Below are 55,083 nucleotides of genomic sequence, written 5' to 3'. Positions count from 1 at the left end.
CAAGCCAGATCAGCCTATTCGACACGCGTCTCGCCGCTGTACACCAGTATTCCCCGACACTGTCTGCACAGGTAGCGCCGCCCTTGGCGCACCAGCTTGTGCCGCTGTGCGGTAAACGGGAAATCGCTTTGTGGGCAAGGGCAGCGGTAGATATAGCGGGTAGCCACGCGTCGCTGCACTTCATAGTTGTGGCAACGGTTGGGCGGCAATTCGTACACGCCGCGCATGATCAGTTGCCACTCCTCACCATGGGCCTGGATGCGGTCACCGAACAGCTGGTGGGCCACCAGGTGCGCCACTTCATGGGCCACGGTCTGGCGCAGGAAATCTTCCTGGTTCTCCCGATAGAGTTGCAGATTGAAGCGCAGCAGGTTTTCGTGCAGGTGGGCGACCCCGGCTTTTTGCCCGCGCAGCTTGAAGCTGACTTCCGGGCGCGGGAAGGTGCGTTTGAAGAAGGTTTCGGCTTGCTGGTAACAGGTTTCGACGCGTTGTCTGAGCAGCTCGGGCATGGCGGGATGGTTCTCCTGGCCGAGCATTATGCCGCAACCCCGGGCTGCCTGCCGAGCCACCGGTCAGCGCACAGCCAGAGGCCGCCTTGCGGCGGCCCCCTGGTGATGCCCCAGTGTTGGTCCAGTTCTAGTTGGTGTACACGGGCCCCACGCCCAGGCCCCAGATAATCACCGTGGCAGCCATGATTGCCACCAGCACCACAAGGCCCACCGCCAGCACCGAACTGGAGAACAGGAAGCCCTCATCGGACGGTATGTTCATGAACGTGGGCAAACCCACATACAACAGATATACCGTGTAGCAGATGGCTGCGGTCCCTATCAGCATACCCAGCCACAGGTGCGGATACAGCGCCGCCAGGCCGCCGATGAACAACGGCGTGGCAGTGTAGGTGGCAAAGGCGATGCACTGTGCCATGGACGGGTTGGCATCGTAGGTGCGGGCCATCCAGTGGATGAATGCACCCATTACCGCCACCCCGGCGAGCATTGCCAGGTACGACATGATGCTCATCCAGATGGCGCTCTCCATGGTCAGCATCACCGCCGGTCGATCACCGATCACCCAGCCGACCTGGGTGGTACCGATGAACGCCGAAATGGCGGGGATCGCAGCCAGGATCAGGGTATGCGTCAGGTACATGTGGCTGATGGTTTCTTCTTCGCCACGAATCTCCCGCCATTCCTGGTCGGGATGGGTAAACAGCCCCACAACGTGATGAATCATGCCGATCACTCCTCTCAATGTTGCCAGACGCCCCCCAGATGGAGCGTAGCGGCCCCAGGCCCGAACACCGAAGCAAGCGGTAATGTGGCCCTATTTCGCAGTATAGGAAGCCGTTACCCACATAAACCGTGCTTTTTAGAGCAAATCGCGCTGTAGGGCCGGCTGCTGATTACCTTGAAGTCTTTATCGGGAATGCCTACAGCCCGGTCGCGTTTGTGCGTAAAATAGCCGGCTTTTGTCACACCTCGCGGATCCAAGCGCTATGGGCACCCTCTCGGTCAACCAGAACAAACTGCAAAAACGCCTGCGTCGTCTCGCCGGCGAAGCCATCACCGACTACAACATGATCGAGGATGGCGACAAGGTCATGGTCTGCCTGTCCGGCGGCAAGGACAGCTACACCATGCTCGACGTTCTGTTGCACCTGCAGAAGGTGGCACCGATCAAGTTCGAGATCGTCGCGGTGAACATGGACCAGAAGCAGCCGGGCTTCCCCGAGCATGTGCTGCCGGCCTACCTCAAGGAGCTGGGTGTCGAGTACCACATCGTCGAGAAGGACACCTACTCGGTGGTCAAGGAGCTGGTACCCGAAGGCAAGACCACCTGCTCGCTGTGCTCGCGCCTGCGCCGTGGCACCCTGTACACCTTCGCCGACGAAATCGGCGCGACCAAGATGGCGCTGGGGCACCACCGCGACGACATCGTCGAAACCTTCTTCCTCAACATGTTCTTCAACGGCGCGCTCAAGGGCATGCCGCCGAAGCTGCGTGCCGACGATGGCCGCAACGTGGTGATCCGCCCGCTGGCCTACTGCAGCGAGAAGGATATCCAGGCCTATTCGGACATGAAGGAATTCCCGATCATCCCGTGCAACCTGTGCGGCTCGCAGGAAAACCTGCAACGCCAGGTGGTCAAGGACATGCTGGTGGAGTGGGAGCGCAAGCACCCGGGCCGTACCGAGAGCATCTTCCGTGCCCTGCAGAACGTGGCCCCGTCACAACTGGCCGACCGCAACCTGTTCGACTTCACCAGCCTGAAAATCGACGAAAACGCCACGCCGCGTTTCCTTGACGTGCTGAATATCTGAGCCCATGCGCGATTACCAATGGCTGCATGAGTACTGCCTGAACCGCTTCGGCTCGGCCCAGGCCCTGGAGGCCTTCCTGCCGCAGCCGCGCACGCCGGCGCAACTGCGCGACATCAGCGACGACCGCTACCTGTCGACCCTGGCCCTGCGCGTGTTCCGCGCCGGGCTCAAGCACAGCCTGGTGGATGCCAAGTGGCCGGCATTCGAGCAGGTGTTCTTCGGCTTCGACCCGGAGAAGGTGGTACTGATGGGTGCCGAACACCTGGAGCGGCTGATGCATGACGAGCGCATCATTCGCCACCTGGGCAAGCTCAAGAGCGTGCCGCGCAATGCACAGATGGTGCTGGATATCGCGAAGGCGCACGGCAGCTTTGGCGCGTTCATCGCCGCCTGGCCGGTGACCGATATCGTCGGGTTGTGGAAGTACCTGGCCAAGCACGGCAACCAGCTGGGCGGGTTGTCGGCACCGCGCTTCCTGCGCATGGTCGGCAAGGATACCTTCATCCCTACCGATGACATGGCGGCGGCATTGATTGCGCAGAAGGTGATCGACAAGCCGCCGACCAGCCAGCGTGACCTGGCCCTGGTGCAGCAGGCGTTCAACCAGTGGCATGCCGAGAGTGGGCGGCCGCTGTGCCAGTTGTCGGTGATGCTGGCGCATACCGTCAACCATTGAGGTTTCCGGGGCCGCAAAGCGGCCCCATGATCAATTGCCTTCGCCGGCCAGGCGCCGCTCGTGCTGGAACTTCCAGCGCACATACAGCAACGCGGCGATGAACAGCCCCAGGCTCACCAGCACCTCGAGCCAGCCAAATACCGCCCGCGCCGGGTCGAACGCCGCCAGCACGCCCTTGATGAAGTAGATATTCACCACGAAGCAGGTCCAGGCATGCGCCCTGGCGCTGCCTGCCAGCATGCCTGGCAGCAACAACAGTAGCGGCACCAGTTCGATCGCCAGAATGACCTCGACCCGGGCCCCATGCAGGTTGGCGAACCCCAGGTTGTTCACCAGCAGCAGGACGATCAGGCCGAAGAAAAACGCCAGGCTCAGTGCCCGCGTCAGGCGCAGGCGCGGGGCCAGCCATTCCAGCGCTGGCAATACCTTGGGCTTTCTAGCCACGTGCAGCCTCCAGGGCCTTGGCGGTGGTCGCCAGGCGTTGGCCAAGGGCGCGGCACAGGGCGATCTCGTGGGCGTCCAGTTCGCGCTTGCCATCGGCCCCGGCATGGTGGCTGGCGCCATACGGCGTGCCACCGCCGCGGGTCTCGAGCAATGCCGATTCGCTGTACGGCAGACCCATGACCAGCATGCCGTGGTGCATCAGCGGCAGCATCATCGACAGCAGGGTGGTTTCCTGGCCGCCATGCAGGCTGGCGGTGGAGGTGAACACGCCAGCCGGCTTGCCGACCAGCTCACCGCCCAGCCACAGGCTGCTGGTGCCATCCAGGAAGTACTTGAGCGGCGCCGCCATGTTGCCGAAGCGGGTTGGGCTACCGAGTACCAGCCCGGCGCAGTGGCGCAGGTCGTCCAGGGTGGCGTACAGCGCGCCACTGGGCGGAATGTCCGGGGCTACCGCTTCGCATTCGGTGGAAATCGCCGGCACCGTGCGCAGGCGCGCCTCCAGGCCGGCCAGCTCGATGCCGCGGGCGATGTGCCTGGCCATCTCGCTGGTCGAGCCGTGGCGGCTGTAATACAGCACCAGGACATAGGACGCGGTCACGGCAGGATCTCCAGCACTTTCTCCGGCGGACGGCCAACCACGGCCTTGTCACCGGCGACCAGGATCGGCCGCTCGATCAGCTTGGGGTGGCGGGCCATGGCCTCGATCAGTTGCGCATCGCTCAGCGCCGGGTCGGCCAGGTTCAGGTCCTTGTATTCGTCTTCGCCGGTACGCAGCAACTGGCGCGGGCCGATGCCCAGCTTGCCGAGCAGGGCCGCGAGGGTGGCGGCGTCAGGCGGGGTCTCGAGGTAGCGCACGATGGTCGGCGCCAGGCCGCGGGCTTCGAGCAGTTCCAGCGCGCCGCGGGATTTCGAGCAGCGCGGGTTATGATAGAGCGTCAGGTCGGTCATGTCGGGTCGCATCCAGCAGGGTGTGGCGGCTATTCTAACCGCAGCGACTGACACATTTGCTTGAAAACTCGAGAAGGATTGACCCATGGCAAGGCGTCTGGCAGCAGTACTGGCCATCACCGCGAGCCTGTTGCTCGGTGGTTGCGGTGCCGATTATGGCGTGGACCAACACGGTAATACGGTTAAGGCCGAACAGATCGACGGGCACTGGCTGGTGCTCAACTACTGGGCCGAATGGTGCGGGCCGTGCCGTACCGAAATCCCTCAACTGAACGCTGCGGCCAAGCAATGGGCGGGCGACGGCATCAAGGTGGTGGGGGTGAACTTCGATGGCTTGCAGGGGCAGGACCTGAAGCAGGCCGCCGACACCCTGGGCATCAATTTCACCGTGCTGGCCCAGGACCCGGCCGAGCGCTATGACCTGCCGCGCAGCGAGGCGCTGCCGGTCACCTACATCATCGATGACAAGGGCAAGGTGCGCGAGCAGTTGATGGGCGAGCAGACTCTTGAAGGGCTGCAGGCCAGGATCAAGGCCCTGAAAGGCGCCTGATGCAATTGGGCCGCAAAGCGGCCCGACCGTCCTCAGCCTTCTTCAGGCCAGAAGCGTAGCGGCTTGCCCTCGGCTGGCCAGAAGCGCATCTGCTCGATCGGCGACACGTCCCAGCGTTGCACGGTTTCCAGCGCCTGCAAGAAGCGTTTTTCCTGCTCCATCAATGCCGGCGCGCACAGCTTGCGGGTCTTGCCGACCTTGCCGAAGCTCAGGTGCTCGCCTTCCAGCGTGTATGGCGCAAACCAATGGTTGCAACCTGCGTTGCCATAGGCACGGCCATCGTTGGCCAGGGTCAGGGTCAGGTGGCTGTAATCGATCAGCGGTCGTTCGCCAATCCACTCCAGTACATAGCTGCGCTCCTGCTGCAGCTTGGCAGGTTCAGCGGCGCAGCCCAGCAGGCCGGTGGCAATCAGCGCGCCGGTCAGCAGATTCTTCACTCGGCGCTCTCCTGACAACGCGGGCACAGGTGTTTTTCGCCACGGCTGGCCCAGCCCAGCTCGGCGATGCGCGCGCTGGCGGCGGGCTGGCGGGCTTTCTTGCCCAGCTTGGCGTCCACGGCAAATTCGAAATCCAGCACGGCGGTGCAGCTGTCGCATGCCACCTGCCAGGCAAGGATTTCCAGCTCGTTGAATACTGGGCCACTGGCGACGGCAACCCACTGGCCGCGTGGGTTGATCAGGTGGCGCACGCTCTCCACGGTCAGGCGCATGGACAGATCCTTGCTGCCCTTGAGGGTTACCAGCAGGGTATCGCCTTTGTGCATCGAGCCGCCGTTGCCGGTGACCTGGTAACGGCCCGGCACCAGCGCGCGGCACTCGATCAAGGTGTGTTGCGGGTTGAAAAGGGTGTAGCGAAAATCGTGCTCGACCATGGGTCCTCCAGAAATGCCGCGTATCCTAGCACTAACCCATCACCAGATTCTGTGGTTTGCCTGCCGCCCAGCGGTTGATGTTGTCCAGCGTGGTCGCAGCGATGGCATCCAGTGCCTCACGGGTGAGGAAGGCCTGGTGGGCAGTGACGATCACATTGGGGAAGGTCAGCAGGCGGGCCAGTACGTCGTCCTGCAGCGGCTGGTCGGAACGGTCCTCGAAGAACAGCTGGGCCTCTTCCTCATAAACGTCCAGGCCCAGGTAGCCGAGCTGGCCGCTTTTCAGCGCGTCGATCAGCGCCGGGGTATCGACCAGCGCGCCGCGGCCGGTGTTGATCAGCATGGCCCCGGGTTGCAGCTGGGCCAGGCTTTGCGCATTGATGAGGTGGCGAGTGTGCTCGTTCAGCGGGCAGTGCAGGCTGATGATACGGGCTTCGCGCAGCAGTTCGGGCAACGGCAGGTAGCGCGCGCCCAGGGCCAGCAGCTCCGGGCTGGAGTGGGGATCGTAGGCCAGCAGCTGGCAGCCGAAACCGGCCATGATGCGGGCGAACGCGGCGCCGATCTGGCCGGTACCGACCACGCCGACGGTCTTGCCGTGCAGGTCGAAGCCGGTCAGCCCATGCAAGGTGAAATCACCTTCGCGGGTACGGTTGTAGGCCCGATGCAGGCGGCGGTTGAGGGCCAGGATCAGCGCGACGGCGTGTTCCGCCACGGCATGCGGCGAATAGGCAGGCACCCGCACCACGCTCAGGCCCAGGCGCTGGGCGCTGGCCAGGTCGACATGGTTGTAGCCGGCCGAGCGCAAGGCGATCAGGCGCGTGCCGCCGGCGGCCAGGCGCTGCAGCACCGGGGCGTCGAGTTCGTCGTTGATGAAGGCGCAGACCACCTCGTAGCCATCGGCCAGGGCGGCAGTGTCGAGGGTCAGGCGGGCGGGCTGGAAATGCAGGTCGAGGGTGGTGCCGTGGGCGGCCCGGGTGAAGCTTTCCTGGTCGTAATGCTGGCTGCTGAACAACAGGGCGCGCATGGTGGGCTTCCTTTGCAGTGATCTGGGGATTGTAGCCAGCGGGCTGAAAGGGATGTTGACCTGGGTGGGCCCTATCGCCGCAAGCCGGCTCTCACCACGACCACTGTGGCCTGAAGCCCAGCGTAGTGTCTATGGCAGCTGGCTTGCCGACGACAGGGCCGGCAAGGTCAGGCGCTCAATCTGGCTTGGGCGGCCAGACGGTTGATTGCCGCATCCAGCTCATCCAGTGCCTGCTGCGCCTGCGGGTGCTCCTGCTTGAGCAGGGTTTCGCTGCGCTGGCAGGCGGCCCGCAGCTGCGGTACCCCGCAATAGCGCGAGGCGCCGTTCAGGCGGTGCACCTGTTCGATCAGCGTGGTGCGGTCGTCGGCCTCGCGGGCGGCACGTATGGCTTCGCGGTCGGTGTCCAGCGAGGCCAGCAGCATGCTCAGCATGTCTGCCGCCAGGTCCGCCTTGCCGGCCGCCAGGCGCAGGCCTTCCTCGGGGTCGAGCACCTGCAGTTCGTCGCCGTCGGCCAGTTGTTCGGCCAGGCGCTCCTGCCGTGGTGCGCCCAGGCTCAGCCCGGTCCATTTCATCACCACTTGGGCGAGCTGCCGTTCGCTGATCGGTTTGGTCAGGTAGTCGTCCATCCCGCCGTGCAGCAACGCGCGTTTCTCGTTGGCCATGGCGTGGGCGGTGAGGGCGATGATCGGTAGCGGGTTGCCGCTTTGGGTGTTTTCCCACAGGCGGATCTGCTCAGTGCAGGCGCGACCGTCCATGCCGGGCATCTGCACGTCCATCAGCACCAGGTCGAAGGGTTCGCTCTGCACCGCCTGCACCGCGGCGTAGCCGTTGTCGACGGCCAGCACCTCGGCCCCCAGGTCTTCGAGCAGGGTCTGCACCAGAAGCAGGTTGGCCGGATTGTCGTCGACACAGAGGATCTTCGGCTGGCGCTGACCGTTGACGCTGTTTGCCTCGCCATGCGGGCGGCGCGGTTGTACCAGCTCCAGCAACAGGCGCCGGAGCTTGCGTGTGCAGGTCGGCTTGGACAGCAGCTGGCCATGCCCATTGGGCAGGTAGGGATGGTACAGCGCCTGCTCGGTAGTCGGGCACAGCACCACGCACTGGCAATGGTAACGTTCCAGCTGCTGGTGGTAATGGCCCAGTTGTGCGGGCGACAGGTTGCCCAGGTTGGCCCCGAGCACGGCGAACTCGAACGGCTGGCCGGCCTGGCTGGCGGCCTGCACGCCCTGCAGCAACTGGTCGTAGGAGCTGAACAGGCTGACGCTGAGGCCGCAGTCTTCCAGTTGATGTTCCAGCGCCTGGCGGGCCAGTTCGTGGCCATCGACAATGGCCGCGCGGCGGCCCAGCAGCGGTTGCAATGGCTGCTCCTGGAGATCGTCGTGGGCCTTGGGCAGGTTGAGGCTGATCCAGAACTGCGATCCCTCGCCTGGGGTACTGTCAACGCCGATTTCGCCGCCCATCTGCTCGATCAGGCGCTTGGAAATCACCAGGCCCAGGCCGGTGCCGCCGGGCTGGCGCGCCAGCGAGTTGTCGGCCTGGCTGAACGCCTGGAACAGCGTGCGCACATCCTGGGGCGACAGGCCGATACCGGTGTCCTGCACACTGATGCGCAACTGCGCGCTGTCTTCATGCTCGTCATCGAGCATGGCGCGCACGACGATGGTGCCTTCGCGGGTGAACTTGATGGCGTTGCTGACCAGGTTGGTGAGGATCTGCTTGAGCCGCAGCGGGTCGCCGATCAGCGACGATGGCGTGTCGCGGTAGATCAGGCTGAGCAGCTCCAGCTGCTTGGCATGGGCGGCCGGGGCGAGGATGGTCAGGGTGTCCTGGATCAGGTCGCGCAGGTTGAACGGAATGCTGTCGAGCACCAGCTTGCCGGCCTCGATCTTGGAGAAGTCGAGGATCTCGTTGATGATCCCCAGCAGGTTGTCGGCGGACTTCTCGATGGTGCTCAGGTAGTCCAGCTGGCGCGGTGTCAGCTCGCTTTTCTGCAGCAGGTGGGTAAAACCGAGGATGCCGTTGAGCGGGGTGCGGATTTCATGGCTCATGTTGGCCAGGAATTCCGACTTGATGCGGCTGGCCTCCAGGGCTTCCTTGCGCGCCATGTCCAGCTCGATGTTCTGGATCTCGATGGTTTCGAGGTTCTGCCGCACGTCCTCGGTCGCCTGGTCGATGCTGTGCTGCAGTTCTTCGTGGGCGTTGTGCAGGGTCTCGGCCATGCGGTTGATACCGCGTGCCAGTTCGTCCAGCTCATGGCTGCCCAGGGCCGGCAGGCGCTCTTCCAGATGGCCGTCCTTGAGCTGGTTGACTACGTGCTTGATACGCTCGATGGGGTCGTTGATGGTGCGGCTCATGCGCAGGGCCAGCAAGCCGCTGAGCACCAGGCAGGCGAGGATCAGCAACAGGCTGGTGAACAGGTTGCGGTAGCCACGCAGCAGCGTGCCGTCGTGGGACAGTTCGATCTCGACCCAGCCCAGCAGGCGTTCGGCTTCGGCCGGCACGGCATCGGTGGCCAGGTCGCGGTGGTGGCCAAACACTGGCATCAGGTAGCGCGTGGCGTCATTGCCGCTGCGCTGCAGCAACTGCATGCCGGTGCCGCCGCTCGGCGGCTGGTTGAGCATGCTCGGGCCGGCGTGGGCCAGGCGGGTGCGGTCCGGGGCCAGGAAGGTGACGGCGCGCACATCGGCCTGCTCCAGGGTTTGCGCGGCAATGCGCTCCAGTTGCGCCGGGGCCAGCCTGGCCATGGCTGGCGCGGCTAGCGGTGCCAGCTGTTCGGCAATCATCTTGCCGCGTTGCAGCAACTGGGTGCGCAGGTCATTTTGCTGCAGCCAGGTGAAGTAACTGCCCAGCACCAGGGCCATCAGGCCGGCTGGCAACAAGGCCAGCAGCAGGACCCGGCTGCGAATTCCCAAGCGATCGAGCACACTCGCCTCCTGTCATGTGCCTGGACGCCGTCAAGCGAGGACGGCCAAGGCGGGAAGTTACTCCGCCCGCCGTGCTATTGCACCTGTTTAGTACGTGTTTTGCACCGGTTGTGGCGCATTGGTCGCGGGGCGGTTGCCCGGCAGGCGCAGGATGCCCAATAATTGCACAATTGAGAATGCATGACAGTTGCCAATGAATCCTGAAGCCGTTCACAACTCCAATATCCTCGCCATCGAGGATGACCCGGTCCTGGGTGCCTATCTGCACGAAGAGTTGCAGCGCGGCGGTTACCAGGTAACCTGGTGCCGCAATGGCCTGGAGGGCCTGGAAACGGCAGGGTGTCGCGCCTTCGATGTGGTGCTGATGGACATCCTGCTGCCCGGGCTCAACGGCCTGGATGCCCTGGCGCAGTTGCGCAAACGCAGCGCCACGCCGGTGATCCTGATGTCGGCACTGGGTGCCGAGGCCGACCGCATCAACGGTTTCCAGCGCGGTGCCGACGATTACCTGCCCAAGCCGTTCAGCATGGCCGAATTGCGGGTGCGCATCGAGGCGATCCTGCGCCGGGTGGCCCTCGAGCGTCGCCACCGAGCCCCGCAGGCGCAGCCCGCCACGGGCGGGCTGCATTATGACGACGGGCTGTGCGACGTACGCCTGGATGGCCGCCTGGCCGGCCTCACCCCCAGCGAATACCGCTTGCTGGATATCCTCAACCGCAACCCCGAAGAGGTACTGAGCAAGCCGTTCCTGTACCAGCAGGTGTTGCAGCGGGGGTATTCCCGGCATGACCGCAGCCTGGACATGCACGTCAGCCAGATCCGTCGCAAGCTCAAGGCTGTCGGCTATCACGCACAGCAGGTGCGTACCGTGTGGGGCAAGGGCTACGTGCTCAGCGCCAGCGAGGCGCAATGAGCCATGCTCGACCGCCACTCGTTGTTCTGGAAGCTGGCGATTCTGCTGGTGGGCTTCTGCCTGCTGATGATCGGTCTCAGCTACACCTGGGGCCGGCACATGGAAACCCAGGACGCCTTTCTTTCGGCGCCGGCGCGCCAGGTGTTGCAGGGCTATGCCAGCGAAGCCGAGCAGGCCTGGCGCAGCGGCGGGCGGGCAGGGCTGGACCGCTGGGTGGCGGCGATGCGCCAGCGCGAACGCGGTTGGGTGGGTGTGTTCGACCTCAACCTGCGACCGCTTGACAGCGCCAGCCTCGACCCGCAGGTCATGCAGCACTTGACCCGCCTGCGCGGGGTCGACTGGCCGATGAGTCAGCGTACTGTGGGCCAGCCATGGCTGCGCATACCATTTCCGGGGGCGCCGGAGCAAGGCATGCTGGTGATCGAACTGCCGCAGCGTTTCAACCCTGGCCAGTACCGGTTGTTATGGCGCATCGTTACCAACGGCATCATCCCCGGCCTGTTTACCCTGCTGTTGTGCGTAGGGCTTTACCGCATGCTGATCGTGCCATTGAACCAGCTGCGCGAGCAGGCCAATGCCTGGCGCGCCGACCAGCTGTCGGCGCGCCTGGACTCGCGCACCACTGCCCGGCACGACGAGCTGGGCGAACTGGCCCGCGCCTTCGACCAGATGGCCGAGCGCTTGCAGGGTACGGTGGCCATGCAACAGCAATTGCTGCGCGACCTGTCCCACGAAATGCGTACGCCGCTCAGCCGGCTGCGTGTGGCCTGCGAGAGTGAAACCGACCTGCCGCGCCTGCGGGAACGCCTGTCACGGGAACTGGGCTGCATGCAGCAATTGGTCGAAGATACCCTGCAACTGGCCTGGCAGGACGCCGAGCGGGCGCCGATGAACCTGGAGCCGATCGAGGTTCAAGCCTTGTGGGAGTTGCTGGCCGAAAACGCCAGCTACGAGAGCGGCTGGTCGCTGGCGCGGCTGCGTTGTGACGTGCCGGCCGACTGCTGGGTGCAGGGCAACCTCAACCACCTGGCCCAGGCGCTGGAGAACCTGTTGCGCAACGCCATTCGTCATTCGCCGGGCGAGGGTGTGGTGCGCTTGGGAGGGCAGCGTGAAGGCAACTATTGGAAGCTGTGGCTGGAGGATCAAGGCGGCGGAGTGGCCGAACAGGACCTGGAACGGATCTTTGCGCCGTTTTCCCGGCTGGACGGGTCGCGGCCCGGGGACGGTGGCTTCGGCCTGGGGCTGAGCATCGCCCGCAGTGCCATCCAGCGCCAGGGCGGGACGTTATGGGCGCAGAATGGCAAGTGCGGGCTGCGCTTGTTGATGAGGTTGCCGGCACAGGTCACGCCTTTATAGCTTGTAGCTATAACCACCACAGATTGCGTGATATGGCCGGAAAGGGTTTGCCGGTATGATAGTCGCCCCTGCCGTCCGGATTGTGAAATACGCCATGACCTTGCAGTACCCAACCATCGCCGATTGCGTCGGCAATACGCCTCTGGTTCGCCTGCAGCGCATCGCTGGCCAAACCAGCAATACCCTCCTGCTCAAGCTCGAAGGTAACAATCCTGCCGGCTCGGTGAAGGACCGCCCGGCACTGTCGATGATCACCCGCGCCGAACTGCGCGGCCAGATCAAGCCAGGCGACACCTTGATCGAAGCCACCTCCGGCAACACCGGCATAGCCCTGGCGATGGCGGCGGCGATCAAGGGCTACAAGATGATCCTGATCATGCCCGACAACTCCACCGCCGAACGCAAGGCCGCCATGACCGCCTACGGCGCCGAGCTGATCCTGGTGACCAAGGAAGAAGGCATGGAAGGCGCCCGTGACCTGGCCGAGAAGCTGCAGGCCGAAGGCCGTGGCCTGGTGCTGGACCAGTTCGCCAACGGCGACAACCCGATCGCCCATTACACCAGCACCGGCCCGGAGATCTGGCAGCAGACCCAGGGCACCATCACCCATTTCATCAGCTCCATGGGTACCACCGGTACCATCATGGGCTGCTCGCAGTACCTCAAGGAACAGAACCCGGCGGTGCAGATCATCGGTCTGCAACCGATGGAAGGTTCGGCCATCCCGGGCATCCGCCGCTGGCCCGAGGAGTACCTGCCGAAAATCTTCGACGCCACCCGCGTTGACCGTGTGCTCGACATGTCGCAGCAGGAAGCCGAAGACACCACCCGTCGCCTTGCCCGTGAAGAGGGCATTTTCTGTGGCGTGTCTTCCGGTGGTGCGGTCGCGGCCATGCTGCGCCTGTCCCGCGAGGTGGAAAATGCCACGATGGTTGCGATCATCTGCGACCGTGGCGACCGTTACCTGTCCACCGGCCTGTTCGACCTGAGCTAAATGTCCAAGAAAAAAAGCAACAGCGGCCTGCGTTTCCAGCCGGCCGGCGGCAACCGCACCCCCCAGGTACCTGTGGGCAAGAAGCAGCGGCTGGACATCGAGCGCCTGGCCGGTGACGGCCGGGGTATCGCCTTCTTCGAGGGGCGCACCTGGTTCGTCAGTGGCGCCCTGGCCGGAGAAACCGTGGAGGCGCGGGTGCTCAATGCCCGCGGCAAAGTGGTCGAAGCCCGCCTGGAGCGGCTGCTGCAGGCCAGCCCCGAGCGCCGTGAGGCGCCTTGCCGGCATTACGACCGTTGTGGCGGCTGTAACCTGCAGCACCTGCCGCACGAGGCGCAACTGGCGCTCAAGCAGCGCACCCTTGCCGAGCAACTGCAGCGGGTGGCCGGCGTGCAGCCTGAAGAATGGGCGGCACCGCTGAGCGGGCCGGAATTCGGCTATCGCCGCCGCGCCCGCGTGGCGGTGCGCTGGGATGCCAAGGCACGCCAACTGCAGGTGGGCTTCCGCGCCGAAGCCAGCCAGGACATCATTGCCATCGACGACTGCGTGGTGCTGGTACAGCCCTTGCAGTCGATTCTGCGCCACTTGCCGACCGTGCTGCATTCCTTGAGCAAACCGCAGGCGCTGGGCCATGTCGAATTGTTCAGCGGCACCGCCGAGGCGCTGCTGGTGCGCCATGTCGCACCGCTGCCGGCAGAAGACCTGGCCAGGCTGCAAGCGTTCTGCGAGCAGGCCAAGGCGCAACTGTGGCTGCAAGGCGAAGGTGAGCCGGCGCCGGTGCAGGCGACAGCGCAACTGGGCTTCGCCCTGGCGCCATGGCAGTTGGAACTGGCCTGGCGCCCGGGTGACTTCGTGCAGGTGAATGCCCAGGTCAACACGGCGATGATCGAGCAGGCCTTGGCCTGGCTTGCACCGCAGGCCGACGAGCGTGTGCTGGACCTGTTCTGCGGCCTGGGCAACTTCGCCTTGCCGCTGGCGCGCCAGGCGCGCGAGGTGGTGGCAGTGGAAGGCGTGCAGGCCATGGTCGATCGGGCCGCAGCCAATGCCCGAAACAACAATGTGCATAACGCACGGTTTTTTCAGGCCGATTTATCGCAGCCTTTGGCAGGCACCGGATGGGCCGCCGAGGGCTTTTCTGCGGTACTCTTGGATCCACCGCGCGACGGTGCTTTCGAGGTGGTGCAAGGCATCGCCCGCCTCAAGGCCAAACGGCTGGTCTACGTGTCGTGCAATCCGGCCACGCTGGCGCGAGACGCCCAGGTGCTGGTCGGCCAGGGGTACCGGTTAAAAAGGGCCGGGATTCTCGACATGTTTCCTCAAACGGCGCATGTCGAGGCCATGGCGTTATTCGAAGCGGGCTAGCTGACTGGCCCCTTGGTGCGGCTTTCAGGGAATGGCAGCCGCACGGTGATTGCCAGCGCGCCCGCGTGGTGTGCTGTATGGAAAGGTAAAACAAAGATGGTACAGGTGAGAGTGCACCAGCCGGTCAACACCGACGGCAGTATCAATCTCGAAGCATGGTTGGATCATGTGGTGAGCGTCGATTCGGCACTGGATCGCGCAGCGCTGAAAGAGGCCTGCGAGTTCGCCCATGAAGTCGAGAAAAAAGGCAACCCGGCCAAGCATTCCTGGGCGGACGGGACGTCCAGCTTCCAGGCGGGCCTGGAAATTGCCGAAATCCTTGCCGACCTCAAGCTCGACCAGGATTCCCTGGTGGCGGCGGTCATCTACCGCTCGGTGCGCGAGGGCAAGGTGACCCTGGCCGAGGTCAGCCAGCGTTTCGGCCCGGTGGTGTCCAAGCTGATCGACGGCGTGCTGCGCATGGCGGCCATCAGTGCCAGCCTCAGCCCGCGGCAGTCGCTGGTGCTGGGGTCGCAGGCGCAGGTCGAGAACCTGCGCAAGATGCTCGTGGCCATGGTCGATGATGTGCGCGTGGCGCTGATCAAGCTGGCCGAGCGCACCTGTGCGATCCGTGCGGTCAAGGCTGCCGATGACGAGAAACGCCTGCGGGTCGCCCGCGAGGTGTTCGACATCTATGCGCCGCTGGCGCACCGCCTGGGCATCGGCCACATCAAGTGGGAGCTGGAAGACCTGTCCTTCCGCTACCTTGAGCCTGACCAGTACAAACAGATTGCCAAGCTGCTGCACGAGCGGCGGCTGGACCGCGAGCGCTTCATCGCCGACGTGATGAACCAGCTGCAGAACGAACTGTTGGCCACCGGCGTGAAGGCCGATATCAGCGGCCGGGCGAAACATATCTATTCGATCTGGCGCAAGATGCAGCGCAAGGGCCTGGAGTTCAGCCAGATCTATGACGTGCGTGCGGTACGCGTGCTGGTGCCGGAAATCCGCGACTGCTACACCGCGCTGGGCATCGTGCACACGCTGTGGCGGCACATTCCCAAGGAGTTCGACGACTACATCGCCAACCCCAAGGAAAACGGCTACCGCTCGCTGCACACCGCCGTGATCGGCCCCGAGGGCAAGGTGCTGGAGGTGCAGATCCGCACTCATGGCATGCACGAGGAGGCCGAGCTCGGGGTTTGCGCCCACTGGCGCTACAAGGGTACCGACGTCAAGTCCAGCTCCAACCATTACGAAGAGAAGATCTCCTGGCTGCGTCAGGTGCTGGAATGGCACGAAGAACTGGGCGACATCGGTGGCCTGGCCGAGCAGTTGCGGGTCGATATCGAGCCGGACCGGGTCTACGTGTTCACCCCTGACGGCCACGCCATCGACCTGCCCAAGGGTGCCACCCCGCTGGACTTCGCCTACCGCGTGCACACCGAAATCGGTCACAACTGCCGCGGCGCCAAGATCAACGGGCGCATCGTGCCGCTCAACTACAGCCTGCAGACCGGCGAGCAGGTCGAGATCATCACCAGCAAGCACGGCAACCCCAGCCGTGACTGGTTGAACTCCAACCTGGGTTACGTCACCACCTCGCGCGCACGGGCCAAGATCGTGCACTGGTTCAAGCTGCAGGCGCGCGACCAGAACGTCGCCGCCGGCAAGACATTGCTCGAGCGCGAACTCAGCCGCCTGGGCCTGCCGCAAGTGGACTTCGAGCGCCTGGCCGAGAAGACCAACGTCAAGACCGCCGAAGACATGTTCGCCTCGCTCGGCGCCGGCGACCTGCGCCTGGCCCACCTGGTCAACGCGGCCCAGCAGTTGCTGGAGCCTGAGCGCATCGAACAGATCGAACTGGTGCCGCGCAAGCCTACCGGGCCGCGGACCGGCAAGCGGGGCGACATCCAGATCCAGGGTGTCGGCAACCTGTTGACACAGATGGCCGGCTGCTGCCAGCCGCTGCCGGGCGACGCCATCGTCGGCTACATTACCCAAGGCCGCGGCGTGAGCATCCACCGCCAGGACTGTGCCTCGGTGCTGCAGCTGGCGGGCAAGGAGCCCGAGCGCATGATCCAGGTCAGCTGGGGACCGATCCCGGTGCAGACCTACCCGGTCGATATCATGATACGTGCCTACGACCGCCCGGGCCTGCTGCGCGACGTGTCGCAGGTGCTGCTGAACGAGAAAATCAACGTGTTGGCGGTGAACACCCGCTCGAACAAGGAAGACAACACCGCATTGATGTCGCTGACCATCGAGATTCCCGGCCTGGACGCGCTGGGGCGCCTGCTGGGGCGGATCTCGCAGTTGCCGAACATCATCGAGACGCGGCGTAACCGTACCCCTTGATAACCTGGATGGGGGCCGCTGTGCGGCCCATCGCCGGCAAGCCAGCTCCCACAGGTATTCCACGGCCTTCAAGCTTGTGCACTATCTGTCGGAGCCGGGTTGCCGGTGATCGGGGGCAAAGCCCCGCCGAGGAATAATTGACCATGACCTACACCCTTGACGATCTGCTGCACCTCATGGCCCGCCTGCGCGACCCGCAGTACGGCTGCCCGTGGGACCTGCAGCAGAACTACGCGAGCATCGTCCCGCACACCATCGAAGAAGCCTACGAGGTTGCCGACACCATCGAGCGTGGCGATTTCGAGCATCTGCAAGGTGAACTGGGCGACCTGCTGTTCCAGGTGGTCTACTACAGCCAGCTGGCCCGCGAAGAGGGGCGCTTCGAATTCGATGGCGTGGTCGACAGCATCACCCGCAAACTCATTCGCCGCCATCCGCATGTGTTTCCCACCGGTGAGCTGTATGCGCCGGTGGACACCCCAAGCTTGAGCGAGGCCCAGGTCAAGTCGCGCTGGGAAGAAATCAAGGCCGAGGAGCGTGCGGAAAAGTGCCAGCCTGAACAGTTGTCGCTGCTCGACGATGTGCCAGCGGCATTGCCGGCGTTGTCGCGTGCCGCCAAACTGCAAAAGCGCGCGGCCACCGTCGGTTTCGACTGGCCTGAGGCATTGCCCGTGCTGGACAAGGTCCGCGAGGAACTGGACGAAGTGCTGCAGGCCATGGCCGACGGCGATGGCGATGCGCTCGAGGATGAAATCGGTGACCTGCTGTTCGCCACCGTCAACCTGGCCCGCCACCTCAAGCACGACCCGGAACATGCCCTGCGCCGCGCCAACCGCAAGTTCGAACGGCGTTTTCGCTTCATCGAACAGGTGTTGCGCGACAGTGGGCGCCCCATCGAAGATTGTAACCTTGACGAGCTGGATGCCCTATGGGGTGAAGCCAAACGTCAGGAAAAGAACCTGCCCAGCTGCGGCTGAGCTGTTGCATAAGTGAGTGAACATTCATGAGCCTTTCCCTTCGCGACCAATTGCTCAAAGCCGGTCTGGTCAACCAGAAACAGGTTTCCCAGGCCAACAAGGCCGAGAAGAAACAGAAACGCCTGGAGCATAAAGGCCAGGTCGAGGTGGACGACAGCCAGCAGCGCATGGCCAAGGAAGCCATGGCCGAAAAGGCCAAGCGTGACCAGGAACTGAACCGCCAGCAGCAGGAGAAGGCCGAGCAGAAGGCCCGGGCGGCGCAGATCAAGCAACTGATCGAAGCCACCCGCCTGCCCAAATTGAACACCGAGGACTACTACAACTTCGTCGACGACAAGAAGGTCAAGCGCATTGCCGTCAATGCCCTGATGCGCACCAAGCTGAGCAATGGCGCGTTGGCCGTGGTGTCGTTTGCCGGTGGTTATGAGGTGATCCCCCGCGAAGCGGCGGTGAAGATCCAGGAACGCGACCCCAGCCGTATCCTGCTGCTCAACACCCATGTCGAGGAAGCGGACGAGGACGACCCGTATGCGGCCTACAAGATCCCGGACGATCTGATGTGGTAAACAGCAAAAACCCCGCCTTGGCGGGGTTTTTCATGGGAAGCGGATTTACTGCGTGGTGCGCTGGTTTTCCAGGTTTTCCAGCTCGACCCGGTACTGGTGCGCTTCGTGTTCGTTGTGGAACATGCCCACCAGTTGACCTTGTTGGTGTACATCCCAGATCCGCACGCCAGCGGCCAGGCCTTCGTGGGACATTTTCGATTCGTCGCGTTCGGTTACTTGGACTGTCATCGGTAAACTCCACTGCTTGAGTTGGCTGCGACACGGTGTCGCACGCCCCTTTTATAGAGTTTGTTAGCAGGCTAAGTAAATAAAACCGGCATGAAACAAGTTTCATGGAAGCCGGAGCGCAGTCAAATGTGGGAGCGCACCTTCTCCAGTGCAGAAAAAAGCCCCGCACAAGGCGGGGCTTCGGGTGCTGCTGGCAGCGCTGGCTCAGTTGCCCTTCACCGGCTTGCCATCGACCGTGCCATCCTGCAGCACGATCACGTATTCCTTGCCATCGGTTTCGACCTGGCGCAGCTGCACCAGCAGGTAATCCCAGTTCTTGGCAAACCACAGCTCGGTGATGCGCTTGCTCTGGCTAGGGTCACGTACACGCTCGACCTTCACCGCATCGACCTGGCCGGTCTTGGTGGTGACCTTTTCGGTGCCCAGGACGCGGAAGTCGTAGGTGTCGATCTCGTCACCGTCGACCACCTGGTAGGTCATGCTTTTCTTGCCAGCGGCCACGTCATGTTGCAGGGCCAGCTGGTAGGACGACTTGTCCAGCACGCCACGGTTCAGCGGCAGGTTGATGGCATCGCCACGATCGCTGCCGGTAACCTTCTTGGCGTTCCAGTCGAAGTTCAAGTCCACCTTCTTGGCCTTGCCCAGGCCGCCGCGCTCGAAGTGATACTGCTGCGGCAGCAGGGTATCGTTGTCCATGCGCAGGGTGCTTTGCTCGGTCAGGCTGGCGATCATCATGGAGGCCTTGAAGTTAAGGTCCCAGGTACCGTTGGCATTCTTGACCAGGCTGCGCTCGGCGGTGCCGCTCATGGGCAGCTGCTTCCAGTCGGCGGTGTAACTGGCCGAGAAAGGCTTCAGATCAGCTGCCTGGAGCGGCAGGGCGAGCACGGCGAGAGCCAAGAGCAGGGCGCGACGCATAAATTCTCCTAGGATCGAATCAGGTGACCGCTGGCCGCCAAGGGTTGGCCATCCAGTAATGCGCCGTATTCGCCAAGACGCAAGCGCCCTTCAGCATACCAGCGCACCGCCAGCGGGTAGATCAGATGTTCCTGACGGTGTACCCGCTGGGCCAGGCTTTCGACGGTGTCGTCAGACACCACCGGCACTACAGCCTGTACGACCAATGGGCCGCCATCGAGTTCCTCAGTCACGAAGTGTACGCTGCAGCCGTGCTCGGCGTCGCCTGCCTCCAGTGCCCGCCGATGGGTATGCAGGCCCTTGTACTTGGGCAGCAGCGACGGGTGGATATTGAGCAGGCGACCCTGGTAGTGACGCACGAAGTCACCACTGAGGATGCGCATGAAACCGGCCAGCACCACCAGGTCCGGAGCAAAGCCGTCGATGCGCGCCATCAGCGCGGCATCGAAGGCTTCACGGCTGTCGAACTGGGTGTGCTCGAGCACGACGCTGTCGATGCCGGCCGCCGCAGCGCGTTGCAGCCCGTAGGCGTCGGCGCGGTTGGAAACCACCGCGCGGATGCACACCGGGCTGTCCTGGCCTTGGCAACTGTCGATCAGGGCTTGCAGGTTGCTGCCGGAGCCCGACAGCAGTACCACTACATTGCAGGTCTTGCTTGGCATCAGTGTGCCTTGAGGTTCTGCAGCTCGACCTGGGCAGCGCCCTCGGCGGCTTCGGCGATGTGACCGATCACCCATGGCTGCTCGCCAGCGGCGCGCAGTTCGTTCAGTGCAGCTTCTACCTGGTCCTGGGCTACGCAGATGACCATGCCGACGCCGCAGTTCAGCACGCGGTGCATTTCATGCTCGTCGACGTTGCCTTTTTCCTGCAGGAAGTCGAACACCGCCGGGCGCTGCCAGCTGGCCACGTCGATGACCGCCTGGGCGTTGGCCGGCAGTACGCGCGGGATGTTGTCCAGCAGGCCGCCACCGGTGATGTGGGCCATGGCCTTGACCGCGCCGGTGTTCTTGATCAGCTGCAGCAGCGGCTTGACGTAGATGCGGGTCGGTGCCATCAGCAGCTCGGTCAGCGGCTTGCCGTCCAGCTGGGTGTTCTCGATGTCGGTGGCGGACACTTCGAGGATCTTGCGGATCAGCGAATAGCCGTTGGAGTGCGGGCCCGAGGAGGGCAGGGCGATCAGCGCGTCGCCGGTAGCGACCTTGGAACCGTCGATGATCTCGGCCTTTTCTACCACGCCGACGCAGAAGCCGGCCAGGTCGTAGTCTTCGCCTTCGTACATGCCCGGCATCTCGGCGGTTTCACCGCCGACCAGCGAGCAGCCGGCCAGTTCGCAACCGGCGCCAATGCCGGTGACCACGGTGGCAGCCACATCGACGTTGAGCTTGCCGGTGGCATAGTAGTCGAGGAAGAACAGCGGCTCGGCACCGCACACCACCAGGTCGTTGACGCACATGGCGACCAGGTCCTGGCCGATGCTGTCGTGCTTGTTCAGGTTCAGCGCCAGGCGCAGCTTGGTGCCGACGCCGTCGGTGCCGGAGACCAGCACCGGTTGCTTGTAGCCGGCCGGGATCTCGCAGAGGGCGCCGAAGCCGCCCAGGCCACCCATGACTTCAGGGCGTGCGGTGCGTTTTGCCACGCCCTTGATGCGTTCGACCAGTGCTTCGCCGGCGTCGATGTCTACACCGGCGTCCTTGTAGCTCAGGGAGGGTTGCTTGCTCATTGATCCAGGCCTTTAGGAGGGAGGGATTCTAAAAAACGACCATGACGGCCAAGGCCGGCTGGTAGGCGGCGGCTGCCTGAAACGTCAGTGGTCTGTGAAGGCGCGCGATTTTATCAGGGTTGCCGGGCAGCGGCCATCCTCAGGCCGACGGGCAGGGCGGTAATTGTTGAAAAAAGCCTGAGGGTGGTTGATGTGGTTGCATATGTATAAGCTGCAAGCAACGGGCTTCACGCTGCGCGACACGCCAGCCTGGTGCTCGGCCTGCTTTTTCTTGCAGCGTCAGGCTTGCGGCCTGATGCTCGACTGGACAGGAATCCTCCATGCGTTTGTTCAATATTCTGGCAGCCGGTTGTCTGGCCCTGATCTCGGCCACCGTCCAGGCTGAAAATGTCGCTGGCCTTTACCAGGTACGCGAACCGGTGACCGGGCCGGGCGCCGAAGCCCGTGCAGCGGCTACCGCCAAGGCCCTCGACACCCTGGTGCTGCGCCTGACCGGCGACCCCAAGGCGGCGCAGAACCCGGCATTGGCCGAGCTGCGCAAGGACCCGCAGCAAATCATCAACCAGGTGGGCAGCGAAGCCGGGCCACCCGAATCGGTGCTGGTCGAATTCGACCCCGGCAGTACCGAGCGGGCCTTGCGCAAGGCCGGCCTGGCCTTGTGGGGCAGCAACCGGCCATCGATCCTGGGCTGGTGGCTGAACGACAGTGCCGAAGGCAGCAGCCTGGTCGGCGACGGCCAGGCCAGCGCCCAGCCGCTGCGCCGCGCCGCCCAGCACCGCGGGTTACCGCTGCGTCTGCCGCTGGCCGACCTGCAGGAGCAACTGGTGGCCAACGCCGAGCATATCGAAGGCGGCGACCCGGCACCGTTGCGCGAAGCATCCGAGCGCTACGGCGCCGATGCCCTGTTGGCGGTGCATGCCCGTGAAGCCGACGGCAAGTGGCAAGGCAAATGGCAGTTGTGGCTGGGCGACCAACGCGAGCAAGGCAGTGCCGACGGGGCCGATCCGGCAGCCTTGGCTGATGCCGTGATGCAGGCGGTCAGCGTCCGCCTGGCGCCGCGTTACGTCACGCGCCCCGGTGCCAGCAGCCAGTTGCAGGTGCAAGTGCAGGGGATGAACCTGCAGCGCTACGCCGAGCTGGCACGTGTGCTCGAACCTTACGGCCCACGCCTGCAGATGGCCGAGGGCAGCACTCTGACCTATGCGGTAACCGCCAACCGTGAACAGCTGCGGGCTCAGCTTGGCCTGGCCAGGCTGCAGGAGCTACCCGCCGAACAGGCGCCGGCGTCGCCAACCCCGCCAGCTGTGGCCGCGGGGGCGGGCGTGCCACCCGCCGCGGCGGCCCAGCCTGTAGCCGTGCCGTTCGACGGCCTGCGTTTTCGCTGGTAAGGAGAAGCACATACCATGACCGACGTACGTCGTTGGATCTGGCTGGGCGTTGCCTTGCTGGTTGCCGTGCTGCTTTATAGTTTGCACAACATCCTCACCCCATTCCTGATCGGTATCCTGCTGGCTTACCTGGCCGACCCGCTGGTCGATCGCCTTGAACGCCTGGGGCTGTCGCGCACCTGGGGCGTGATCGTGGTGTTCGGCCTGTTCACCCTGCTGTTGCTGGCCTTGCTGCTGGTGCTGGTGCCGCTGCTGGCCAAGCAGCTGTTGCGCCTCTACGAACTGGCGCCACAGATGCTCGACTGGCTCGAACACGTGGCCCTGCCCTGGGTGCAGAACCGCCTGGGCCTGGCCGACGGTTTCTGGAAGTTCGACCGGATCAAGGCTGCCATCGGCAGCCACATGGGCCAGACCACCGATATGGTCGGCATGCTGCTGTCGCATGCCACTGCTTCAGGCCTGGCGCTGATGGCCTGGCTGGCCAACATGGTGCTGATCCCGGTAGTTGGCTTCTATCTGCTACGCGACTGGGACCTGATGATGGCCAAGCTGCGTGGCCTGCTGCCGCGCCAGCGCGAGCCGCAAGTGATGGGCCTGGCGGGTGAATGCCATGAAGTGCTGGGGGCGTTCGTGCGCGGGCAACTGATGGTGATGGTGGCCCTGGGGGTCATCTATTCGGCCGGGCTGATGCTGGTGGGGCTGGAGCTGGGCCTGCTGATCGGCATGCTCGCCGGGCTGGCAGCCATCGTGCCGTACATGGGGTTTGTCATCGGCATCGGCGCGGCCCTGGTGGCGGGGCTGTTCCAGTTCGGTGGCGACTTGTATCCGATGCTGGGCATCGTTGCGGTGTTCATGGTTGGCCAGGCGCTGGAAGGCATGGTGCTGACGCCGTTGCTGGTGGGGGACCGCATCGGCCTGCACCCGGTGGCGGTGATCTTCGCCATCCTGGCCGGTGGTGAACTGTTCGGCTTCACCGGCGTGCTGCTGGCGCTGCCGGTGGCTGCGGTGATCATGGTGCTGCTGCGGCATGTGCACGACCTGTACAAGGAGTCGGAGATGTACGCCGGGGGTGTCGACCCGCAGCTGTGAGCCCTGGCCCTTGTCGCAGCGGCCTGGTGTCGCGATGGGCTGCGCAGCAGCCCCAGAATCTCCGGTGAAGCACAAATTGCCTGGGCTGCTGCGCAGCCCATCGCGGCACAAGGCCGCTCCTGTACGGCGTGCCGGACCTGCGTTTCAAGCGCAACCCCTTGATTTTGCTTGCGCTATCCGTTGCCGCGATTGTGCACCCCGCGTTGCGGGTATAGACTTTGCAGATTGTTCACCAAAGGCCCCCTGCGGTCCTGCGACCGCCCGCGAGCATGAAACCACCGATCCAGTTGCCCCTGGGTGTGCGCCTGCGCGATGACGCCACCTTCATCAACTACTATCCGGGCGCCAATGCTGCGGCATTGGGTTACGTCGAGCGGCTATGCGAAGCCGACGCCGGCTGGACCGAGAGCCTTATCTACCTGTGGGGCAAGCAGGGGGTTGGCCGTAGCCACCTGCTGCAGGCCGCCACCCACCGCTTCCAGCAACGCGGCGAGCCCGCCGTGTACCTGCCCCTGGCGCAATTGCTCGACCGTGGCGTCGAGCTGCTCGACTACCTGGCCCAGTACGAACTGGTGTGCATCGACGACTTGCATGTCATCGCCGGCAAGGCTGACTGGGAAGAGGCCATGTTTCACCTGTTCAACCGTCTGCGTGACAGCGGTCGGCGCCTGCTGCTGGCGGCCTCGGCATCGCCGCGCGAGCTGCCGATCAAGCTGCCGGACCTGAAGTCGCGGCTGACCCTGGCCCTGGTGTTCCAGATGCGCGGCCTGTCCGACGAAGACAAGCTGCGCGCCCTGCAATTGCGAGCTTCGCGCCGTGGTCTGCACCTTACCGACGAAGTCGGCCACTTCATCCTTACCCGCGGCGCACGCAGCATGAGCGCCCTGTTCGACCTGCTCGAACGCCTCGACCAGGCCTCGTTGCAGGCGCAACGCAAGCTCACCATCCCGTTCCTCAAGGAAACCCTGGGCTGGTAAGTGCCGAAAACGCCGGGGCAGCGCGGCAAAACAAAAAAGTCACATCTTTTTCGATAAAATTTGCAAATGGCCATGATAGAGGGCATAGTTTCAGCCTTCTAAAGGATTACAGACACGGTCGTGCCCATGCTGAAGCGCTTCGCACCCCTCGTGCCACTCGCACTCGTGACCCTGCTTTTTGGCTGTGCGGCCCATGGCCCGGCTTCTCATTCAGAGCAGCAGCTCCAGGATCACAACCCGATCGCCGCAGAATCGGCGTTCAAGGCCAAAGCTTCCTCCTCGTCGGTATTCGGCGAGCCGGAAGAACTGGCCACCGAAGATGACCTGGAGGCGTTCTCCAGCAGCAAGCCTTACCAGCTGCCAGTCTTGGCTGACAGCATTCTCGAGCGTGGCATGTCGCTGATCGGCACCCGTTACCGTTTCGGCGGCACCTCGGAGAAGTCCGGCTTCGACTGCAGTGGTTTCATCGGCTACCTGTTCCGCGAAGAGGCGGGCGTGACCCTGCCGCGTTCGACGCGTGAAATGATCAACGTCGATGCCCCGAAGGTGGCGCGCAACAGGCTCAAGCCGGGTGACCTGCTGTTCTTCAGCACCAACGGCCGCGGCCGCGTCAGCCACGCCGGCATCTACCTGGGTGACAACCAGTTCATCCACTCCAGCAGCCGCCGCAGCGGTGGCGTGCGCATCGACAGCCTCGGTGACAGCTACTGGAGCAAGACCTTCATCGAAGCCAAGCGCGCCTTGGCCATGGCGCCGACCAATATCGCGCGCAACTGATAGCAAAATGATGTACCCTGCCGCGGCGGCGATGCTTTGAAAAAAGCTCGCCGCCGTGCGCATTTATAGAAAACGTCTAATCTAAATTCTCAACTCTTTTCGGCTGCGGCCCCGCGACCTCAGACAGGATGTTCTGGCCATGGTAAAAATGGCGCGCTTCGCATTTATCTCCCTGGCAGCCCTGCTGGCTGCCTGCTCCAGCCGCGCGCCTGCGCCGGCCCCTGTGGTACAGCCACAGGTTACCTACAGTCAGCCCAGCCCATCGCCAATCGCCGACGACGTGTTGATGCGTGCCATCGGCCTGGTGGGTACGCCTTATCGCTGGGGCGGCAATACACCGGATTCCGGCTTCGACTGCAGTGGCTTGATCAAGTATGTCTACCGGGATGCGGCTGGCATCAGCTTGCCGCGTTCGACGCGAGAGATGATCGTCATGCGTGCGCCGACAGTGGATGCTGGGTCGCTGCAGTCCGGTGACCTGGTGTTCTTTGCCACTGGTGGTGGTTCGCAGGTCAGCCATGCCGGCATCTATGTCGGTGAAGGGCGCTTCGTGCATGCACCTTCCACAGGCGGCACGGTGCGCCTGGACTACCTGTCCAACAGCTACTGGGCCAAGGCCTACCTGCAGGCCAAGCGGGTGATCCCTTCGGGCCACCTGGCGCAGAATCCGTGAATGGCAACCTGGTGCGTTCCCTGCAGGGGGCACCAGGCGCCAGCGGTAGTCCACACCCGGCAGGGCTCATCGGGCCTTGCTCACCCGCCAGATCACATTGCCGACGTCATCGGCTACCAGCACTCCGCCGCGCCCGTCGTTGATCACCCCTACCGGGCGCCCCATGGCCTCGCCATGGGCATTGAGAAACCCGGTGAGCAGGTCCACGGGTTGGCCCGATGGTTTTCCCGATGCGTCGAACGGCACGAAAATCACCTTGTAGCCGCTGTGCGGCTTGCGGTTCCACGACCCGTGCTGGCCAACGAATGCGCCCTGCTCGAACGGCGCAGGCAGCGCACCGGGTTCGGCGAATGCCAACCCTAGCGACGCCGTGTGTGGGCCCACGGCATAGTCCGGTACCAGCGCCCTGGCCACTTTCTCGGGATCAGGCAGTTGCACGCGCGCGTCCACATGCTGACCGTAGTAGCTGTAGGGCCAGCCATAGAAGCCGCCGTCCTTCACCGAGGTGATGTAGTCCGGAACCAGGTCGCTGCCGATCTCGTCGCGCTCGTTGACTGCCGTCCACAGCACGCCGCTGTGTGGCTCCCAGGCCAACCCGTTGGGGTTGCGCAGGCCGGTGGCAAACAGGCGGTGCTGGCCGCTGGCAGGGTCTACCTGCCAGATCGCCGCGCGGCCTTGTTCCTTGTCCAGACCGTTCTCGCCGACGTTGCTGTTGGAGCCCACCGTGACGAAAAGCGACTTGCCATCGGGGCTGGCGATCACGTTCTTGGTCCAGTGGTGGTTGAGCGGGCCGGCGGGCAGTTCAACTACTCGCTGGCCATCGCCGCGCAACTGCATCGCCCCGGGCTCATAGTGATAGCGCAGCAGCTTGTCCGTGTCGGCGATGTACAGGTCCTTGCCGACCAGGGCCATGCCGAAAGGAGAGTTGAGGCCTTCGATGAAGGCGATGCGTATTTCGGCTACGCCATCATGGTCGGCATCACGCAGCAGGGTGATGCGATTGGCGCTGGGTACCCCCGCACCTGCGCGTTTCATCACCTTGTTCATCACCCAGCCACGCAGGCCTTTGCCGTCTTCGGGTTTGGCCGGCGCGTTGGTTTCGGCCACCAGTACATCGCCGTTGGGCAGTAGATAAAGCCAGCGGGGGTGTTCCAAACCGCTGGCGAACGCTTTCACCTGAGTGCCTGGTGCTGCTTGAGGCTTGACATCGTTGGGCCATCCCACTGCTGGGGCGATGTTTACGGTTGGCAGGATCGTCTTGGTTGGAGCAGGCAGTTGAGGGGTAGGGCCACTGCCATCGTGTACATCCAACAGAGCGGTTTCGCCGCAGGCGGTCAGGCTGGCGACGAACAGCCAAGGCATCAGGTGTTTCATGGACGGCAATCCTCCGGAGAAGGCCTATGGAACTGAGAAATCGGCGAAGTGCCTCGGGTTCCGGCAGCCATTCAACTAATGCTGCTGCTTGTGCTTTTAAGCGCGCGATAGTTCAAGCGCCGCCGAATGCGACTTCAGGAGGCCGAGCGAAGGGCTCCTGAAGTCGCGAAGATCAAGATCAGGAGCAAGAGGTTACCGGACGCAGCTCCACTCCCTGCGTTGGGCCGAATGCTGCTTTCCGGCTGAGATCAGTACAGATCAAACCTGCTTGATCAGCAGCGCTACACCCGGAAAATACTGCCCCAGATCGTTATGCAGCTTGCGCAAGGCATACGGGAAGTACCAGGCAATCGCGCAAGCGGTGTGTTTCTGCACGTCGTCGACCAAGTCCTGCAGTTCCTCCGGGCTGGCATGCTGGCCAGCCTTCCATGGGCTGACGAAGAGCGCCCCAGCCCTCAACTGACTGGGGCCGGCTACCTGGTGGGCAACAGCGGCGGTCTGCTGCAGGGGCCCCGCCATGTCCAGCCGGGCAATTTTTGGCCAGCGCTGGCTGACACTGAGGTACAACGCTTCGTCGGCACTGCGGATCAACAGGTCGCAGCGCCCTTCGAATTCCCCTTCATCACGTTGCTTCTTCCCCGCAAACTGCTGCAGCGCCGCCAGCTCGGCCTGCCAAGCCGCCGCGGCCAACAACCCGGCATTGGCCGCGGCGCCATGCCAGTGCGGCGCTTCGGCATCACCGGCAAACTGGTTGAAACGGTCAATGCAGTCAACCCAGCGCTCCAGCACAGGGCTTAGAAACTCAAGGCGCGGGTTTCTGATGATCTGGCCTCGCATGCGGCACTCTCCTGTTGTTGTTTTGATCGCATTTGGCTACAAATGATGGCTATCTGATATCACTGTGTGCAGTACAGCACAACTCGATGAATTGGCCATTACCCGGGCGGTACCTGTTCGCCTGCAAAGCAGCCCGCTTCGATTGACGCTCCTGATGCAACCCACTAACCTTCGCGCGTGTTTCAGGTGTCCTGCCAGCGCTGTCTGGGCAGGGTGAAACTGGGAAGCCGGTGAGCGCCAGCCAGGTGCGAGTCCGGCGCTGCCCCCGCAACGGTAGGTGAGACGCGGCCGCGCAGGGCCACTGGGTGCCAGCACCCGGGAAGGCGCGCAGGCCCGGGCCGAGGCCCGCTCACAAGCCCGGAGACCGGCCTGATACTGCCAACGGCATCACGGAGGGTGATGCGCGGTGCACCGTGGCTGACGGCCATGGCCCCTGCGCGTTCTCCGTTTGCCCGCCTATTACCTGTCGCCGCGCGTTGCCGTGGCGCCAGCCAGCGGAGAACCCTGATGAGCGAGTCCACCGAACGCGACGAACGCCACCTGGCGCGCATGCAGCGCAAGAAAGCGATCATCGACGAACGTATCGCCAATTCCCCCAACGAATGCGGCCTGCTGCTGGTGCTGACCGGCAATGGCAAGGGCAAGAGCAGCTCGGCCTTTGGCATGCTCGCACGCGCCCTGGGCCATGGCATGCAATGCGGTGTGGTGCAGTTCATCAAGGGCCGCAACAGTACCGGCGAAGAGCTGTTCTTCCGTCGCTTTCCGGAGCAGGTGCGCTACCACGTGATGGGCGAGGGCTTTACCTGGGAAACCCAGGATCGCCAGCGCGACATTGCCGCCGCAGAAGCGGCCTGGGCCGTGTCGCGCCAGTTGCTGCAGGACCCGGGCGTACAGTTCGTGGTGCTGGATGAACTGAACATTGCCCTCAAGCATGGCTACCTCGACCTCGACCAGGTGCTGGCCGACATCCAGGCGCGCCCGCCGATGCAGCATGTGATCGTCACTGGCCGCGCCGCCAAACCGGAAATGATCGAACTGGCCGACACCGTGACCGAGATGGGCATGCTCAAGCATGCGTTCCAGGCCGGGATCCGCGCGCAGAAGGGCGTCGAACTGTGAGCCAGCCCCGTCATTGCCCTGCCGTACTGATCGCGGCACCGGCCTCCGGCCAGGGCAAGACCACCGTCACCGCTGCCCTGGCCCGCCTGCACCGCAACCTCGGGCGCAAGGTACGGGTGTTCAAGTGCGGGCCCGATTTCCTCGACCCGATGATCCTCGAACGGGCCAGTGGTGCGCCGGTCTACCAGCTGGATCTGTGGATGATCGGTGCCGAGGAAAGTCGCCGTTTGTTGTGGGAGGCGGCTGCCGAGGCCGACCTGATCCTGATCGAAGGGGTGATGGGGCTGTTCGATGGTACCCCGTCCAGCGCCGACCTGGCCCGTCACTTCGGTGTGCCGGTGCTGGCGGTAATCGATGGCACGGCCATGGCCCAGACCTTCGGCGCCCTGGCCCTGGGCCTGGCTCGTTACCAGGCTGACCTGCCATTCGCCGGCGTGCTGGCCAACCGGGTAGGCAGCCTGCGCCACGCCCAATTGCTGGAAGGTAGCCTGACCGAAGGCCTGCGCTGGTATGGCGGGTTGTCCCGTGAGCGCGGCATCGAACTGCCCAGCCGCCACCTGGGGCTGGTCCAGGCCAGTGAACTGGATGACCTGGATGCCCGCCTCGACGCCGCTGCCGAAGCACTCGGCGCTAGCTGCGACGCTGCCTTGCCACCGCCGGTTGCGTTCGCCGAACCCGTGCCATACGCCTGCACCGCCTCGCTGGCTGGGGTGCGTATCGGCGTGGCGCGGGACGAAGCCTTTGCCTTCATCTATGGCGCCAATCTCGATTTGCTGCGCAACCTCGGTGCCCAACTCGAGTTCTTCTCGCCGTTGCATGATCGTGAACTGCCGACGGTGGACAGCCTGTACCTGCCGGGTGGTTATCCCGAGCTGCACCACCACGCCCTTGCCGCCAATGCGCTGATGAACGCGGCGATCCGGGCTCATCACGCCCAGGGCAAACCGTTGCTGGCCGAGTGCGGCGGCATGCTGTACCTGCTCGATGCCCTGACCGATGTGGCTGGCGAGCGTGCCGAGTTGCTCGGCCTGCTGCCCGGCGAAGCGACCATGCAGAAGCGCCTGGCTGCCCTGGCGCTGCAGGCGGTGGAACTACCCGAAGGCACCTTGCGCGGGCATACCTATCACCATTCGCTGACCCGTACGGCGCTGGAGCCGATCGCCCGTGGCCTGAGCCCCAACGGTGGGCGTGGCAACGAAGCGGTATACCGCCTGGGGCGGCTGACGGCTTCCTATGTGCACTTCTACTTCCCCTCCAACCCTGGCGCGGTGGTGGCGCTGTTGCGACCATGAATGAACATGCATACAGCGACGCCGAGCGCGCCGCGATCTACCGCGCCATCGGCGAGCGCCGTGACATGCGCCATTTCGCCGGTGGCGAGGTAGCCCCGGAGCTGCTCGGGCGCCTGCTGGCAGCTGCGCACCAGGCGCCCAGCGTAGGCCTGATGCAACCCTGGCGATTCATCCGGATCAGCCGGCGTGACCTGCGCGCGAATATCCAGGCGCTGGTAGAGGACGAACGGGTTCGGACTGCCGAGGCTCTTGGCGAACGCTCCGACGCCTTCATGAAGCTGAAGGTGGAAGGCATCAACGACTGCGCCGAAGTGCTGGTGGCGGCGCTGATGGACAACCGCGAACCGCACATCTTCGGCCGCCGTACCCTGCCGGAAATGGACCTGGCCTCGCTGGCCTGCGCTATCCAGAACTTGTGGCTGGCGGCCCGTGGCGAAGGGCTGGGTATGGGCTGGGTGTCGTTGTTCGACCCACAGGCGTTGGCTGCGCTGCTAGGCATGCCGGCCGGGGCCAAGCCGGTCGCGGTGCTGTGCCTGGGCCCGGTGGCCGAGTTTTACCCGGCACCGATGCTGGTGCTGGAAAACTGGGCTGAGGAACGGCCCTTGAGCGAAATGCTGTACGAAAACCAATGGGGAGAGCGCCAATGAGCGTGGCCTTGCTGACCGTGGCCGGGGTGGCCCTGGATGCCTTGCTGGGCGAACCGCAGCGGCGCCATCCGCTGGTGGCTTTTGGCAACATGGCCGGCAGTCTCGAGCGCCGCCTGAATGCCGGTGGGCGCGGCTGGCGCAGCCACGGCGTGAGCGCATGGTTCCTGGCAGTGGTCCCGTTGACCCTGATGGCACTGATCCTTTCCTGGTTGCCATACATCGGCTGGCTGGTCGACGTGCTGGCGCTGTATTGCGCTGTCGGTCTGCGCAGCCTGGGCGAGCACGTGCTGCCGGTAGCCAATGCCTTGCGCCAGGGCGACCTGGAACAGGCGCGGCGCCGCGTGGGTTTCCTGGTCAGCCGCGAAACCCGTGAGCTGGACGAGCCTGCGGTGGCCCGGGCGGCTACCGAGTCGGTGCTGGAAAACGGCAGCGATGCGGTGTTCGCCGCACTGTTCTGGTTCGTCGTGGCCGGTGCGCCGGGCGTGGTGCTGTATCGCCTGAGCAACACGCTCGACGCCATGTGGGGCTACCGCAACGAACGTTTCGAACGCTTCGGCTGGTGCGCAGCGCGTGTCGACGACGTGCTCAACTATATCCCCGCCAGGCTGGTGGCGCTGACCTATGCACTGCTGGGCAAGACCCGCCTGGCCCTGGCCTGCTGGCGCCGGCAGGGCCCGCTGTGGGACAGCCCCAACGCCGGGCCGGTGATGGCCGCCGGTGCGGGTGCGCTGGGCGTGGAGCTGGGTGGGCCGGCGGTGTACCACGGTGAGCTGCACGAGCGGCCGCGCCTGGGTGACGGGCCAGTGGCCGATGCCGAGGCCATCGAGCGTGGCTGGGGCCTGGTGCAGCGTGGGGTGTGGCTGTGGCTGCTGTTGATCTGCCTGGGGGCTTACGTCAATGCTTGAACATGGTGGCCGCCTGCTACGCGCGGTGCGGCAATATGGCATCGCCCGGGAGCATTGGCTGGACCTGTCCAGCGGCATTGCGCCGTGGTCATTTCCGATCCCGCCGATTCCGCTGGAGGCCTGGGCTCGTCTGCCGGAAACCGAGGACGGCCTGGAGCAGGCTGCGTGCGCGTACTACGGCGCCCGCCAATTGCTGCCGGTAGCCGGTTCCCAGGCCGCGATCCAGGCCTTGCCTTCGCTACGCAGCGCTTGCCGGGTGGGGGTGCTTGCACCGTGCTATGCCGAGCACCCGTACGCCTGGCAGCGGGCGGGGCATCAGTTGCTGGAGCTTGACGAAGCCAAGGTCGAGGCGACGCTCGACAGCCTTGACGTGCTGATGCTGGTCAACCCGAACAACCCAACCGGCCACCGGGTGTCGCCAGAACGCCTGCTGGCCTGGCACGCACGCCTGGCCGTTCGCGGTGGCTGGCTGCTGGTCGACGAAGCGTTCATGGACAACACCCCAGGCGACAGTGTGGTCGGCTATGCCGATCGCCCTGGCCTCATCGTGCTGCGCTCGTTCGGCAAGTTTTTCGGCCTGGCTGGCGTGCGCCTGGGCTTCGTAGCTGCTGAGCGCAGCCTGCTGCTGCGCCTGGCCGAGTTGCTCGGCCCGTGGACCATCAACGGCCCGACCCGGGTACTGGCTCAGGCCAGCCTGGCCGACCATGCCACCCAACGCATACAGGTCGAACGCTGTGCCGCCGCCAGCCAGCGGCTGGCGGCTATGTTGGGCAGCGCCGGCCTGACGCCCAGCGGCGGTTGCGACCTGTTCCAGTACGTGTGCTGTGAGCGCGCTGCGCAACTGCATGACTTTCTCGCCCGCCGTGGCATCCTGGTACGCCTGTTCGAGCAGCCACCGGCGATACGCCTGGGGCTGCCTGCCTGTGCAGCAGATGAACAGCGCCTGGCGCAAGCCCTGGCAGCCTATCAGAAGGAAACGGCATGACCACCCTCATGGTGCAAGGCACCACCTCCGACGCAGGCAAGAGCACGCTGGTGACCGCGCTGTGCCGCTGGCTGTTGCGCCAGGGTGTCGGCGTGGTGCCGTTCAAGCCGCAGAACATGGCGCTGAACAGCGCGGTGACCGCCGACGGCGGTGAAATCGGCCGGGCCCAGGCAGTGCAGGCCCAGGCCTGCCGGCTGGAACCGCACACCGACATGAACCCGGTGCTGCTCAAACCCAACAGCGACACCGGCGCCCAGGTGATCATCCATGGTCATGCCGTCGCCAGCATGAACGCGGTGGCCTATCACGACTACAAGGCCATCGCCATGCAGGCGGTGCTGGCCTCGCACCAGCGCCTGAGCGCTGCCTGGCCGGTGGTCATGGTCGAAGGCGCGGGTTCGCCGGCTGAAATCAACCTGCGTGCCGGCGACATTGCCAACATGGGCTTTGCCGAAGCGGTGGACTGCCCGGTGATCCTGGTCGCCGACATCAACCGCGGCGGTGTGTTCGCCCACCTGGTGGGCACGCTGGAGTTGCTGTCGCCCAGCGAGCAGGCGCGGGTCAAGGGCTTCGTCATCAACCGCTTCCGGGGCGACATCGCCTTGCTGCAGCCAGGCCTGGACTGGCTGGAACAGCGCACCGGCAAGCCGGTGCTGGGTGTGTTGCCGTATGTCAGCGACCTGCACCTGGAGGCCGAGGACGGCATCGATGCACGCCAGGCGGCCAAGGCCGGGCGCGTGCTCAAGGTAATCGTCCCGGTGCTGCCACGTATCAGCAACCACACCGACTTCGACCCGCTGCGCCTGCACCCGCAGGTGGACCTGCAGTTCATCGGCCCGGGCCAGCCGATCCCGGCTGCCGACCTGATCATCCTGCCGGGCTCGAAGAGCGTGCGCGGCGACCTGGCGCAGCTACGCGAACGGGGCTGGGACAAGGCCATCGCACGGCATCTGCGTTATGGTGGCAAGCTGATCGGAATCTGCGGTGGCCTGCAGATGCTTGGCAGGGAAGTGCATGACCCGCTCGGTCTGGAAGGCGCTGCTGGTTCGAGCTCGGGGCTTGGCCTGTTCGATTACAGCACAGTGCTTGAAGCCGACAAGCAACTGCGCAACGTTGCCGGCACGCTGAACCTCGAAGCAGTCCCGGTTGCCGGTTATGAAATACATGCCGGCGTCACCAGCGGACCGGCACTGGAGCAACCTGCAGTGCAGCTTGCCGATGGCCGTTGCGATGGTGCCCTCAGCGCCGATGGCCAGGTGCTTGCCACCTACCTGCATGGCCTGTTCGAAGGTAGCCAATCATGCGCGGCGCTGCTGCGCTGGGCTGGCCTGGAGGATGTGCAGAGCATCGATTACCTGGCCCTGCGCGAGCGCGACATCGAGCGCCTGGCCGACCTCGTGGAAAAACACCTGGACACCGCGCGCCTGCGCCAACTGTGTGGAGTGGCCTGACATGCGTAACCTGATCCTCGGCGGTGCCCGCTCCGGCAAGAGCCGCCTGGCCGAACAGCTGGCCAGCACCAGCGGCCTGGCGGTGACCTACATCGCCACCAGCCAGCCGCTGGACGGTGAAATGAATGCCCGCGTGCAGTTGCACCGCCAGCGGCGCCCGGCAGACTGGGGCCTGATCGAAGAACCCCTGGCCCTGGCCGCGGTGCTGCGCGCTGAAGCAGCCGAAGGGCGCTGCCTGCTGGTGGATTGCCTGACCCTGTGGCTGACCAACCTGCTGATGCTCGAAGACGACCAGCGCCTGGCCGAGGAGCGAGACGCGCTACTGGCCTGCCTGGAGCAGTTGCCGGGCACTGTCATTCTGGTCAGTAATGAAACCGGCCTGGGCGTCGTGCCCATGGGCGAGCTGACCCGGCGCTACGTCGACCTGGCCGGCTGGTTGCACCAGGCCGTGGCCGAACGCTGTCAACGCGTGGTGCTGACCGTGGCTGGCCTGCCCCTAATGCTCAAAGGACCTGCACTATGACCCAAGCCTGGTGGCGTGACGCCTGCCAACCCCTCGACAACGCCGCCATGGACCAGGCCCGCGCCCGTCAGCAGCAGCTGACCAAACCTGCCGGTTCACTCGGCCAGCTGGAAGGCCTGGCCATTCAGCTGGCAGGCCTGCAAGGGCGTGAGCGGCCAAGCCTGGAGCAGCTTGCCATTACCCTTTTTGCCGGCGATCACGGGGTGGTCGAAGAGGGTATCTCGGCCTACCCGCAAGCGGTGACCGGGCAGATGCTGCGCAACTTCGTCGGCGGCGGCGCGGCAATCAGCGTGCTGGCGCGCCAGTTGCAGGCCAGCCTGGAAGTGATCGACCTGGGTACCATCGACCCGCATCTGCAGCTGCCTGGTGTTCGCCATCTGCGCCTGGGCACCGGCACGGCCAACTTCGCCCGCCAGCCCGCGATGACCGAGGGCCAGTTGCAGGCGGCTCTGCAGGCCGGCCGCGACAGCGCGCTGCGCGCTGCCGAACAGGGCGCGCAGCTGTTCATTGGCGGCGAGATGGGCATTGGCAACACCACCGCCGCCGCAGCCCTGGCCAGCGTGCTGCTGGGCTGCCCGGCTATCGAGCTGAGCGGGCCGGGCACCGGCCTGGATGACGCCGGTGTGCGGCACAAGGCGGAGGTCATCGAGCGGGCACTGCGCCTGCATGACTTGCGCGCCGAAGCGCCATTGCAGGCACTGGGCTGCGTGGGTGGCTTCGAGATCGCCGCGTTGGCGGGTGCCTACCTGGGCTGCGCGCAGGCGGGTATCGCGGTGCTGGTGGACGGCTTCATCTGCAGCGTTGCCGCGCTGCTGGCGGTGCGCCTCAACCCGCAGTGCCGGGCCTGGCTGCTGTTCGCCCACCAGGGCGCGGAACCTGGGCACAAGACGGTGCTGGCCGCATTGCAGGCCGAACCGTTGCTGGCTTTGGGCCTGCGCCTGGGCGAGGGCAGTGGTGCTGCCCTGGCTGTGCCGTTGTTGCGCCTGGCCTGTGCCCTGCATGGGCAGATGGCGACCTTTGCCGAAGCAGCAGTGGCGGACCGCCCGGCATGATTCTCGACCTGTTGCGCCATGGTGAGACAGCGCATGGCGGCCTGCGTGGCAGCCTTGACGATGTCCTGACCGACAAGGGCTGGGCGCAGATGCGCAACGCGGTGGCTGAAGCCGGCCCGTGGCAGGTGCTGGTCAGTTCGCCGCTGCAGCGTTGTGCGCGTTTTGCCGATGAACTGGGTGCGCGCTTGAACTTGCCGGTGCAGCTTGAGCCGGCCCTGCAGGAGCTGCATTTCGGTGATTGGGAAGGCCGCAGCGCAGCGCAGATCATGGAACACCAGGCGGACGCATTGGGGCGCTTCTGGGCAGACCCGTACGGATTTACCCCGCCCAATGGTGAGCCGGTAGCGGCGTTTGCCGAACGCGTATTGGCGGCGGTCGAACGCCTGAGCCGTCAGCATGTTGGCAAACGCGTGCTAGTGATCACCCATGGCGGCGTGATGCGGCTGTTGCTGGCCCGTGCCCGAGGCTTGCCAAGGGCCCAGCTGCTGCAGGTAGAGGTCGGCCACGCCGCATTGATGCGGCTGGTGCCGGGTGAGGACGGCCACTGGGTCGAGGGGCGCTGAGATGTTGCCGTTCTGGATTGCCTTGCAGTTCCTCAGCAGCTTGCCGGTGCGCCTGCCGGGCATGCCGGCACCGCGTGATATGGGGCGTTCGCTGTTGTTTTACCCGCTGGTGGGGTTGCTGTTCGGCCTGTTGCTGTGGCTGGCCAGCCACTGGCTGCAGGCGACCCCGGCACCACTGCATGCAGCATTGCTGCTGGCATTGTGGGTGCTGCTCAGCGGTGCCCTGCACCTGGATGGGCTGGCGGACAGCGCCGACGCCTGGTTGGGTGGTTTCGGCGACCGCGAACGTACCCTGCAGATCATGAAAGACCCGCGCAGCGGGCCAATTGCCGTGGTCACCCTGATCCTGGTGCTATTGCTGAAGTTCTGTGCGTTGTGGGTACTGGTGGAGCAGGGTACAGGGGCGCAGTTGCTGCTGGCACCGCTGATCGGGCGATCGGCGATGCTTGGGCTGTTCCTGAGTACCCCCTACGTGCGCCCGGGTGGTCTGGGACAGGCGCTGGCCGAGCATCTGCCCCGGGCTGCGGCCGCTTGGGTGCTGCTGGGTTGTGCGCTGTTCTGCCTGGCCCTGGGCGGGTGGATCGTGGTGCTGGCGCTGGCGGTGTTCGGCTGGCTGCGGCAGTTGATGTGTCGGCGCCTCGGTGGAACCACCGGAGATACCGCTGGTGCGTTGCTGGAGTTGCTCGAATTGGGCGTAGTGCTGGGGCTGGCGTTGAGCCTGTAGGTAACGCATCAGTCGTGTAGCGGCTGGCCTATGGCAGGTGGCAACCGACCAGGCGTGACTTCCTGCCTGGCGATGCCGATGTCTACTCCGAAATATCTTGCAACGCTCATTGTGCGGGTATATACACGTATCCATGCTGACCAGTGAATGTATCTGTACCCATCTGCGTCGCGCCGCCCGTGGGGTGAGCCGGCATTACGACGAGGCCCTTGCCGGCTTCGGGATCAATGTCGCGCAGTTTTCCCTGCTGCGCCATCTGCAGCGGCTCGACCGGCCCAGTATCACCACCTTGGCCGAAGCCATGGGCTTGGAGCGCAGTACCCTAGGCCGCAACTTGCGGGTGCTGGAGGCTGAAGGGCTGGTAGCCCTGGCCGACGGTGATGACCAGCGCAACCGCGTTGTACTGTTGACCGACACCGCTACGCAGCTGCTGCGCGTCGCCCATCCGGCCTGGGAACGGGCCCAGGCCGAACTGGTAGAACGTCTGGGGGCAGGGCAACGGGATGAACTGGTGCGGTTGCTGGGCCTATTGGCTTGAGTTGATGCGATTATAAGCGGGTATATACCCGTAAACCCTTGCGATGTGCTGGAGATAAGGACAATGACTTCGGTGTGGCGAACCAGCGGGTGGGTATTGTTGGGGGCAGCGTTGATCCTGGCGCTGTCCCTGGGTGTGCGGCATGGCTTCGGCCTGTTCCTGGCGCCGATGAGCGCCGACTTCGGTTGGGGGCGTGAGGTGTTCGCCTTTGCCATTGCCTTGCAGAACCTGATCTGGGGCTTGGCACAACCCTTTGCCGGTGCGCTGGCCGACCGCCTTGGTGCGGCGCGGGTGGTGATCATCGGCGGTATTCTCTATGCCACCGGCTTGGTCCTGATGGGCATGGCCGACTCGGCCTGGTCGCTGTCGCTGAGTGCTGGCTTGCTGATCGGCATCGGTCTGTCCGGCACTTCGTTCTCGGTCATTCTCGGTGTCGTCGGGCGTGCCGTGCCGGCAGACAAGCGCAGCATGGCCATGGGGATTGCCAGCGCCGCCGGCTCTTTCGGCCAGTTCGCCATGCTGCCGGGGACCCTTGGCCTGATCCAGTGGCTGGGCTGGTCCGCTGCACTGCTGGTGCTGGGCCTGCTGGTTGCACTGATCGTGCCTTTCGTCGGCTTGCTGCGCGACCGCCCGTTGCCCAGCCATGGCACGGAACAGACCCTGGGCCAGGCCTTGCACGAAGCGTGTTCGCATTCCGGCTTCTGGCTGCTCGCCCTGGGCTTCTTCGTCTGCGGTTTCCAGGTGGTGTTCATTGGCGTGCACCTGCCGGCCTACCTAGTTGACCAGCATCTGCCCGCGACCACCGGGACCACGGTGCTGGCGCTGGTCGGCCTGTTCAACATCGTCGGCACCTTCACCGCGGGCTGGCTGGGCGGGCGCATGTCCAAGCCGCGCTTGCTGACCGGGTTGTACCTGCTGCGTGCGATGGTCATCGTGCTGTTCCTCTGGGCACCGGTGAGTGCGTTCAGCGCCTACCTGTTCGGCATTGCCATGGGCCTGTTGTGGCTGTCCACGGTGCCGCTCACCAACGGTACCGTGGCCACGCTGTTCGGCGTGCGCAACCTGTCCATGCTTGGCGGTATCGTCTTCCTGTTCCACCAGCTGGGTGCGTTTCTGGGGGGCTGGTTGGGTGGGGTGGTGTATGACCGCACCGGTAGCTACGACCTGGTCTGGCAGATTTCCATCCTGCTCAGCCTGCTGGCCGCCGCCCTGAGCTGGCCTGTGCGCGAGCGCCCGGTCGCCCGCCTGCAGGCCCAGGCCGCATGAACCGCTACCTGGCCCGCGGGCTGCTGGCCGTTGTCGGGTTGTTGCTGCTGGCGTTGGTCTGGTGGGGCTGGCACGAGGGCGGGATGGCGTTGCTGCAACTGGGCATGAGTGTTTGTTAGGCGCTACCCTGCAAGCTCAAGGATTGTTTTGCAGGAGAAACGAACCATGCGTGCACAGTGGTTGACGGTGGCGGTGCTGGCCCTGCTTGGCAGCGCTTCGAGCTGGGCTGCCGATTGCCCGGCCTTGTTGCAAGGCAGCCTGCCAGAGTTGCGGGGCAAGGGGCAGGTGGATCTGTGCCAGCGCTTTGCCGGCAAGCCGCTGGTGGTGGTCAATACGGCCAGCTATTGCGGCTTTGCGCCGCAGTTCGAGGGGCTGGAGGCGACATACCAGGCGTATCACCAACAGGGCCTGGAAATGCTTGGCGTGCCATCCAACGACTTCAAGCAGGAAGATGCCGATAGCGAGAAGACGGCCAAGGTCTGTTATGCCAACTATGGTGTCACCTTCACCATGACCAAGGCGCAGCCGGTGCGGGGCAAGGATGCGATTCCACTGTTCGTCGAACTGGCCAGCCAGAGCAGTGCGCCGAAGTGGAATTTCTACAAGTACGTTGTCGATCGCAAGGGCAAGGTGATCGGCAACTTCTCCAGCCTGACCAAGCCGGATGACCCGGAATTCCGGGCCGCCATTGAAAAGGCCATCGCTTCGCAGCGGTAATGTGACCACTCTTGCTCTTGCTTCCTGGCGCGTGGAAGCCCAAGCGCCGCCGATCGCGACTTCAGGAGGCCGAACGCAGGCCTCCTGAAGTCGCGAAGAACAAGAGCAAGGAAAAAACCGCCACGAGGGCGGTTTTTCATATGACGCGTACGAATCAGAAGCGGTAGGTAAGGGATGCACCAATACCGTGAGCACTGTTTTCGTACTTGGCCTGGTAGGTGCCTTTCAATGCCCGTTGTGTCGGCGAGCCCGACACATTGTTGACCTTGGTATCTTCTTCCCACAGGTACGAGTAGGCAACATCGATGGTCATGTCATCGTTCGGGCTCCAGCCGGCACCAAAGCTGACCGCTTTACGGTCGCCAGTTGGAATGCGCGGCGAGCGATCGTGGTTGTTGGTGGGCGACTGGTCGACCGAGAAGCCTGCACGCAGGGTCCATTCCTTGTTGACCTTGTAGGACGCGCCAATGGCGTGGGCCCAGGTGTCATGCCAGTTCTGCTCTTCGGTGATGGTCTGCAGTGGGTAACCCGCCGGGGCTTCGTTCTTGACAACGATGCTTTCCAGGCGGCTCCAGCGCGTCCAGGTACTACCCGCGTACAGGGTCCAGTGGTCATCCAATTCATGGGTAACGGAGAAGTCCACCGACTCCGGCGTCTTGATCTTCAGGCTGGCGTCGAACTTGCCATTCAGGCCAAGCTGTGGGATCGGGTAGGAAACACGGGTATCGCCCTCAAGTTTGTAGTCGACCATCGAGTGATAGGTCAGACCCAGGCGAGTACGGTCCGTAGCTTGTACCAGAACACCGATGTTGTAACCGATCGCGGTGTCATCGCCCTTGATCTTGATCTCGCCATCCGGCCCCCCGGGCCCCAGCAGCGCCTTGCTGCTCAGGTTCGACCCCAGTTCACCCTTGATACGGTTGATGGTCGGGCCAAAACCGATCGACACCTTGTCGTTGAACGCATAGCTGATGGTTGGCTGGAAGGTGACGACCTCGACCTTGCTCTTCTTGCCCCAGTAGCGTGCCGCATCATCGCTACCGTAGTCGGTGATCAGGCCGTATGGTACGTAAACGCCGAAGCCCACGCTCCAGTGATCATCGATCGGCTTGACGTAGTAGCCCATGGGGACGCCCACGACCGGAACCATGTCGCCATCGGTTTCCCCCCCGAAATTGCTGCCAGGGCCGGAAATATCAGTCTTGGCGATGACGGCCGCACCACCCACGGTGACCTGTTCACGCTTCAGGCGTGACATGCCTGCAGGGTTGCCATACACCGTGCTGGCATCTTCGGCAGAAGACGAACGCCCCGCAAAACCGGTTCCCATGCCGCTGATGCTCTGTTCGTTCAGCGCGAACCCGGCGGCGAGCAGTTGGCTGGAAGCAAGAGCAACGGCAATGCCGAGGGAGGTTTTGAGCATTACTTTTTTCATTATTAGAAAACTCCTTGGGATCTCCGGGACGAAACGCTACCAACAAATCACGTGCCGCGCTATAGCCAAGATCGCCGGAGATAGAGCGGCTTTGTAGGACAATCCGACCAAAATTCCTTTTTTTCCGGGTATTTTGTAGGACACCTCTTAAGATGCTTGCGGCAATTTCTGATCTATGCAGGTATGCCAGGCATGGGTGAAGTCGCGTAGACGACCTTGAGGGTTGAAGATCTGTCGCCAGATGCGCGCCAATGCCAGCAGATCATTGGCGGCGGGCAAGGGTGTGGCCTGCTCTTCGATGAGCATCCAGGCAATCGCGGTGGAATAGCGCAGGTTGACCGTGAGTTCCAGGTGCGGGCCGCCGAGGAAGGCGTGTTGGCTGGCCAGGCCGCGGACCAGGCTGGCCAGGTCGGGGTCGCGGGCCAGATAGTCGTCCCAGAGCGCCTGGTGACGATGTTCGCCGATGCGGTACAGGCCATGCCCACGGCGGTCATGTAAGGCTGCGCCCAAGGCCGACTGGCTGGCGGCGATACCTAGCAACAAGGCTTCGGCGCTGGCGCTGTGACGGTTCAGGTAGACCAGGGTGGGTCGGATCACATACTGACACAATTCATTCGCCGCGATACCCATGATGCCCTCGAGCAGTTAAGGGCCGGACGGGCGCTGGAGCTTGGCAGCTGGTGAATGATCAGGCCCGCCGGAAGCGGCAGGTGCCGCTCGTGTTGAAGTGTAGTGTGATAATGATGGTGTAAAGGGCTGTTTTTAAATCGATTGCTGCCTGAGGTCCCGGGCTATATGCCTTAAGGCAATTACGCCTGGAGCGTTCAGGCAGGCTTGCGATGGCGTCATTCAGCGCTTGAATACCGCACCATACAAGGGTCACGCGGTTAGCGACTGACGGGTACGGGCGATAACCGCTTGCAGCGGTTCACTGCGGCTGTACTGCTCCGGGTACAGTCGCTCGGTGTGGCAGGCGACGCCATGTTCGTCGACCAGGGTGAAGCTGAAGCTGCCCTTGCGCGGGGCGACGATCAAGCACTTCAACGGCGAAAAGGCCTGGGAAAGGGTGCCAATGGCAGCCTGAATCTGATGATGAGTTTGCATATTGTTTGGAGGTTCCTGCTTTAAACACGAAGTTAGGATTCGTGCATGATAGAAACGTTCCAGTGACGCCTTTATTAAGGGACGAACGAACCTGACTGGAACAGGGCAGCCAGAGGAGGCGCAATCAAAGGTGGGCGCTTGGGCTGACTGGTAGGTACTTCAGAAGGCAGGCAGCACGCCGGGGCAAGGTTCTAGGCCGTCGGGGTGGGATCCTGATCAATCTGTAACGTGATTCGTGCTTGAACAGCGCAAGGCTGGCGAGTGAATCATCGAATGGGCCCGTCCTGGTTTCAGCAGTGCCACTCTTGGGAGGAGTGGGTCTGCAAGGACGCTTGAGGCCAGAATTGACTTTCAGCTTGGTACTAACGAGGCGCACCTTACCGGAAATGCATGCACTTGGCAAGCGTTACAGGTTTGTTCAGGTGAGCCGCGCAGTATGGCGCGTAATTACGCTGCTGGGAAGAGGGGCCAAATGGCCTGCAACCGGCTCGATGTACCATTTTCGTGCACTCAAATGAGGGTTCAGGGTGCACTTGTTCACATTCGGAGCGACGCTTGTAACTGCTTGGCAACATGCTGCGATGGACTCGCCAATGCCTTGACTGGGCGGTTAAGTCAATGAAAAAAAACACTATTTTCAGCTGGTGAAAAAATCGTCAGTTTGAGCAAAAGCCCCGATTCACGGGGGTTTGCGGGGGATAGGAGGGGGTTGTCCACCGAGTTATCCACAGGAACTGTGGATTGTCCCAGGCGCTTGCTCTAGGACGGGCGTGCCAGCAATTTGATGAACTGTCCGACAATCGACAGGTTCCAATGGGCTTTCAAGTCATGCACTTGAGAACGTCAAGAAAAGATCGCTGAAAAAATTTTTCCGGTTTAGCGAAAATGCCATGTCGCAACGCAAAAAGTCGCGTGGCGTACCCTGTGGCTGCGCCAGACTCGCGCCTTGAACGATTGCTGATAAGCTGCGCAGCAATCATCCAGCATCATACGGGGTAAGCATGACAGTGGATCTGGCCAGCATTCTGCTGGGCTTGGTGGCAGGGGCTTTGCCCTGTCTGGGGTGGATCATGCAGCTACAGCGTCGCCAAGGCGCGCGGCACGCTGAACAGGCCTTGCTCGAAGAACGCCTGAACGCCGCCTTGTTGGCCCAGGCCGGCCTGCAGGCACAGCTGGAGGCCAGCCGCGATGAAGTCAGCGACCTCAGCGAAGCCAACACGGTCAAGCAGGCCCAGCTGGCCGCCCAGGGCCGCGAGCTCGAATTGCTCCAGATCGATCGCGACAATGCCCGTGATGCTGCCCACGCCTGGAGCCTTGAGCGCGCCAACCGTGAAGCGGAACTGCGCCGCCTGGAGGCCCAGACCGCGCGCCTGGACGCCGAACTGCGTGAACAGCAGGAAAGCCACCAGCAGCGTCTGGAAGACCTGCAGGAAGCCCGTGACACCTTGCGCGCCCAGTTCGCCGACCTGGCCACGAAAATCTTCGACGAGCGCGAGCAGCGTTTCGCCCAGACCAGTCAGCAGCACCTCGGACAGTTGCTCGACCCGCTCAAGGAGCGCATCCAGGCGTTCGAAAGGCGTGTGGAGGAAAGCTACCAGCAGGAAGCCCGCGAACGTTTTTCGCTGGGCAAGGAACTGGAGCGTCTGCAGCAGCTCAACCTGCGCCTGTCCGACGAAGCCACCAACCTGACCCAGGCCCTGAAGGGCCAGAAGACCCAGGGCAACTGGGGGGAGCTCATCCTCGAGCGGGTGCTGGAGCACGCCGGCCTGGAAAAGGGCCGCGAATACCAGACCCAGGTGAGTTTGAAGAGCGCCGACGGCGAGCGCTTCCAGCCCGATGTGCTGATCATGTTGCCCGGCGACAAGCAAGTGGTGGTGGATGCCAAGGTCAGTCTCACGGCCTACCAGCAGTTCGTCGCCAGCAACGACGAAGCTGCGCTGAAGCAGCATGTGCAATCGCTGCGCAGCCACGTCAAAGGCCTGTCGAGCAAGGACTACAACCGCCTCGAAGGCCTGCACAGCCTGGATTTCGTGCTGCTGTTCGTGCCGATCGAGGCGGCTTTCTCGGCCGCCCTGCAGGCCGAGCCGAACCTGTTCCAGGAAGCCTTCGACCGGCAGATCGTGATCGTCAGCCCGACCACCTTGCTCGCTACCCTGCGGGTGATCGACAGCCTGTGGAAACAGGAGCGCCAGGGCCAGAACGCCCGCGAGATCGCCGAGCGCGCCGGCTGGCTGTATGACAAGTTCGTGCTGTTCATCCAGGACCTGGACGAGCTGGGCAACCGCCTGCAGCAGGTCGACAAGGCCTATGCCGCCGCGCGCAACAAACTGTGTGAAGGGCGCGGCAACCTGGTCAGCCGCAGCGAACAGCTGAAACTGCTGGGTGCCCGCGCCAGCAAGAGCCTGCCGGCCGATTTGCTGGAGCGGGCGCTGTCCGACGAAGCGTTGCCCGAAGAAGTGCTTACTGAACCAGGCTCAGATGGCGATTGAGCATGGCACGCAGGGCCGCTGGCTTGACCGGCTTGGCCAGGTAATCCAGCCCCGAAGCGTGGACCATGGCGAGGGTTTCCTTGCTGCCGTCAGCGCTGATCACCACACCCGGCACCGGTTCGCCCAGGCGCGCGCGTAGCCAGCCCATCAGCCCGATGCCAGTCTCGCCATCGTCCAGGTGGTAGTCCACCAACGCCAGATGCGGGCGCATGCCCTTGTCCAGCAAGGCCTCGCATTCGGCCTGGTTGCGCGCGGTCCATACCTGGCAACCCCAGCGGCTGAGCAGGCTGTTCATGCCTATCAGGATGCTGTCTTCATTGTCCACGCACAGCACCTGCAAGCCGGCCAGTGGCTGACCGGCCTGTTCCGCCGGGGCACTGACAACCGGTGCGGCCTGGCGGGCAATCGGCACGCTGACGCGGAACACCGTGCCTCTGCCCGGCCATGAGCGCACTTCCAGCGTGTGGCCCAGTACCCGGCACAGGCCGTCGGCTATTGCCAGGCCAAGGCCGAGGCCTTTCTCGGCGCGGGTCTGGTGACTGTCCAGGCGCTTGAACTCCTGGAAAATCACCTGCAGCTTGTCGTCGGCGATACCGGGGCCACGGTCCCACACTTCCAGCCACAAGCGTTCACCCTGGCGCCTTACACCCAGCAGGATCGGACTCTTGCCGTAGCGCAGGGCATTGGTCAGGAAGTTCTGCAGCACCCGGCGCAGCAGCTTCATGTCGCTCTCCACCCGCAGGCGACTGCCGCGCAGGCGGAACGCCAGGCCTTTTTCGGCGGCCAGCACCTTGAACTCGGCGCCCAGGGTGTCGAACAGTTCGTTGAGGGCGAAGGGCTTCGGGTCCGGGGTGATCTTGCCGTTCTCCAGGCGCGAGATGTCCAGCAAGTCGCTGATCAGCTCTTCGGCCGAGCGCAGCGAGCTATCCATGTGCTGCACCAGCTGCCGGGCCTCATCGTTCATACCTTCGGCCTGTTGCGACAGGGCCGCAGAGAACAGCCGTGCAGCGTTCAGCGGTTGCATCAGGTCATGGCTGACCGCAGCCAGGAAACGGGTCTTCGACTGGCTCACGGCCTCGGCATGGCTCTTGGCTTCGGACAATGCCTGGTTCAGTTGGGACAGCTCGTAGGTACGTTCGGCAACCCGTTGTTCCAGGCTTTCATTGGCTTCACGCAGGGCCTGCTCGGCCTCGCGGAACGGGGTGATGTCGGTAAAGCTCATGACGAAGCCGCCGCCCGGCATCGGGTTGCCGATCAGTTCGATCACCCGGCCATTGGGGAACAGGCGCTCCGAAGAATGCGCGCGGCCCTGGCGCATCCAGTGCAGCCGGCGCGCCACGTGCACCTGTGCTTCGCCAGGGCCGCACAAGCCGCGTTCGGCGTTGTAGCGGATGATATCGGCGATCGGCCGGCCGACGCTGATCAGCCCGTCGGGGTAGTTGAACAGCTCCAGGTAGCGGCGGTTCCAGGCCACCAGGTGCAGGTTCTGGTCAACCACGCTGATGCCCTGGTTGATGTTCTCGATGGCGCCTTGCAGCAGGGCGCGGTTGAACTGCAGCACCTCACTGGCTTCGTCGGCGATGCGCACCACGTCTTCCAGCTGCATGTCGCGGCCTTCGATGGCGGCCTTGACCACGGCGCGGGTCGATGAGGTGCCGAGCACCCCGGCCAGCAGGCGTTCGGTGTGTTCGATCCAGTCACCGTCGGCGTTCTGGTTGGGGTTGAAGCCCTTGCCCTGGCGGTAGGCGAAGCGGATGAAGCTTTGCCGCGCGCGCTCTTCGCCGACGAAGCGCGAGGCCAGGGTCAGCAGGTCGTCGATCTGCACCGCCAGCAGCGGCTTGCTGCTGGGGCGGGCACTGGTCTGCTGGCCGATGAAGCGGCCGGCCTGCCAATGCTCGGACACCCGCGTGCGCGACAACACCGAGACCCAGGCGAACAGCGTGAAGTTGCCCGCCAGCGACAGCACCACGCCTTGGGTCAGGGGGCTGATCGGCAGGTTCAGCGGGTTGCCATGCAGCCACGCCAGCCCCGGAAACAGCTGCAGCGACCAGCCCAGACTGTGCGCGGCAATCGGCAGCACCAGGGTGTAGAACCACAGGAAGATGCCTGCCGCCAGCCCGGCGAACACGCCGCGGCGGTTGGCCTGCTTCCAGTACAGCGCGCCGAGCATGGCTGGAGTCAGCTGGGTCACCGCAGCGAAGGCGATCTGGCCGATGGTTGCCAGGCTGGCCGTGGAGCCCAGCAGGCGGTAGCTGACGTAGGCCAGCAGCAGGATCACCACGATGGTCACCCGGCGCACCGACAGCATCCAGTGGCGGAACGCCTCGAATGGCCGCTCGGCATTGGTCCGGCGCAGCAGCCAGGGCAGCAGCATGTCGTTGGAAACCATGGTCGACAGTGCCACGGCCTCGACGATGACCATGCCGGTGGCGGCCGAAGCGCCACCGATGAACGCCAGCAGGGCCAGGCTAGGGTGTGCCTCGGCCAGTGGCAGGCTGATGACGAACGAGTCTGAGATCACCGTGCCTGGCAGCAGCATCTGCCCAGCCAGGGCGATGGGCACCACGAACAGCGCGGCCAATGCCAGGTACATCGGGAACACCCAGCGTGCCAGGCGCATGTCCTGGGGTTCGATATTCTCCACCACCGTGACGTGGAACTGCCGTGGCAGGCAGATGATCGCCATCATCGCCACGGTGGTCTGTACCACCATCGACGGCCAGTTGATGGTCTCCTGCCAGTAGTCCTGCAGGTGGACTGACTGGCGGGCCTGGCTGAACAGGTCGTCGAAGCCGTCATACAGGTTGAACACCACGAAGATGCCCACGGCAAGGAAAGCCAGCAGCTTGATCAACGATTCGAAGGCAATCGCCAGGACCATGCCACGGTGGTGTTCGGTCACGTCCAGGCTGCGGGTGCCGAAAACGATGGCGAACAGTGCCAGCACCAGCGATACCACCAGCGCGGTGTCCTGCACGCGCGTGCCGGTGGCATCGGCACTGGCGCCGATCAGCAGGTTCACGCCCAGCACGATGCCTTTCAGTTGCAAGGCGATGTAGGGCAACACGCCGACCAGGCAGATCAACGCCACCACCACCGCCAGGGTCTGCGACTTGCCGTAGCGTGCGGCGATGAAGTCGGCGATCGAGGTGATGTTCTGTTGCTTGCTGATCAGCACCATCTTCTGCAGCACCCACGGTGCGAAGATCAACAGCAGCACCGGGCCCAGGTAGATCGGCAGGAACGCCCAGAGCTGTTCGGCGGCCTGGCCGACCGCGCCGAAGAAGGTCCAGCTGGTGCAGTACACCGCCAGCGACAGGCTGTAGACCCAGGCACGCAGTTTCGGCGGCAATGGCGTGCTGCGGCGGTCACCATAGAAGGCGATGGCGAACATGATGGCCATATAGGCCAGGGCGACCACGGCGATCAGCCCGCTGGACAACGACATGAAGACTCCGAAGCAAAAAAGATAACGCGGTCCCGATCAACCAGTCTGGCACGCAGGTGCCGCTTCGTCAGCGCAGACCATGGTCGCAGTGGCAGGTGGTCGCAGGGTGCATCTGCAACCTGCACAGGCATCATCACCCGCGGCGGGTACCCAGCCAATAGAACACCGCCGCCAGTATCACCGACAACACCAGCAGGCAGAAGATTGCCCCCGGCCACAGATGCACCAGGGCAAATCCGACCATCACCGGCCCGAGCGCGGCGCCCATGTTGGACAGGTTCTGCGCACCGTAATACACCCCGCGCAAGTGCTCCGGTGCGATCAGGTCGATGAACATGTACTCGGCGGGGATGACAATGATTTCGCCCAGGGTGAATACCAGCATCGCCAGGCACCACATCAGCGTCGACCCGGCCAGGGCAAAACCCAGCAGCCCGGCGACGAACAGGCCCATGCCGGCCAGCAGCCAGGGCATCAGGCGTTGGCGGCTGATGCGCCGCCCGATCAGGTACTGCAAGGCAATCACCGTCACTGCGTTGGTGGTCACCAGGTAACCGACCAGGCGCGCTGCCTCGCCCGGGCTGCTGGTCACCACCAGGTACTGCGACAGGTAGGCGGTGAACTGGCCGAACACCACCGCGCTCAGCACCCCACCGAGGGTGAAGCACACCAGCCGACGGTCACCGGCCAACCCCAGCGCCACCTGGCCGAAACCGGCGCCGGGTTGGTCCGCTGCGCTGGCCTGCAGGCCACGGTCGCCCAGGCGCCAATAAGCCAGGCTCATGCCCAGGCCAAGCAGGGCCGAGGCGATGAATGGCAGGTGGCCGTCCAGTTCCAGCAGGGCCACGCCCAGCAGCGGGCCGGCGGCATAGCCGACATTGCTGAGGGTGTACTTGATGGCGAATACCTCGGCCCGCGCTTCGACCGGCAGTAACGCGCAGAAGCCCGCCTTGGCGGCGATGTCGACTACTGCCAGGGTCAGGTTGACCAGTATCAGACAGATGAAGAACGACAGCGCCGAGTGGCTGGCAACGGCACCGGCGAAAGCCAGGGCGAACAGCAGGGTATTGGTGCTGACCAGCGTGTGGTTACGCAAGGTGTCCACCAGGTGCCCGCCATACAGGCTCAGCAGCGAGGCGATGATCAGTGCGCCGCCGACCAGCAGGCCGATCTGGCTGATCGGCAGCTGGAAGGTGTCGGCCAGATACACCACCAGATAAGGCAGGGTGAGGGCGCGGGCGACGGTGAGCGTGAAGGTGGTGAGCAGCAGCAGGCGAACGGTGTGAGGGTAGCCTTTGATGGCGGCGAGCATTGCCACGTCCTTGTTGTCTTCAGTTGCCAGGCTCCAGCATAAGCCAGCGCTTGCCAGGCAGCGCATTTACCGTGCAGATTTGTGGCTTGTCGCGCCCGGCGCGCCTCCAATGCCAAAAGCCCCCAGGACCAAGGACGATGAGTCATTCCTCGCAATTCACCTTGCTCGGCAAGCGGCGGTTCCTGCCGTTCTTCATCACCCAGTCGCTGGGTGCGTTCAACGACAACCTGTTCAAGCAGTCGCTGATCCTGGCGATCCTGTTCAAGCTCAGCCTGGGCGACGGCGACCGTTCGATCTGGGTCAACCTGTGCGCCTTGCTGTTCATCCTGCCGTTCTTCCTGTTTTCGGCGCTGGGTGGGCAGTTTGGCGAGAAATTCGCCAAGGACGCGCTGATCCGGGCGATCAAGCTGGCCGAGATCGCCATCATGGCAATCGGTGCGCTCGGCTTCATCACCAACCACCTGGCGCTGATGCTGGTGGCACTGTTCGGCATGGGCACCCACTCGGCGCTGTTCGGCCCGGTGAAATACTCGATCCTGCCGCAGGCGCTGCGCGAAGAAGAACTGGTCGGCGGTAACGGGCTGGTGGAAACCGGTACCTTCCTGGCCATCCTGGCCGGCACCATCGGCGCCGGGGTGATGATGTCGGCCGACAGCTATGCCACGGTGGTGGCCGGCGGTGTGGTCGGCACGGCGGTGCTTGGCTACCTGGCCAGCCGCTGGATCCCGCGCGCTGCTGCCGCTTCGCCGCAAATGCCACTGGACTGGAACATCTTCAGGCAATCCTGGGCGATCCTGCACATGGGCCTGGGGCAGCCGCCGGCGGTGTCGCGCTCGATCGTCGGCAACTCGTGGTTCTGGTTCGTCGGCGCCATCTACCTCACTCAGATCCCGGCCTATGCCAAGGACTGGCTGCACGGTGATGGTACGGTGGTGACCCTGGTGCTGACGCTGTTCTCGGTCGGTATCGCCCTGGGCTCGCTGCTGTGCGAGCGGCTGAGCGGGCGCAAGGTGGAAATCGGCCTGGTGCCGTTCGGTTCGTTCGGCCTCAGCCTGTTCGGCCTGCTGTGGTGGTGGCACTCCGGCGATGTGCCGGCTGCCGCGGCACCGCACGACTGGCTGGCGCTGCTGGGCATGGGCCAGGCCTGGTGGATCCTGCTGTCGATCGTCGGCCTTGGCGTGTTCGGTGGTTTCTATATCGTGCCGCTGTATGCGTTGATCCAGGCGCGTACCGCCGAGGACCAGCGTGCTCGGGTGATCGCCGCCAACAATATCCTCAATGCCTTGTTCATGGTGGTATCGGCGCTGCTCACCATCGTCCTGCTGGGCCTGGCCAAGCTGACCATCCCGCAGCTGTTCCTGGTGGTGTCGCTGCTCAATATCGCGGTGAACGTCCATATCTTCAGGATCGTGCCCGAGTTCACCATGCGCTTCCTGATCTGGCTGCTCAGCCATTCGATGTACCGCGTGCAGCACCGCGACCTCGAGCGCATTCCCGACCAGGGCGCGGCATTGCTGGTGTGCAACCACGTGTCGTTCGTCGATGCGCTGCTGCTCGGTGGGGCGATCCGTCGGCCGATCCGCTTCGTCATGTACTACAAGATCTACAACCTGCCGGTGCTCAACTTCGTGTTCCGCACTGCAGGTGCCATCCCGATTGCCGGGCGCAACGAAGACCAGGCCACTTACGAGCGCGCCTTTACCCGCATTGCCGAGTACCTGGCCGATGGCGAGCTGGTGTGCATCTTCCCGGAGGGCAAGCTGACCGGGGACGGCGAAATCGATGTGTTCAAGGGCGGCGTCAACCGCATCCTCTCGGAAACCCCGGTGCCGGTGATTCCGCTGGCCTTGCAGGGGCTGTGGGGCAGCTTCTTCAGCCGTGACCCGGCCAAGGGCTTTTTCAAGCGCCTGTGGTCTCGGGTAACCATCGTGGCAGGCGCTGCCATTCCGGTGGAGGCCGCGCAGCCAGAAGCGTTGCGTGAGCAGGTCAGCCGCCTGCGCGGCGACCTGCGATAGCGGCGGGTGTCAGCTGGCGCTGACTTTCAGGCCGACCAGGCCGGCAACGATCAGCGCCACGCTGACCAGGCGTACCAGGGCCACGGACTCGCCGAACAGGAGGATACCGGCGATCACCGTGCCAACCGCGCCGACACCGGTCCAGATGGCGTAGGCGGTGCCCAGCGGCAGTTCCTTCATGGCCAGGCCCAGCAGGCCCAGGCTGATGGCCATGGCGGCGACGGTCAGTGCGGTGGGAAGCGGCTTGCTGAAGCCGTCGGTGTATTTCAGGCCGACGGCCCAGCCGACCTCGAACAGGCCGGCGAAGAACAGGATGATCCAGGACATGGTACGGCTCCATCGTTGCGAAAGATGGGGCCGTCCCCGGGATGGTCACGCGCTGCGTCGTGAGGTCGTCCTCACCGTGGTCACCACAATGCCCAACTGCAGCCTGCGAAGCAAGTGGCGCTCGAACGCTGGCCGGTCAGAAGCGGTAGACACCTACCTTATGGATATGAACCACAAAGTTGCTGCCGGCCCCCTTGGCGGCCTTGCACTGGCGGTTGTCGGCTGTCCATACCCGCCCACCCTTGGTTGACACGGTAATGGCAGCTTCCGGCGTGGAACGTGGCACCAACGCTTCACCGTCGCGCTTGCAAATGCGCCAAGGCCTGTTCGAGCCCGAGTAGAAGCCCAGTCGGCCATCATCGTTCAGGCTCAGGACGCGATTGTCCTTGCTTCCGCCGTTGGTAAATTCCTTGATGATGTAGATATCGCCATCATCCTCCTGATAGCAGCCAAACCAGAATGTGGTCGGCAGTACCTGAGCATCCATGATGCAGAGCCAGTCACTGTCGTCGATACGTACGGAACGCCTTTTCCCTCCCTCTTCCAGGTAGATATCGCCGGTGAAGGATTTAGAGGTGTCCAGCCTGGAGTCATCCATTGTCATCTCCGTTATGGGTCATGTGATTGGTCGTTTGGTGGGCGACAGGCAAGGGTGCCGCCCCACAACGAATCTATGCGCATGACCGGGAGGTGCGCAGGCAGAAGGGGTTCCGCAGTACTCGGGCTGGTAGCGAGTCATGCAGACTCTGTTCTGCTCGCCATTGTCTGCGGCTCACCCATGCGCCGGAACCAGGTCGACAGCAGTGCACCGGAAATATTGTGCCAAACACTGAACAACGCACTCGGCACCGCTGCCAGCGGCGAAAAATGCGCCGCTGCCAGCGCTGCGCCCAGTCCGGAGTTCTGCATGCCCACCTCCAGCGCCAGCGACTTGCGTTGGCCCAGCGGCAGCTTGCACAGCCTGCCGGTCAGGTACCCGAGCAAATAGCCGAAGCTGTTGTGCAGCACGACCACCGCCATGATCAGCAGCCCTGACTCGGCGATTTTCGCCTGGCTGGCCGCCACCACTGCGCAGACGATCATCACGATGCTGATCACCGAAACCAGCGGCAGCACCTGCACCGCCGCCTGGACCTTGGTGCCGAGCAGGCGCTGGGCCAGTACGCCGAGCACGATCGGCAGCATCACCAGCTGCAGGATCGACCAGAACATGTCCATGAAGGACACCGGCAGCCAGGCCGACGCGAGGAGCCAGACCAGCGCCGGGGTCAGCAGCGGGGCGAGCAGGGTCGTCACGGCGGCAATCGCCACCGCCAACGCCAGGTCACCCCGCGACAGCCAGACCATCACGTTCGACGCCGTGCCGCTCGGGCAGCAGCCGACCAGGATCACGCCTACGGCGATTTCCGGCGGCAGCTGGAACAACTGGCACAGCAGCCAGGCCATGCCCGGCATGATCACGAAGTGCGCGACCACGCCCAGCATCACCCGCCAGGGCTGACGGGCGAGGGCGGCGAAATCGTCTAGCTTGAGGGTCAGGCCCATGCCGAACATCACCAGGCCCAGCAACGGCACGATGGCCACCTTCAGGGCGATGAACCATTGCGGTTGCAGAAAGGCCAGCACGGCGAACAACAGCACCCACAGGGCGAAGGTATTGCCGACGAAGCGGCTGAGGGCGGCGAGGGCACGCATGGGGCAAGTCCTTTTCCGTTTATTGTCTTGTCGTTTTCAAGGGGCCAGTCGCCGGCGCTGTCCGAGGATATCCCCCCTGCCAGCACCGGCATTTCATGGCCGTCAGACCCCTTGTGGAATCTCCTCGCCGCCCAGCGCCTCGAACAGCGCCGGCAGGAACTCGGCAAAGGTCATCATCATCAGCTGGAAGCTGGCGTCGAACTGCTGCGCAGCTTCGTCGCCGCCATCCTGTTCGGCCTGCTCCTGCAGCAGCTCCTCGAACTTGACGCGCTTGATCACCATCTTGTCGTCCAGCACGAACGACAGCTTGTCCTGCCAGGCCAGGGCCAGCTGGGTGACCACCTTGCCGGTGCTCAGGTGCAGCTGGATTTCCTCGCTGGTCAGGTCCTGGCGCTTGCAGCGTACGATGCCGCCGTCTTCGGCGGTGTCGCGCAGTTCGCATTCGTCCAGCACGTAGAAGCCTTCGGCGGCCTGCTGCGACTTGACCCAGTCGGTCATGGTGGCGGTTGGCGCGATCTTCACCGTCGCCGGGCGCACTGGCAGAGAGCCCATCACTTCGCGCAGGGTCGACAGCAGGTCTTCGGCACGCTTGGCGCTGGCCGAGTTGACCAGGATCACCCCCAGGCGCGGGGCGATGGCGGCGAAGATCATCGAGCGGCGGATGAACGCACGCGGCAGGAAGGCCTGGATGATCTCGTCCTTGATCTGGTCGCGTTCCTTCTTGTAGACCTTGCGCATCTGCTCGGTCTCGATCTCTTCGACCTTTTCCTTCACCGCGTCGTTGACCACGCTGCTGGGCAGGATGCGTTCTTCCTTGCGCGCTGCAATCAGCAGGTACTCGCCGCTGACATGCACCAGGGGAGCGTCTTCGCCCTTGCCGAATGGCGCGACGAAACCATAGGTGGTCAGCTCCTGGCTGGCGCAGGGGCGGGCCGGCTTGCTGGCCAGGGCCGCTTCCAGCGCTTCAGGCTCGAACGGGACTTCCTGGGTCAGGCGGTAGGTCAGCAGGTTCTTGAACCACATGAGGGGCAATCTCTCCTTAATGCATAAGGCGGGCATTATTCTCCGAGCGGTGCTCCGAGGCCAACCCTGTCAGAGGGCCAGCAGCTATCTGGCTGCCAGGAAAATGCCCGGCAGCGCTAGGTCTTTGAAAGATCTGGAATTTTTTTTGAAAAAAGTTCAAAAAACGCTTGCCAGGGTAGCAAGCCGTCCGTAGAATGCGCGCCACACCGAGACGAA

General features: G+C 64.0%; 56 protein-coding genes and 1 riboswitch. Of the genes, 31 read left to right on the top strand and 25 right to left on the bottom strand.

The features are described from left to right. Window positions 1-14 precede the first annotated feature (14 nt). Both HU760_RS18325 and HU760_RS18320 read right to left on the bottom strand, forming a co-directional pair. Window positions 15-509 carry a SprT family zinc-dependent metalloprotease gene (locus HU760_RS18325; protein WP_186679122.1) on the bottom strand — a complete coding sequence of 165 codons (495 nt, stop codon included), beginning with the start codon at window positions 507-509 and terminating at the stop codon, window positions 15-17. Between the two features lie 127 nt (window positions 510-636). Next, on the bottom strand, window positions 637-1,236 hold the full coding sequence (locus tag HU760_RS18320) for a Yip1 family protein (RefSeq protein ID WP_012270925.1): 600 nt from the start codon (window positions 1,234-1,236) through the stop codon (window positions 637-639). A 262-nt stretch (window positions 1,237-1,498) separates the two neighbouring features. Here HU760_RS18320 and ttcA point away from each other — a divergent pair, with 262 nt between their 5' ends. Then, window positions 1,499-2,323, top strand: a complete 825-nt coding sequence (gene ttcA, locus HU760_RS18315) for a tRNA 2-thiocytidine(32) synthetase TtcA (protein WP_012270926.1) — start codon at window positions 1,499-1,501, stop codon at window positions 2,321-2,323. A gap of 4 nt (window positions 2,324-2,327) precedes the next feature. Next, window positions 2,328-2,999: a DNA-3-methyladenine glycosylase I gene (locus HU760_RS18310; RefSeq protein ID WP_186679121.1), complete on the top strand. Its 672-nt coding sequence runs from the start codon at window positions 2,328-2,330 to the stop codon at window positions 2,997-2,999. 30 nt (window positions 3,000-3,029) lie between these two features. On the opposite strand, the gene HU760_RS18305 is transcribed toward HU760_RS18310, so the two are convergent. From HU760_RS18305 to arsC, 3 genes are read right to left on the bottom strand one after another with little or no spacing between them, the layout of a single operon-like run. Continuing rightward, window positions 3,030-3,443: a DUF2069 domain-containing protein gene (locus tag HU760_RS18305; RefSeq protein ID WP_186679120.1), complete on the bottom strand. Its 414-nt coding sequence runs from the start codon at window positions 3,441-3,443 to the stop codon at window positions 3,030-3,032. After that, entirely contained in the window at window positions 3,436-4,041 is a 606-nt protein-coding gene (gene wrbA / locus HU760_RS18300; protein WP_186679115.1) for an NAD(P)H:quinone oxidoreductase, read from the bottom strand. The genes HU760_RS18305 and wrbA overlap by 8 nt, the downstream gene beginning before the upstream one ends. Next, window positions 4,038-4,391 (bottom strand): arsenate reductase (glutaredoxin), encoded by a 354-nt coding sequence (gene arsC / locus HU760_RS18295; RefSeq protein WP_186679113.1) that lies wholly within the window; start codon window positions 4,389-4,391, stop codon window positions 4,038-4,040. The genes wrbA and arsC overlap by 4 nt, the downstream gene beginning before the upstream one ends. Before the next feature lie 85 nt (window positions 4,392-4,476). On the opposite strand from arsC, the gene HU760_RS18290 reads away from it, so the two are divergent. Continuing rightward, window positions 4,477-4,941, top strand: coding sequence for a TlpA disulfide reductase family protein (locus HU760_RS18290; protein ID WP_186679111.1), 465 nt, complete (start codon window positions 4,477-4,479; stop codon window positions 4,939-4,941). Between the two features lie 32 nt (window positions 4,942-4,973). Here the strand turns inward: HU760_RS18290 and HU760_RS18285 are convergent, their stop codons facing one another. The 4 genes from HU760_RS18285 to HU760_RS18270 all read right to left on the bottom strand — a co-directional run bounded on the left by HU760_RS18285 (window position 4,974) and on the right by HU760_RS18270 (window position 9,757). Continuing rightward, window positions 4,974-5,378 carry an META domain-containing protein gene (locus HU760_RS18285; RefSeq protein ID WP_186679109.1) on the bottom strand — a complete coding sequence of 135 codons (405 nt, stop codon included), beginning with the start codon at window positions 5,376-5,378 and terminating at the stop codon, window positions 4,974-4,976. After that, window positions 5,375-5,812: a hypothetical protein gene (locus HU760_RS18280; protein WP_186679107.1), complete on the bottom strand. Its 438-nt coding sequence runs from the start codon at window positions 5,810-5,812 to the stop codon at window positions 5,375-5,377. Before HU760_RS18280 ends, HU760_RS18285 begins: the two co-directional genes overlap by 4 nt. A 31-nt stretch (window positions 5,813-5,843) precedes the next feature. Beyond that, window positions 5,844-6,833 carry a 2-hydroxyacid dehydrogenase gene (locus HU760_RS18275; protein WP_186679105.1) on the bottom strand — a complete coding sequence of 330 codons (990 nt, stop codon included), beginning with the start codon at window positions 6,831-6,833 and terminating at the stop codon, window positions 5,844-5,846. A 167-nt stretch (window positions 6,834-7,000) separates the two neighbouring features. Then, window positions 7,001-9,757 (bottom strand): response regulator, encoded by a 2,757-nt coding sequence (locus tag HU760_RS18270; RefSeq protein WP_186679102.1) that lies wholly within the window; start codon window positions 9,755-9,757, stop codon window positions 7,001-7,003. 193 nt (window positions 9,758-9,950) lie between these two features. Between HU760_RS18270 and HU760_RS18265 the strand changes: the two genes are divergently transcribed. The 7 genes from HU760_RS18265 to HU760_RS18235 all read left to right on the top strand — a co-directional run bounded on the left by HU760_RS18265 (window position 9,951) and on the right by HU760_RS18235 (window position 18,259). Further along, the gene (locus HU760_RS18265) at window positions 9,951-10,670 is read left to right on the top strand and encodes a response regulator transcription factor (protein WP_186679100.1); all 720 of its coding nucleotides are present in this window, start codon (window positions 9,951-9,953) and stop codon (window positions 10,668-10,670) included. Between the two features lie 3 nt (window positions 10,671-10,673). Then, on the top strand, window positions 10,674-12,026 hold the full coding sequence (locus HU760_RS18260; protein ID WP_186679098.1) for a sensor histidine kinase: 1,353 nt from the start codon (window positions 10,674-10,676) through the stop codon (window positions 12,024-12,026). A gap of 94 nt (window positions 12,027-12,120) precedes the next feature. After that, window positions 12,121-13,020 carry a cysteine synthase CysM gene (gene cysM, locus HU760_RS18255; protein ID WP_186679096.1) on the top strand — a complete coding sequence of 300 codons (900 nt, stop codon included), beginning with the start codon at window positions 12,121-12,123 and terminating at the stop codon, window positions 13,018-13,020. After that, the gene (gene rlmD / locus HU760_RS18250; protein WP_186679094.1) at window positions 13,021-14,379 is read left to right on the top strand and encodes a 23S rRNA (uracil(1939)-C(5))-methyltransferase RlmD; all 1,359 of its coding nucleotides are present in this window, start codon (window positions 13,021-13,023) and stop codon (window positions 14,377-14,379) included. 96 nt (window positions 14,380-14,475) lie between these two features. Then, window positions 14,476-16,716: a GTP diphosphokinase gene (gene relA / locus HU760_RS18245; RefSeq protein WP_186679084.1), complete on the top strand. Its 2,241-nt coding sequence runs from the start codon at window positions 14,476-14,478 to the stop codon at window positions 16,714-16,716. A gap of 143 nt (window positions 16,717-16,859) precedes the next feature. Continuing rightward, on the top strand, window positions 16,860-17,693 hold the full coding sequence (mazG, locus tag HU760_RS18240) for a nucleoside triphosphate pyrophosphohydrolase (RefSeq protein WP_186679082.1): 834 nt from the start codon (window positions 16,860-16,862) through the stop codon (window positions 17,691-17,693). A gap of 26 nt (window positions 17,694-17,719) precedes the next feature. After that, the gene (locus HU760_RS18235; protein WP_186679080.1) at window positions 17,720-18,259 is read left to right on the top strand and encodes a DUF2058 domain-containing protein; all 540 of its coding nucleotides are present in this window, start codon (window positions 17,720-17,722) and stop codon (window positions 18,257-18,259) included. Window positions 18,260-18,304: 45 nt separating this feature from the next. On the opposite strand, the gene HU760_RS18230 is transcribed toward HU760_RS18235, so the two are convergent. The 4 genes from HU760_RS18230 to purM form a co-directional block, all read right to left on the bottom strand. Then, a complete protein-coding gene (locus HU760_RS18230) occupies window positions 18,305-18,487 on the bottom strand; it encodes a hypothetical protein (protein WP_060483692.1) in 183 nt (60 codons plus the stop codon). A 204-nt stretch (window positions 18,488-18,691) separates the two neighbouring features. Then, window positions 18,692-19,402 (bottom strand): DUF3108 domain-containing protein, encoded by a 711-nt coding sequence (locus HU760_RS18225; RefSeq protein ID WP_170028715.1) that lies wholly within the window; start codon window positions 19,400-19,402, stop codon window positions 18,692-18,694. A gap of 8 nt (window positions 19,403-19,410) precedes the next feature. Further along, window positions 19,411-20,064, bottom strand: a complete 654-nt coding sequence (purN, locus tag HU760_RS18220; protein WP_186679079.1) for a phosphoribosylglycinamide formyltransferase — start codon at window positions 20,062-20,064, stop codon at window positions 19,411-19,413. Beyond that, window positions 20,064-21,122, bottom strand: a complete 1,059-nt coding sequence (gene purM / locus HU760_RS18215) for a phosphoribosylformylglycinamidine cyclo-ligase (protein ID WP_186679078.1) — start codon at window positions 21,120-21,122, stop codon at window positions 20,064-20,066. Before purM ends, purN begins: the two co-directional genes overlap by 1 nt. A 320-nt stretch (window positions 21,123-21,442) precedes the next feature. Here purM and HU760_RS18210 point away from each other — a divergent pair, with 320 nt between their 5' ends. The 5 genes from HU760_RS18210 (at window position 21,443) to HU760_RS18190 (ending at window position 26,026) form a co-directional block, all read left to right on the top strand. Further along, window positions 21,443-22,510: a DUF2066 domain-containing protein gene (locus HU760_RS18210; protein WP_186679077.1), complete on the top strand. Its 1,068-nt coding sequence runs from the start codon at window positions 21,443-21,445 to the stop codon at window positions 22,508-22,510. 15 nt (window positions 22,511-22,525) lie between these two features. Further along, entirely contained in the window at window positions 22,526-23,599 is a 1,074-nt protein-coding gene (locus tag HU760_RS18205) for an AI-2E family transporter (RefSeq protein WP_186679076.1), read from the top strand. A gap of 269 nt (window positions 23,600-23,868) precedes the next feature. After that, the gene (gene hda, locus HU760_RS18200) at window positions 23,869-24,576 is read left to right on the top strand and encodes a DnaA regulatory inactivator Hda (protein ID WP_003252443.1); all 708 of its coding nucleotides are present in this window, start codon (window positions 23,869-23,871) and stop codon (window positions 24,574-24,576) included. Between the two features lie 126 nt (window positions 24,577-24,702). Beyond that, the gene (locus HU760_RS18195; RefSeq protein ID WP_186679075.1) at window positions 24,703-25,353 is read left to right on the top strand and encodes a C40 family peptidase; all 651 of its coding nucleotides are present in this window, start codon (window positions 24,703-24,705) and stop codon (window positions 25,351-25,353) included. Window positions 25,354-25,492: 139 nt separating this feature from the next. Further along, on the top strand, window positions 25,493-26,026 hold the full coding sequence (locus tag HU760_RS18190) for a C40 family peptidase (RefSeq protein ID WP_186679074.1): 534 nt from the start codon (window positions 25,493-25,495) through the stop codon (window positions 26,024-26,026). Between the two features lie 66 nt (window positions 26,027-26,092). Here the strand turns inward: HU760_RS18190 and HU760_RS18185 are convergent, their stop codons facing one another. Together HU760_RS18185 and HU760_RS18180 are read right to left on the bottom strand one after the other, a co-directional pair. After that, on the bottom strand, window positions 26,093-27,400 hold the full coding sequence (locus HU760_RS18185; RefSeq protein WP_186679072.1) for a PQQ-dependent sugar dehydrogenase: 1,308 nt from the start codon (window positions 27,398-27,400) through the stop codon (window positions 26,093-26,095). 258 nt (window positions 27,401-27,658) lie between these two features. Then, window positions 27,659-28,237: a hypothetical protein gene (locus HU760_RS18180; protein ID WP_186679069.1), complete on the bottom strand. Its 579-nt coding sequence runs from the start codon at window positions 28,235-28,237 to the stop codon at window positions 27,659-27,661. A gap of 167 nt (window positions 28,238-28,404) precedes the next feature. Then, window positions 28,405-28,624: riboswitch (cobalamin riboswitch) on the top strand. A gap of 120 nt (window positions 28,625-28,744) precedes the next feature. On the opposite strand from HU760_RS18180, the gene cobO reads away from it, so the two are divergent. The 14 genes from cobO (at window position 28,745) to HU760_RS18115 (ending at window position 40,019) form a co-directional block, all read left to right on the top strand. Continuing rightward, complete coding sequence (cobO, locus tag HU760_RS18175) at window positions 28,745-29,356, top strand: cob(I)yrinic acid a,c-diamide adenosyltransferase (protein WP_186679068.1); 612 nt, start codon at window positions 28,745-28,747, stop codon at window positions 29,354-29,356. Continuing rightward, window positions 29,353-30,648, top strand: a complete 1,296-nt coding sequence (locus tag HU760_RS18170; RefSeq protein ID WP_186679067.1) for a cobyrinic acid a,c-diamide synthase CobB — start codon at window positions 29,353-29,355, stop codon at window positions 30,646-30,648. The genes cobO and HU760_RS18170 overlap by 4 nt, the downstream gene beginning before the upstream one ends. After that, a complete protein-coding gene (bluB, locus tag HU760_RS18165) occupies window positions 30,645-31,295 on the top strand; it encodes a 5,6-dimethylbenzimidazole synthase (RefSeq protein WP_186679065.1) in 651 nt (216 codons plus the stop codon). The genes HU760_RS18170 and bluB overlap by 4 nt, the downstream gene beginning before the upstream one ends. Beyond that, complete coding sequence (cbiB, locus tag HU760_RS18160; protein ID WP_186679059.1) at window positions 31,292-32,200, top strand: adenosylcobinamide-phosphate synthase CbiB; 909 nt, start codon at window positions 31,292-31,294, stop codon at window positions 32,198-32,200. Before bluB ends, cbiB begins: the two co-directional genes overlap by 4 nt. Further along, on the top strand, window positions 32,193-33,185 hold the full coding sequence (gene cobD, locus HU760_RS18155; RefSeq protein ID WP_186679056.1) for a threonine-phosphate decarboxylase CobD: 993 nt from the start codon (window positions 32,193-32,195) through the stop codon (window positions 33,183-33,185). The genes cbiB and cobD overlap by 8 nt, the downstream gene beginning before the upstream one ends. Then, window positions 33,182-34,636, top strand: coding sequence for a cobyric acid synthase (locus HU760_RS18150; RefSeq protein ID WP_186679054.1), 1,455 nt, complete (start codon window positions 33,182-33,184; stop codon window positions 34,634-34,636). Before cobD ends, HU760_RS18150 begins: the two co-directional genes overlap by 4 nt. Window position 34,637: 1 nt before the next feature. Beyond that, window positions 34,638-35,159, top strand: coding sequence for a bifunctional adenosylcobinamide kinase/adenosylcobinamide-phosphate guanylyltransferase (gene cobU / locus HU760_RS18145; RefSeq protein ID WP_186679051.1), 522 nt, complete (start codon window positions 34,638-34,640; stop codon window positions 35,157-35,159). Continuing rightward, window positions 35,156-36,211 (top strand): nicotinate-nucleotide--dimethylbenzimidazole phosphoribosyltransferase, encoded by a 1,056-nt coding sequence (gene cobT / locus HU760_RS18140; RefSeq protein WP_186679049.1) that lies wholly within the window; start codon window positions 35,156-35,158, stop codon window positions 36,209-36,211. Before cobU ends, cobT begins: the two co-directional genes overlap by 4 nt. After that, entirely contained in the window at window positions 36,208-36,774 is a 567-nt protein-coding gene (locus HU760_RS18135; RefSeq protein ID WP_186679047.1) for a histidine phosphatase family protein, read from the top strand. Before cobT ends, HU760_RS18135 begins: the two co-directional genes overlap by 4 nt. A 1-nt stretch (window position 36,775) precedes the next feature. Next, window positions 36,776-37,498, top strand: a complete 723-nt coding sequence (locus HU760_RS18130; protein WP_186679045.1) for an adenosylcobinamide-GDP ribazoletransferase — start codon at window positions 36,776-36,778, stop codon at window positions 37,496-37,498. Window positions 37,499-37,631: 133 nt separating this feature from the next. Further along, the gene (locus HU760_RS18125; protein WP_186679043.1) at window positions 37,632-38,036 is read left to right on the top strand and encodes a MarR family winged helix-turn-helix transcriptional regulator; all 405 of its coding nucleotides are present in this window, start codon (window positions 37,632-37,634) and stop codon (window positions 38,034-38,036) included. Window positions 38,037-38,099: 63 nt separating this feature from the next. Then, on the top strand, window positions 38,100-39,302 hold the full coding sequence (locus HU760_RS18120) for an MFS transporter (protein WP_189665582.1): 1,203 nt from the start codon (window positions 38,100-38,102) through the stop codon (window positions 39,300-39,302). Next, window positions 39,299-39,421 (top strand): hypothetical protein, encoded by a 123-nt coding sequence (locus HU760_RS24570; RefSeq protein ID WP_264081719.1) that lies wholly within the window; start codon window positions 39,299-39,301, stop codon window positions 39,419-39,421. The genes HU760_RS18120 and HU760_RS24570 overlap by 4 nt, the downstream gene beginning before the upstream one ends. A 46-nt stretch (window positions 39,422-39,467) precedes the next feature. Further along, on the top strand, window positions 39,468-40,019 hold the full coding sequence (locus HU760_RS18115) for a glutathione peroxidase (RefSeq protein WP_186679041.1): 552 nt from the start codon (window positions 39,468-39,470) through the stop codon (window positions 40,017-40,019). A 154-nt stretch (window positions 40,020-40,173) separates the two neighbouring features. On the opposite strand, the gene HU760_RS18110 is transcribed toward HU760_RS18115, so the two are convergent. The 3 genes from HU760_RS18110 to HU760_RS18100 all read right to left on the bottom strand — a co-directional run bounded on the left by HU760_RS18110 (window position 40,174) and on the right by HU760_RS18100 (window position 42,558). Beyond that, window positions 40,174-41,454 (bottom strand): OmpP1/FadL family transporter, encoded by a 1,281-nt coding sequence (locus HU760_RS18110; protein WP_186679038.1) that lies wholly within the window; start codon window positions 41,452-41,454, stop codon window positions 40,174-40,176. Window positions 41,455-41,601: 147 nt separating this feature from the next. Further along, entirely contained in the window at window positions 41,602-42,084 is a 483-nt protein-coding gene (locus HU760_RS18105; RefSeq protein WP_186679035.1) for a hypothetical protein, read from the bottom strand. Window positions 42,085-42,333: 249 nt separating this feature from the next. Next, window positions 42,334-42,558, bottom strand: a complete 225-nt coding sequence (locus HU760_RS18100) for a hypothetical protein (protein WP_003257337.1) — start codon at window positions 42,556-42,558, stop codon at window positions 42,334-42,336. Window positions 42,559-43,673: 1,115 nt separating this feature from the next. Between HU760_RS18100 and HU760_RS18095 the strand changes: the two genes are divergently transcribed. Beyond that, a complete protein-coding gene (locus tag HU760_RS18095; protein WP_186679287.1) occupies window positions 43,674-45,047 on the top strand; it encodes a DNA recombination protein RmuC in 1,374 nt (457 codons plus the stop codon). On the opposite strand, the gene HU760_RS18090 is transcribed toward HU760_RS18095, so the two are convergent. Beyond that, a complete protein-coding gene (locus HU760_RS18090; protein ID WP_186679032.1) occupies window positions 45,019-48,495 on the bottom strand; it encodes a hybrid sensor histidine kinase/response regulator in 3,477 nt (1,158 codons plus the stop codon). The two genes, HU760_RS18095 and HU760_RS18090, sit on opposite strands and share 29 nt — an antisense overlap. Window positions 48,496-48,628: 133 nt before the next feature. After that, complete coding sequence (locus HU760_RS18085; protein WP_186679017.1) at window positions 48,629-49,807, bottom strand: MFS transporter; 1,179 nt, start codon at window positions 49,805-49,807, stop codon at window positions 48,629-48,631. Between the two features lie 137 nt (window positions 49,808-49,944). On the opposite strand from HU760_RS18085, the gene HU760_RS18080 reads away from it, so the two are divergent. After that, on the top strand, window positions 49,945-51,822 hold the full coding sequence (locus HU760_RS18080) for an MFS transporter (RefSeq protein WP_186679014.1): 1,878 nt from the start codon (window positions 49,945-49,947) through the stop codon (window positions 51,820-51,822). A 9-nt stretch (window positions 51,823-51,831) separates the two neighbouring features. On the opposite strand, the gene sugE is transcribed toward HU760_RS18080, so the two are convergent. The 5 genes from sugE to HU760_RS18055 form a co-directional block, all read right to left on the bottom strand. Continuing rightward, complete coding sequence (sugE, locus tag HU760_RS18075; protein ID WP_186679012.1) at window positions 51,832-52,149, bottom strand: quaternary ammonium compound efflux SMR transporter SugE; 318 nt, start codon at window positions 52,147-52,149, stop codon at window positions 51,832-51,834. 136 nt (window positions 52,150-52,285) lie between these two features. Further along, complete coding sequence (locus HU760_RS18070; RefSeq protein ID WP_186679010.1) at window positions 52,286-52,747, bottom strand: hypothetical protein; 462 nt, start codon at window positions 52,745-52,747, stop codon at window positions 52,286-52,288. 137 nt (window positions 52,748-52,884) lie between these two features. Continuing rightward, window positions 52,885-53,844: a bile acid:sodium symporter family protein gene (locus HU760_RS18065; RefSeq protein ID WP_186679008.1), complete on the bottom strand. Its 960-nt coding sequence runs from the start codon at window positions 53,842-53,844 to the stop codon at window positions 52,885-52,887. Between the two features lie 102 nt (window positions 53,845-53,946). Then, entirely contained in the window at window positions 53,947-54,867 is a 921-nt protein-coding gene (rdgC, locus tag HU760_RS18060) for a recombination-associated protein RdgC (RefSeq protein WP_186679006.1), read from the bottom strand. Window positions 54,868-54,883: 16 nt separating this feature from the next. Next, the coding region (locus HU760_RS18055; RefSeq protein WP_217858980.1) for a hypothetical protein at window positions 54,884-55,083 on the bottom strand (200 nt) is incomplete at its 5' end.

It is taken from the genome of Pseudomonas oryzicola (genome assembly GCF_014269185.2).
In the GTDB taxonomy this organism is placed as follows: Bacteria; Pseudomonadota; Gammaproteobacteria; order Pseudomonadales; family Pseudomonadaceae; genus Aquipseudomonas; species Aquipseudomonas oryzicola.
The sequence above is the reverse complement of the archived record's forward strand: the minus strand, read 5'-3'. Positions and strand labels throughout refer to the sequence as shown.

Bases quoted from the DNA above. Each gene is read 5' to 3' on its own strand.
- HU760_RS18230 (WP_060483692.1), bottom strand. From the start codon at position 18,487: ATGACAGTCCAAGTAACCGAACGCGACGAATCGAAAATGTCCCACGAA.
- HU760_RS18085 (WP_186679017.1), bottom strand. From the start codon at position 49,807: ATGCTCGCCGCCATCAAAGGCTACCCTCACACCGTTCGCCTGCTGCTG.
- HU760_RS18310 (WP_186679121.1), top strand. From the start codon at position 2,328: ATGCGCGATTACCAATGGCTGCATGAGTACTGCCTGAACCGCTTCGGC.
- HU760_RS18325 (WP_186679122.1), bottom strand. From the start codon at position 509: ATGCCCGAGCTGCTCAGACAACGCGTCGAAACCTGTTACCAGCAAGCC.
- sugE (WP_186679012.1), bottom strand. From the start codon at position 52,149: ATGTCCTGGATCATCCTGTTCTTCGCCGGCCTGTTCGAGGTCGGCTGG.
- HU760_RS18275 (WP_186679105.1), bottom strand. From the start codon at position 6,833: ATGCGCGCCCTGTTGTTCAGCAGCCAGCATTACGACCAGGAAAGCTTC.
- HU760_RS18205 (WP_186679076.1), top strand. From the start codon at position 22,526: ATGACCGACGTACGTCGTTGGATCTGGCTGGGCGTTGCCTTGCTGGTT.
- HU760_RS18320 (WP_012270925.1), bottom strand. From the start codon at position 1,236: ATGATTCATCACGTTGTGGGGCTGTTTACCCATCCCGACCAGGAATGG.
- HU760_RS24570 (WP_264081719.1), top strand. From the start codon at position 39,299: ATGAACCGCTACCTGGCCCGCGGGCTGCTGGCCGTTGTCGGGTTGTTG.
- rdgC (WP_186679006.1), bottom strand. From the start codon at position 54,867: ATGTGGTTCAAGAACCTGCTGACCTACCGCCTGACCCAGGAAGTCCCG.
- HU760_RS18080 (WP_186679014.1), top strand. From the start codon at position 49,945: ATGAGTCATTCCTCGCAATTCACCTTGCTCGGCAAGCGGCGGTTCCTG.
- rlmD (WP_186679094.1), top strand. From the start codon at position 13,021: ATGTCCAAGAAAAAAAGCAACAGCGGCCTGCGTTTCCAGCCGGCCGGC.
- HU760_RS18265 (WP_186679100.1), top strand. From the start codon at position 9,951: ATGAATCCTGAAGCCGTTCACAACTCCAATATCCTCGCCATCGAGGAT.
- cobO (WP_186679068.1), top strand. From the start codon at position 28,745: ATGAGCGAGTCCACCGAACGCGACGAACGCCACCTGGCGCGCATGCAG.
- cobD (WP_186679056.1), top strand. From the start codon at position 32,193: ATGCTTGAACATGGTGGCCGCCTGCTACGCGCGGTGCGGCAATATGGC.
- cobT (WP_186679049.1), top strand. From the start codon at position 35,156: ATGACCCAAGCCTGGTGGCGTGACGCCTGCCAACCCCTCGACAACGCC.
- hda (WP_003252443.1), top strand. From the start codon at position 23,869: ATGAAACCACCGATCCAGTTGCCCCTGGGTGTGCGCCTGCGCGATGAC.
- mazG (WP_186679082.1), top strand. From the start codon at position 16,860: ATGACCTACACCCTTGACGATCTGCTGCACCTCATGGCCCGCCTGCGC.
- HU760_RS18110 (WP_186679038.1), bottom strand. From the start codon at position 41,454: ATGAAAAAAGTAATGCTCAAAACCTCCCTCGGCATTGCCGTTGCTCTT.
- HU760_RS18090 (WP_186679032.1), bottom strand. From the start codon at position 48,495: ATGTCGTTGTCCAGCGGGCTGATCGCCGTGGTCGCCCTGGCCTATATG.
- relA (WP_186679084.1), top strand. From the start codon at position 14,476: ATGGTACAGGTGAGAGTGCACCAGCCGGTCAACACCGACGGCAGTATC.
- HU760_RS18290 (WP_186679111.1), top strand. From the start codon at position 4,477: ATGGCAAGGCGTCTGGCAGCAGTACTGGCCATCACCGCGAGCCTGTTG.
- HU760_RS18195 (WP_186679075.1), top strand. From the start codon at position 24,703: ATGCTGAAGCGCTTCGCACCCCTCGTGCCACTCGCACTCGTGACCCTG.
- HU760_RS18150 (WP_186679054.1), top strand. From the start codon at position 33,182: ATGACCACCCTCATGGTGCAAGGCACCACCTCCGACGCAGGCAAGAGC.
- HU760_RS18260 (WP_186679098.1), top strand. From the start codon at position 10,674: ATGCTCGACCGCCACTCGTTGTTCTGGAAGCTGGCGATTCTGCTGGTG.
- HU760_RS18065 (WP_186679008.1), bottom strand. From the start codon at position 53,844: ATGCGTGCCCTCGCCGCCCTCAGCCGCTTCGTCGGCAATACCTTCGCC.
- HU760_RS18130 (WP_186679045.1), top strand. From the start codon at position 36,776: ATGTTGCCGTTCTGGATTGCCTTGCAGTTCCTCAGCAGCTTGCCGGTG.
- HU760_RS18180 (WP_186679069.1), bottom strand. From the start codon at position 28,237: ATGCGAGGCCAGATCATCAGAAACCCGCGCCTTGAGTTTCTAAGCCCT.
- HU760_RS18235 (WP_186679080.1), top strand. From the start codon at position 17,720: ATGAGCCTTTCCCTTCGCGACCAATTGCTCAAAGCCGGTCTGGTCAAC.
- purN (WP_186679079.1), bottom strand. From the start codon at position 20,064: ATGCCAAGCAAGACCTGCAATGTAGTGGTACTGCTGTCGGGCTCCGGC.
- HU760_RS18135 (WP_186679047.1), top strand. From the start codon at position 36,208: ATGATTCTCGACCTGTTGCGCCATGGTGAGACAGCGCATGGCGGCCTG.
- HU760_RS18070 (WP_186679010.1), bottom strand. From the start codon at position 52,747: ATGGATGACTCCAGGCTGGACACCTCTAAATCCTTCACCGGCGATATC.
- cobU (WP_186679051.1), top strand. From the start codon at position 34,638: ATGCGTAACCTGATCCTCGGCGGTGCCCGCTCCGGCAAGAGCCGCCTG.
- arsC (WP_186679113.1), bottom strand. From the start codon at position 4,391: ATGACCGACCTGACGCTCTATCATAACCCGCGCTGCTCGAAATCCCGC.
- HU760_RS18100 (WP_003257337.1), bottom strand. From the start codon at position 42,558: ATGCAAACTCATCATCAGATTCAGGCTGCCATTGGCACCCTTTCCCAG.
- HU760_RS18210 (WP_186679077.1), top strand. From the start codon at position 21,443: ATGCGTTTGTTCAATATTCTGGCAGCCGGTTGTCTGGCCCTGATCTCG.
- HU760_RS18225 (WP_170028715.1), bottom strand. From the start codon at position 19,402: ATGCGTCGCGCCCTGCTCTTGGCTCTCGCCGTGCTCGCCCTGCCGCTC.
- HU760_RS18190 (WP_186679074.1), top strand. From the start codon at position 25,493: ATGGTAAAAATGGCGCGCTTCGCATTTATCTCCCTGGCAGCCCTGCTG.
- ttcA (WP_012270926.1), top strand. From the start codon at position 1,499: ATGGGCACCCTCTCGGTCAACCAGAACAAACTGCAAAAACGCCTGCGT.
- HU760_RS18125 (WP_186679043.1), top strand. From the start codon at position 37,632: ATGCTGACCAGTGAATGTATCTGTACCCATCTGCGTCGCGCCGCCCGT.
- HU760_RS18105 (WP_186679035.1), bottom strand. From the start codon at position 42,084: ATGGGTATCGCGGCGAATGAATTGTGTCAGTATGTGATCCGACCCACC.
- bluB (WP_186679065.1), top strand. From the start codon at position 30,645: ATGAATGAACATGCATACAGCGACGCCGAGCGCGCCGCGATCTACCGC.
- HU760_RS18185 (WP_186679072.1), bottom strand. From the start codon at position 27,400: ATGAAACACCTGATGCCTTGGCTGTTCGTCGCCAGCCTGACCGCCTGC.
- HU760_RS18120 (WP_189665582.1), top strand. From the start codon at position 38,100: ATGACTTCGGTGTGGCGAACCAGCGGGTGGGTATTGTTGGGGGCAGCG.
- cbiB (WP_186679059.1), top strand. From the start codon at position 31,292: ATGAGCGTGGCCTTGCTGACCGTGGCCGGGGTGGCCCTGGATGCCTTG.
- HU760_RS18280 (WP_186679107.1), bottom strand. From the start codon at position 5,812: ATGGTCGAGCACGATTTTCGCTACACCCTTTTCAACCCGCAACACACC.
- cysM (WP_186679096.1), top strand. From the start codon at position 12,121: ATGACCTTGCAGTACCCAACCATCGCCGATTGCGTCGGCAATACGCCT.
- HU760_RS18115 (WP_186679041.1), top strand. From the start codon at position 39,468: ATGCGTGCACAGTGGTTGACGGTGGCGGTGCTGGCCCTGCTTGGCAGC.
- purM (WP_186679078.1), bottom strand. From the start codon at position 21,122: ATGAGCAAGCAACCCTCCCTGAGCTACAAGGACGCCGGTGTAGACATC.